The following is a 57,671-nucleotide window of genomic DNA, read 5'->3' as shown; positions in this document are numbered from 1 at the left end:
ATTTGTGAGTATTTAAAGAAACTCCTTGTCTTTCTACGATCAAAACCTTTAAATATAAATTCTATAATCTTAACTGTTATCCAACCCATAGCAAATCCTAATCCTGTAGAAAGTACTAATCCATATACTACCTTTATCCACTCTCCACCATTAATTCCGCTAAATCCACCTTGCAGAGCAATTGCAGCACCTGAAATACCAGCAATTAATGCATGACTTTCACTAGTAGGAATTCCAAAATACCAAGCTGTAGTTGCCCAAACTACTATAGCAAATAATGAAGCACATAAAGCAACTAATGCATCACTAGAATTACCACCAAAATCTACCATATTATATATAGTTTGTGCAACATTAGCATTTATCATAGTCATTACAAAAACACCAAGAAAATTAAAAACTGCTGCCATTAATATAGCAGCACGAGGGCCTATTGCTCTTGTAGATACACATGTTGCAATAGCATTAGGCGCATCTGTCCATCCATTTACCAAAATTACACCTAAAGTTAAAATTACTGTTATTAATAATGCCGGATTATCTACTACTTGTCTTAAAAATTCAAAGAAAGAAATAGTCATGAAATATCCCCTTTCATTTTTATGTTAATTTTTAGTAAATATATGGTATAAAATCTAGTTTTTATATCATAAATAAATATATAATATCCAGAATTATAATAATATTATTCATAAAAATTTTACAATGTGATTATATAATATTTAATCTTAAAAATACACAGTTTATACCACTAAATCCGTGTTAAATTCTCGTTAAATGGAAAAACACTGTAATAATGACAGTTTCAAAAGATTAAATTAATTAATGTTAAATTTCCGTTAAAACACCTACGTAAAACCATTTTTTTCATCAATATTATATATTTTTACTAGATTTTCATAAGGCATTCTCTAATATTTCTTGTATATACTCCATCATGATAACATATTATTTTTTCTATATCATAATCTAATAGTTTTCTTATAGAACTCTTGGCTTTATCCATATCTAATGTATATTGAGGATTTGCAATAACTAAATCCTCCTTCTCAATTACTAAAGCATCTCCTGCTATTAATGTTTTACTCTCATTTAAATATATAGATATATGTCCTGGCATGTGCCCTGGAGTTTCAATTATTTCTATACCTCCACACCAATTAAATTTATCTTTATCTTTCACAATTCTATCTACAGTAATACTTTCTATAGATTCAAGCATATGTTGAAATTTCTTCGCTTTCTCTTTACCTTCTTCTGGAATAGTATCATATATAAATTCTGCTTGCCTCAATCTTAATGATTTTTCTTTTCCACTTATATACCTTTCTTCAATATATGATGACACTATCTCTATATTAGGGTATTTTCTTTTAAAATCTCCTAATGATCCCATATGATCATAGTCATGATGAGTTATAATTATTTTGGTCAGCTTATCCAAATTAATTCCCTTCTTTCTAGAACACTCCTCTATTAGTGATAAAAAGTTTGGATATCCACAGTCGATTAAAATTATGTTGTTATCATCACTTAATATTACTGGGAAAATTGTATTAGCTCTTCCCTCTAACTTAAAACTAATATCTAACGCTACTACTCTATTCATCTTTACTTCACTCCTTGAAAATACTTTATACACGATAATACCATTTAATAAATTTATATAACAAGTTTAAAAATACTTCTGAATAGATTTTGATTATAATAAACAAAAAAATGATACCTATACAGAAATTATATAAGTATCATTATCAAAATTTATATTATATTTTTTTGTTCTCTAATTATTCTTCTAATACTACTTTCAGTAAGATAATAATATTTTGTAAGCTCTTCAATAGACATTCCTTTAATATATTTATATAAAATCTCTCTATTTCTTTGATTTAATTCAGCTTTCAATCCACTTTGAGATCCCCAAGCTCTTCTTTTTTCAGGCTTTGCAGGAATATATAAATATCCTCCGTCTACATATTCTTGAATTATTCTAATAATCTCTTCTGGTAATATATCTTGTGCTTTTTTATATTTCATACTTATTGCTCCTATCTACTACTTAATTCATAAATAAAAAGCAAAGACTGCATATGCACAAAACATTCAAACCGTATTTATATTCTTGATACGGCTCTGAACAAAATTGTAATAATAAATTTTACAGTCTTTGCCCAGAGCCTAATCTAATAACTAATTCTACTCTTTTACGCATAAAAATTCTCCTTTTTCTATAATATACTATCATTTTAACATAAAGTTTTAATTAATATACTCTATTTTTCTTTCCATATACTATTATCTCTATAGTAATTTATACCTTGATTTGTAAGTCTTTCTCCTTGCTTTTCTAATCTAATTTTATATTCATCCCAGTTTCTAAGTTCTTTAGGCGTCCAGGCAATTTCAGCATAGCCTAGTAATCTTGGATATATCATAAAATCCATTTGTTCTACAGTTGAAATAGTCTCCGTCCACAATGGAGCTTCTACCCCAAGAATTAAATCCTTAGGCGCATATTCTGTAGGGTCCCATCTATATGCAGTTTCTATGGGAATATATCCTGCCCATGTTAATCCATAAGGTGTATTCTCGTTATACTTCATATCTAAGTAAGCTTTTGATGCAATTGAAATTATCATTTTCATCTTTTTTTCTCTAGCTGCTTCATTTGAATCCTTCCAATTTTGTAATATTACACTTGAATCTATTTCTGGAGCAGTGTCAATCGGATCCCATCCAATTGGAGTTTTCCCATATCTTTGAACTATTTTAGTTACTCTTCCCACAAAATAATCATAATCTTCCTTCTTAGTGCTATCAGCCTCATCTCCTCCTATATGAAAATATTTAGAAGGTGATATTGCTGAAACTTCTCTAATTACATCATCAAGAAACTTATATGTTTCTTCACTATGAGTCATGAAAGAACTAAACCCTACATCTGTTCCTGTATATAGTGGTCTCCTTTTCCCATCTGGGTTTAAAAATCCATAAGAGGCCAATGCCGCATTGCTATGTCCTGGCATATCAATTTCAGAAATTATTTCTATGTACCTATCAGCTGCATATTTAACTATACTTTTAAATTGCTCCTGCGTATAGTATCCTCCTTGGCCACCACCTACCTCTGTACTTCCTCCTATAAGCGTAAGATCTGGATATTTCTTTATTTCTATACGCCATCCTTGATCATCAGTAAGATGTAAATGAACTTTGTTTATTTTATATTGTGATGCATAATCTATTTGACGTTTAATCTCATCTTCAGTGAAAAAATGTCTTGCAACATCAATCATTAATCCTCTATATTGATATTCTGGTTTATCATTTATTGTAGATACAGGAATACTCCATTCAACATTAGTAATTAATGTACTTTTTTCAATATCAGCAGGTAATAGCTGCCTCAATGTTTGAATTCCTCTATAAACCCCTTCTGGCTTATATGCTATTATCTTAACATTTTCAGAAGTGCTTATCATTTGATATCCTTCATTTCCTTGAGCTTCTTCTCCTCCAATAGTTGTTAAATAAATACCTGAATTCGGAGGATTTTCACTCTTCACAATCTTTAACTCAAATCCCGTTGAAGGTTTTAATTTTTCTCTTAGTAATTCTGCGATTCTACTAAGTTCCTCTGTTTCTGCTTCATTATTTCCTTTTACATAAATTGAAGTGTCCTTAGTAATCAAAAATTTCCCTGTTCCCTTTTCATAACTCAATGGCTTTGGAATAATATAATTATTACCATTTTCTGCTCCATATACTGAATGTACTTCTTCTTTATTTTTATAGATAATTATTGAAGAAGATATTAATATAGTTAGTACACTTAAAGAAATAAATTTCCCAAATTTAATAGACATATTCTTCATTAGTTCACCTTCCTTATATTTATTATAGATATATATTATATACATTTAATGTTAAGTATATATCCCTTCATTATTATCTTATAACCTAAAATTCAAAGTATATACTACAGTTTAATCAAAATAATCTTAGCAAAAATTAATCATTTTTTTATTATATTTTCTTAAAGCATTTTTTATTTTTCTTATGTCATTTTCTTCAAGTTAAAATATCATGGAATCCGGAAATTATGTAACTAACTATCATAAAAATCATAATTGCTACCATTTCTTCTCCGCCGAAGTATTCTAATGACATTGCTATAGATGTAATAGGCAATGAAGTTGTACTACAAAAAACACCTATCTTTCCCAATGCTGTAGAAGATTCTAACGATATATTAATAAATTTAGCAATCCAACTTCCCAATGCTGATCCTACAAAAAATGTTTGAATAAATGCTTAATAATGAAATTTACCTTTTAACACTAATTCCCTCCCTAAAATTGCTCCTGCAAAAGGACATCATATATTACTCCAAAAGCACTTCCTACGCCACATATTACTAGAGTTCTTTGTTCATCATCTGTCAAGTTAAATTTTCTTGCTATAAAATCTCCTAAAGTTCCTCCAATTGCTACTACCGAGCCCTTTTTTTCCAGCAGAAGCAGCACAAAATGTAGTTAATAGAGACCCTATAAATACTACAACTATCATGTAAAAAGGAATATCTTTAGCTACAGATTGAACTTATAATTTTAATAAAATTTCCCCTGAGTATGCATTTCTCTTTGTTTTTAAATACATAATTGTTATTAGTAATACTGCAATTGGTAAAAAGTATATTAAGTACTCATGTTCTTTTCTATAGCTATTTGCAGACTTTAAAAGCATATTATATACTCCAACTATTAACCCTATAGAAATAGCCATAGCAACACTTAAATATTTTTCGTATTAAATTATATTAATCTTGATTTTCTTCGGTATTAACTTGTTAGATCATATTCTCCTTGTTATTTTCATAAATCTTGATAAGCTTTATTATTTGATATTATAAAAAATAATTCCTATATTTTAATTTCAAAAAAGTTCAAGGATATTATAATTTTATAATACCCTTGAACTCTAAATAATATATTAATATTTAATTATATAACTGCTACCAGACGGAACGTCTACTTCATGATTTCTTTGGAAATAATCTATTATAAGCTCACTCATATCCATATTTATTTCCTTAACAACTTCCGCATTTTCATAGGCTGGATAAATAGCTGTATTACTTGCACGATAATTATTTAAAACTATTGTGTAATCTTTATTTAAATCTAGTTTTTCTCCATCCTTTTTCATTGAAATAACACGATTTCCAAAATCTTTATTTAAATCTATTTCATAAGTTAAACCTGCAAAGGTATCATAATTATAGTTCTGTACCTTTGGTACTAAGAACTCCTTATTAATTTTAACTTCATTATTTTCTAAAACAAAATATGTGGCACTCTTTTCAATTGCTTCTTTAATTTTACTGCCTTTAACTTTAAGTACCTTTAATGTATTTGGATATGGATAATTAATTAGTACATCTCTAATTGAAACATTTTTCTTAAACCCAATAGCAGTATCAAATAATGATAAAGCTGAGAAGTCCGCATTAGAAATACTTAATTGAACTTCATGTAAGAAGTTTATAAAAGGATGTCCCTTAAGTCTTGCAATAAATATATCATCTAAAATTATATCATTTTTAAAATATCCTATTTCCCTATCTAAATACTCTTGTAATTCTTCATTTAAATTAGTAAATCTCTTTTCTAAATCAGCATTAATTTCACCATCTAGTTTTGATACATCTATTAATTCATAACTTGCTTCTTTAGTCTCTGTGTCTATAACTATCTTTGTAAAATTTTGACCATTATGCATAGGTTGTGTGCATATTACTCCATTTACTTTTGTTATAAAAGATCTATGTTGATGCCCGCTTAAAACTATATCTATAGAATCATAGGTTTCTAATAACTCACTAGCTTGATTTTCTTTTGTTAATTTTTCTGTAGGAGTATTATTTCCATCTAAACTCTTTTCAAAGCCTCCATGGTAACAAACTATTATCATATCAGACTTTTCTTTCAATTCCTTTTCATATTGTCCATAGACCTTAACTGGATCTAAGAATTCTAAGTTTTCTATATTCTTTTCTTGTTCCCAATTTGGTATAAATGAAGTTGTAAATCCTATACATCCTATCTTAAACCCATTAAAGTCAAAAATTCTATAAGGTTTGCTATTAAATGCTAAACCTTTAATATTTGAATTTACTATCTTATCAGAAACTATTTTATAGGCAGTATTTAAATAATCTAATCCATAATTAAATTCATGATTTCCTAAAGTATATGCATTATATCCTATATCCTCTAAAAGTTCTGTAATTGGATTAGTATTCAAATTTTGCTTAGATAGATAATGAGTTAAAGCTGATCCTTGAATTAAATCTCCACAATCTATCTTTAAAGATGCATCATAGTTCTTTTCATCCTTTAAAATATAAGTTCCTATTTTTAATATTCCAAGAGATTTTTCAGTTACATAATTAGTTGGATATACGAACCCATGTAAATCACTTGTTTGATAAATAACTAATTTCATAGTTCCTCCTTGATATGCTATCGCACAATGTAAAATTAATAATGTAGAATTTAAAATTAAAGAAAAAACTCCTTACGGAGTTTTATGCATATGTAAATTTAATAATCACGAACGTATTATTCTACATTTTAATTTGGAGCTGCCTTTAGACAGCTCCATTTCTATAGAAATAATATTATATTACTCCCAAATTGAATTTAAAGTTGATTTAAACTCTTCTAGCTTTTTAGTTACATCTATTGTAGTATCAGCTAATACTGACTCTAAAATTGTACCAGCTTCACGATATGCAGCATCAGCACCACTTATTACAGGGTTTGTATATAAGTTTTTAGTTGCATCTGCTAATATTGGAGCTATTAAGCTTCCAGAGTTTTTATATTCTTCTGATTCAATAGCACTTTGTCTTATTGGCATATATCCAGTTTCAGAAGCCCATTGAATTTGTTTTTCTTTGCTAGTTAAGAACTTTAAGAATTCATATGCAGCAGTTTTTTGTTCTGCTGTAGCACTTGAGAATACATATAAATCAGTACCTTGTTGAAGTGATGCATTTGTTGGATATGGTGCAGCACCTACTTTAAACTTATCACCAACACCTTGTTTAACGAAGTTTTCACCTGCATTTGAACCAACATACATACCTACAGTTTCATTTGCAAATGGTCCTGATAAATATTTATCTGTTCCAGCTATTCTAAAGTATCCTTCTTTTACACCTTCTAAGTAATAATTAACTGCTTTAACTGATGCATCGCTTGTAACATCAAAGTTATTATCAAAAGTTTGGCCTTCTGACTTTAAGAAAGTAGTATAATAAGTATTTAATGAATCAAATCCAGCTCCTGGAATACCTTTTTTATCTTTTATTTCTTTTGCAACTTTTACAAGTTCATCATAATTTGTTGGAGGTGTTAAATTTAATTCATCAAACAATGTTTTGTTATACCAAATAACTTCTGTTGACTTATTAAATGGCATTCCATATATCTTTCCATCTATTTTTGCTGCTTCTCTAAGACTTGGTAATATATCATCATAATTATCAAACTTAAGAGTTTCATTTTCTATGTATGGAGTTAAGTCAGTAACTAACCCATCTTGTATAGGATTAAACATCCAGTCAGGATATGCTTGTGTAAGTGTTGGTAAATCCTTTGGACTTGCAACAGTTGCAGTTATTTTTTGTTGTAAGTCTGGATAACTTGATTGATTTTGTAAAGTTACCTTGATATTAGGATTTTGAGTAGTAAACTCATCTGTTAATTTTTGTAGAGACTTTTCTAAATCCCCACTCATAGCATGCCAGAATGTTATTTCTACTGGATTAGTTATTTCTGTTACTATGTCCTCATTTTTTGATTCAGCACCTTTAGTAGAACATCCTGTTAATAATCCTACTGATAGGGCTAACGCTAATAATTTTTTGAATTTCATTTTTTACCCTCCATTATTTTAGATTGTTTGTTTTTTCTCTGGTAATAGTCTATCTCCAGATTCATTATAAAGTTTTTCAGGACGATATGAATGAATTGGAACTAATAACTTAGGTTTAATTAAGTTAATTATCTTGATTAAATCATAAGGATGAGCATGCCCACTACATGAAACTCTTTCAAATTTAATATTCATTTCTTCAAATTTGTTTACAAATGGTGTGTATGCAGGATCAAATTCACCTAATGGTACTGCATTTGAGTGAATATAGATTCCATCTTCTTTTAATTTATCCATATGTTCAATGGCAAGTTTGTCTAATTGCCAGAAAAAGCTACCTTCATCATTTAATAAATCTTCAAATTCAATTTTAAGATTTCCATCTAATCCATAATCTCCATTATCTAATTGATAATAATAAGATTCATATCCAGTTGCTTCCTTTAGTACATAAGAATAATATGCATCTAACACAACTTTTCTTGAATTAGTTTTTATTATGTTTAAAATTCTTTCTATATTAGAAATATAGTAATTGAATGTTATTTGCTTGTTAGGATTATTATTAACAATTTCATTTATCTTTTCTATTAATTCTGGCTCATTTGTTATTTCTTTATCGCTAACATCATCATCAAAATCTTGGAAAGAAACACTTACACCTTCTATTAATAGAACATCACAATTTTCACTTTCCTTACAGAAATTTAATGTAGCTTCTTTTCTATATCCGTGAAGTCTTATATCTCCTGTATAAGATATTACTAAATCAGGAGTTTCAATTAATAAACCACATGCTCCATAAGCATCATGATCTACTGGCATTACTTTAACTTTTATTTTGCCAATTTCTATAACTTCATTTTCTTTAACTCCAACTATATCTCTTGTATTTTTTCCGTTACTCTCATGAAGAGGGAAAAGGAAATCATTATTTATATTTAGAGTATTTAATAAAGATTTAGTACCTTCTAATGTATATAGAGGTATCTCTGGATTTAAATAATTTACTATTTTTGAATGATCTAAATGCACATGTGATAAAAATACTGCTGTATTTTTAAAGTTATCTTCTTTTGATTCATACCCTTTTAGTGGAATTTTAGGATCATACATATTATTTAAATATGGAACTAAATTCTCATCTAACAATTCTTGTAAATTAGTTGGTTGTACAGGTGATTTTGGATCATACTCGCTCCCAAAATCAAAGAATATGTGACTATCTTCATACACTATTTCTATTATTGTTCCTCCAATAGTTAAAATACCATTGTGAAACGTAATCTTCGTTTTTTTATCCTTTAACGCCACTCTTAACAACTCCTCTTATGATTTGCTTTCTAAAGATTAAATATAAAATTAAAATTGGAACTATAGCAATTGTTGATGCAGCCATTTGTAAATGAACATTTGAACCACTTTCAGTAGCAAAGGAACTTAATCCATTACTTAGCAATCTCATTTCTTTACTATTTGTTACTAGTATTGGCCATAAGAATGAATTCCATCCATTAATAAAGCTTAATATACCCATTGTAAATAAAGCTGGCTTTGCTAAGGGAATTAAAATTCTATTAACAAATTCTAAATCACTACAGCCATCAACCTTTGCAGCCTTATAATAAGAAATAGGAATGCTTGTTAAGTATTCTTTTAAATAGAATATATAAAACACACTTGCTAATGATGGAACTATTAACGCTGTATATGTATCTAGTAATCCAAGCTGTGCAATTGTTTGATAATTTGTAAAAACAGTAACTTCATACGGTACCATTAGTAAAGCAGCCATAACCATTACTAAAGCATTTTTATATTTGAACTCTAATTTTACTAAAGCAAATCCTGCTAATATTGAAGTTACTATTGTTCCGATTGTTGATATTCCAGAAACTAAAATTGTATTAAAGAAATATCTAACAAAAGGAGCTTGTTCCATTGCTAAAGCAAAGTTTTCCCATTGGAACTTATCCGGAATTAACGTTGGTGGTATACTAGTTGCCTCTTGGTATGTCATTAAACTTGATAAAATCATATATACAAAAGGAAATAGTGTAATCAACGCCATAATAACGATAAATGTCTTTGATAGAACTAAATTAACTTTTTTCATCACTTCACCTACTTAGATAATCTTTTTAATATACGATTTTGAATTAATGTGAAAATTAAAATTAAACCAAATAAGATAACTGCAGCTGCCATCCCTTGTCCATAACGGTTTTCAACATAGAACTTATTAAATATGTAGAACACTGCTGTAGTAGCACTATCTGCAATACCAGCTTTTCCATTGAATATTGCAAATACTTGTGCATAAACCTTAAATGCACTAATAAAATTAACCATCAACAAAAACGTAATTATTGGTATCATTTGAGGTAATGTTATTCTAAAAAATTGTTCAACCTTTGTTGCTCCAAACATATCTGCAACTTTATAATAATTTTCATCAACATTTCTTAATCCTGAAAGTAATATAATTATATTAAATGCAAGAACTGACCATATACCAAATATAACCAGTGTTATCATACTCATATTAGGATTATCTAAAAAATTTATTGGTCCAACATTAAAGAATCCTAGTATATAATTTACAAATCCATACTCACCGTTTAATAAAAATCTAAAAACTATACCAACGGCAATTACACTTGTTAAATAAGGTATAAAAAATATAGTTTCAAAAATGTCTTTATATTTAATTCTTTCATAAATTGTAATTGCAATAAACATTGAAATAATTAGTCCAACAGGCACAACAACAAAAGCATAAATAGCAGTATTACCTAATGCTGTATGAAACTTTGGATCTGTTAAAACAATCTCATAATTTTTAAATCCATTTGACACTAAATTATTTAAAGTTCCCTTTTGAAAAGACATAATAAATGTTCTGATTAATGGTAAAACGTTAAATATCCCAACTATTATTAAAGCAGGTAAAAGAAATAACCATGCTTGTGGTGAATTTTCTGCTCTATACTTCAACTTTCTCATTAGTACACTCTAACTCCATTCTCTTGGAATATGTAGATTCCATTATAATCAATATCTAATGCTAATTCGTCACCTTCAAGAACCTTATTGCTTATATCAGTAATTGATTTTGCATTTATATCATTGACATTGAAGTTTACTATACAGTCTTTTCCTATTAATTCAACAGATTCAACTTTAACTTTAAATAATGGATTTTCACTTATTTCAAAGTATTCTGGTCTAATTCCCACAAAATACTTCTTTTCATTCAAATCTTGCTTAACTCTATCTTGATTTAATAAATTCAAATCAATATTGAAATCCTTTGTCTTTAATATATTTCCTTCTTTTTGAGCTTCAAATATATTAATTATAGGATTTCCCATAAACTTAGCTACAAATAAATTTGCAGGTTCTAAATATAAATTTTGAGGTATATCAAATTGTTGAACTATACCTTCGTTCATTAATACTATTCTATCACTTATAGATAACGCTTCTTCTTGATCATGGGTAACAAAGATAGTAGTAATCCCTATTTCTTTTACAAGCCTTCTTATTTCTTCTCTGATTTTCAGTCTTAATCTTGCATCTAAATTACTTAGAGGCTCGTCTAATAATAATATTTTAGGATTTTGAACTAATGCTCTTGTAATAGCAACTCTTTGTTGTTGCCCCCCTGACATTTCGCCTGGCTTTTTGTTAGCTAATTCTTCAATGCTTGTAATTTTCATATACTTTTTAGCTATTTCAAGCGCTTCACTTTTAGTCTTTTTTTTCTTTCCAACAGTAAGAGGGAACATAACATTTTCTAAAACTGTCATATGTGGATATAATGCATAGTTTTGAAATACTAATCCAATATTTCTATCTTTAGGATGTTTCCCAATAATAGATTCATCATCAAATTTTATATCTCCACTAGTAGGATCTAAAAGTCCTGCAATTAAATTAAGTATAGTTGTTTTACCACAACCACTAGGCCCTAAAAGACAAACAAGTTCACCATCGTTAATCTCAAGATTGATGCTCTTTAAAGCTTCATAGCCATTGTTATAAACTTTTTTAAGTTTTTCAATATGTATCATGCGCCACCTCTAGCATTTATTTTTTATGTTTTATTTTAATTTATGTACAAATATAATATACTAAACATTTTCATATCATACAACATTTATTGTTTTTTTTAACCATAAATAAAGATTTTTTAACACTTATTTAACTTTTTAGTAAGTAATTTGATAATTTGTTGAAAAAATTCAAAAATCATTGTATTCATTTTATCTACCTTTGCTTATAAACTTATACAATTAAACTAGCTTTATAATATATAGTTGCCCAAAAATCATTAAATATAATTCATATAATAAAAATCTATAATTAATTTATAAATTTTATTATTTATATCTAACATTATATTTTAATTTATTACATTATCTAATTCAAGATATTTTTTTATTCTTTAAATATTTAGCTAAACTTAGTTTTTTAATTTAAATATATTCGGAAATTATTCTTAATATAAAAAATCCTAGTATTGCCTGTTTTAACATACTAGGATTTCTATTGTTTTCTACGATTAATTACTTCTATGTTATTTAATACAAATCACCATTTAAATTGAACTTAAAAACAAAACTCTAGTTCTTATCTTAACCTTGTAGTGCTTTATAAAAATCACTATTTTTATTTATCATACCTTGAATTTCAGAAAAAGGAATTTTAAATGTTATGAATCCCGATGAATATGGACCAATTTCATAAGGTGAAAAATAAATATATAAGTTACTACTATCAACATAAAAATCTTGATCTTCTTTTATTCCCTTAAATTGATCTTTAAATACATATTCATATTGCTTATCATTTTGTATCATATTACTAATAATCTTATTTAATTCTCCAACCCAGTAAAATCCACCCATAAATAAATCTCCTAATGTGTAAAACTTACCTGTCGATAAATCAATAGTTAGAGTTTTCCTATATGGCATTCCATGTGCAGCACCTAGAGGGTAATAATAACCGTTAATTTCTAAAACTAATAAATTATTGTTGAAGTATTTTATATTAAAATCACTATAATAATCATAGTTAAGAACATCATTTTCTGTAATAACTAAGTTATTTTCAGTTCCGGTTTCTTCATCAGGATTAAAATAAGATAAAGCCTTTAATTTATTATTAATTTCAATTTCTACGCTTTTGTCTTTTATTCCTTGTACTTCAGGTATATATATTAGGTAGCTAATATTAGGCTTATATTTTAGCTTTGATATACTATAACTATTATCAAGATATATAATATCATTTGGTTTATAGATTACATTACCGAGATTATCCAAATAGTATGGTGAATAATCTATATTAGCATAAACTAATCCATTCTTTATTGATAATTCACCACTTCCGCTAACTTTAGGTAAATCTCCATTTCGATTTCCAGATAAATCGATAAAAAAAGTATCCGTTTTATCTGATGCATATGCTAATCCATTGGTATAATAACCAACTACTAAATAACTAAAGTCTGTTAATCTATTTCCACTTGTATCTCCTATTGCATATATACTCCTAAGTTTTAAATCTCCATCTCCTATTGGAATACCTAAAGCTACCCTACCTTCTCCTAAAATCTTAATATCACTAAAATCAGGTTCATATACATATTTGCCAGTTTTATCAATAAGTCCATATGGCCCTTGGAAGCTATCTGACTCACTAACTACTGCTACATCATCTCTAAATCCTTGCGCTGATCTAAACCTTGGCTTAATAACTACTTCTCCATCAATATTTATATAACCTAATGGCCCTTCAAATGAATTTCCAAATACCATTAATCCATCTCCATATTGAGATACATAGTTATAGGTATAAGTATTTACAACTTGTCCATAAGGATTGATTAACCTATATTCATTTTCATTAAATTTAACTAAAGCCACTCCTTCATCAAAACTATTAGCTTCTAAATATATTGGTGGAATTATATCATATCCTTCTAAATCAATATATCCATATCTGTAGCTACCGTTATTATTACTAAATCCAACAACAGCTCTCCCTTCGCTATAATCACTTATAAAGTTATATCTTTTATTTGTTATAACATTCCCCTTTTCATTAATAACTCCCATATAATCACCAAATACCCAAATCGCTCTATTTTCTTTAAACTCTCTAATACTATCAAAAATCGGCTTTAATATAAATTCGCCATTTTTATTAATTGCTCCAACTTTTTCTCCTAATCCTACTATAGCTAATCCACTACTATTAAAATCATATGCACTTGAATAAGTCGGCTCAATATCAAACGTTCCCCTACTATCTATATATCCATAAATTCCGCCTTCTTTTGTATTTCTTAAAGCGGGATATAGTTTCTCATTATTTATTCTATTTTTTACTGTAAAACTTTCCACCTTATTATTTTTATTTAAGTCCACTTCAATTCTCCTAATAAATCATTCTTAATATAATATATGAATAATTTATAAATAAAGTAGCAAATAATAAAAGAAGTGTATAAAATAAATTTATTTTATACACTTCTTTTATTATTAATCTATCTTTATTTAATTTTCTTACATTAAATTTTCAACTTATGAAGATTTTATATATATATTCAATACATCTTCTGAATTAAGTGGTTTAAAATTACCCATTGTTTTACTTCTTATTACTGCTTAATTTTCCATTTCTTTAGCTTTTCTTTATTTATTGCAATTTCTATTAATGTAGTAAGTATATCTAATGAAATGAAAAACTCTCTTGTTTTATTTATAGCTTCTTTAGCTAAGTCATATTTTCTTTACTTCTATCTAAATTTCAAACATTAATATCGTATTCAACAAATTGATCTACTGTATTATCGTCTAGAACATATTCCATCCAAGCTGGTTTCAATATTATAACCCCTACAACATGAGTAATATCATAAACTTCAAAATAAATATGCTATTCTAAAAATAAAATTGAATCTTCTGGTATTTTTAAGTATAGATTAAATTTCTTTTTTCTATGATCCCACTCTTCTTTTTTAATCTTATATATCATTACATTATTATAATTTCTTTCATTAGAACTTTTATTTACAAACATTATATTATATTCAAATACACTTTCTACTATCTTAATTATTTCACATTCTATAATATTTTTATTATTATTTATATTATAATTATCAACAAGTTCAAAATTATGTACTCTAATACCAACATAATTTATATTTCTAGGGATTATTCTTTGTGTTTCCAATATGATATCCCATTCTGTAGCATGAATCCTATTTGGAGATAAAACTTTACACTTTGAAATATTTTTGCATCCAGTAAGTACTGCTACTTCCTTTAGCTTTGGCGCTTCAAAAGTCTCCTTCGTATTTCCAAATAAAATTGAATTTCCCTTATCAATAATAACAATATTTTCACAAAACTTATAAACTTCATCTCTACTGTGAGTAACCATAAGAACTTCACCATCATATAGCTTTAAAAATTCTAAAACCTCACTTTGAAGCTGCTCTTTTAGGTATGAATCTAAAGCAGAAAATGGTTCATCAAGCATTAATATATAAGGTTTGTATATTATACACCTTGCTATGGCAACTCTTTGCTGCTGTCCTCCAGAAAGTTGACTTGGATATTTCTTTTCAAGCCCTTGCAAATGAAAAGCTCTTATAATTTCATTCACTTTAGTTTCTTTTTCCTTTTTAGAGTCTTTTAAGCCTATTCCAATATTTTCTTCCACAGTCATATTAGGAAATAAAGCATAATTTTGAAACAAGTACCCAATATTTCTTTCTTGAGGTTTTAGGTTAATCTTTTTTTCAGAATCAAATAGTACTTTTCCATTAAGTATAATACTTCCTTCATCTGGAGTTTCAATTCCAGCAATGCATTTTAAAGTCATGCTTTTTCCACTACCTGAAGCCCCTAAAATACCAAGATAATCACCATTTGTTTCAAAAGAAACATCAAGAGAAAATCCTTTTAATTTTTTCTTTATATTAACAAATAAACTCATTATCTTCTTCCTTACTTTATATATTTTCTTTCTTTAAAAGTAAAATAATTTGTTAAAACAACAACTACAAAAGAAATTATGGTGACAATTAAAACATAATCAAAAGCTGATGCCATATTCCCTGCTGCTACATCTGCATAGATTGCTAAAGGCAAAGTCCTGGTCTTATTTGCTATATTTCCAGCTATCATTGCTGTAGCTCCAAATTCTCCAAGACCTCTTGCAAAAGCTAATATTCCACCTGAAGCAACTCCTGGTAATGCAAGTGGCATAATTATACGCCAAAAAATTTTTCTTTCTGACATTCCTAATGTTCTTGCAGCCATTATTAAATTTGGATCAACTTGTTCGAATGCTCCTCTTGCAGATCGATACATAAGAGGAAATGATATAACTACTGAAGCTATTACAGTCGCTACCCAAGAAAAAACTATTTTTACACCTAAAAATTCTAACAAAAACCTACCTATTGGCCTATTTACTCCAAAGATAATTAAAAGAAAAAATCCCATTACTGTAGGCGGTAATACTAATGGTAATGTTAAAACTCCATCTAAAATCATCTTTATTTTTTCAGATTTTATCTTTACAATAGCCCTTGCTATGAAAAGTCCTAGCAAAAACGTAAAAACCATAGATACAGTTGCAGTCTTTAAAGAAATTATTATTGGTGATATATCCATTATATTCTCCTATTTATTATCTGAAAATCCATAAGACTCAAATACTTTAATTGATTCTTCAGATTGTAAAAACTCAGTAAAGCTTTTTGCTGCTTCTTTGTTTTTAGTAGTTTTTATTATTCCTAATGGATAAATTACTTTAGAAACGCTTCCTTCTGGTGCTTCTAAAACTACTTCTACTTTTTCATTTGAAGCTGCATCTGTTGAATAAACAATTCCTGCATCAGCACTTGCTTCAGCAACCCAAGTTAAAACCTCTGTAACATTTGTTCCAAGGCTTACTTTTGAAGACACTTGATCCCAAATTTTAAGATTTTCAAATAATTCTTTTGCATATTGTCCAGCTGGTACACTTTCTGGATCTCCTATAGCAATTTTATCAGATTTTAATATATCTTCAAAAGTTTTTATATCTTTATTTTTTTCTTTTGGAACTATTAGTACAATCTTATTTTCAAGAAGTTCAACAATAGAACTTTCTTCGATTAAGCCTTTTTTATTTAATTCATTCATTTGCTTTGTTGCTGCAGACATAAATACATCTATTTCTGCTCCTTCTTCAATTTGAGTTTGTAATTTTCCCGAGCTATCATAAGTTGATTGAACCTTAATATTAGGATACTTTTCATTAAACATAGGAATTAACTTATCTTCCATACAGTTTTTCAAACTTGCAGCTGCTGCAATAGTAATAGTTGATTCTTTTTCTTGTGAGTTGTTTGTATTATCTGACACTTTATCTTTATTACATCCAAATAAAGATAAAGCTAATGACAATATACTTAAAACCAATGCTATTTTCTTTTTCATTTTACACACTCCTAATTTACAATATTTATTAATTTATAAAAGTAAAGCTATTTTAAGCTAAATAAAATCTAATAAAACATAACTAAACCAGACAAAACTGAACAATTATAATTATATTGTAAACATTTTACATTGTCAATGTACTAACCACTTTACATTCATTTGCTTTAAAATATAAACTTTAAACTTATAATTAACAGATATCTAAAAAAATATAATAATATTCAAGAAGATAGTTCTTAAATTCAGTGCAACATTTATTAATTGTTATATTTTAAATAATATGTTAAATTATTTTTATAATAATTTAACGAAAAGGTGAATGAAATGAATGAAGATATCTTATATACACCAGATGAGATTGCTCAAAGATTAAAGATAACTAAAGGAACTGTATATGAAATGATAAAACGTGGCGATTTAGACGCTCACCGCATGGGGAAACACCTTCGTATATCTAAATCCCAATTTGAAATTTATCTTTTAAAAGCTAAAGGTTACGAAAATAGCTATGAAGCAATTTTAACTTCTGAAAATGAAGAGACCTTTGCATTAATTGATTCTGTAAAAATCCAAGTAAGTACTGAGCTAGAAGGTAATGTGAGAATTTCTATTCGACCTGAAGATATTATCTTAAGTAAAGGTACATTTATAAGTAGTGCAAGAAATGTTCATAAAGGAATTGTAACTGATATTATAGATGGTAATAGCGCAAAAGTAGTTTTAGATATTGGTATTCCATTAATGGCATTAATAACTAAAAAGTCCTTAACTGAAATGTCTATAGACAAAGGGATTGAACTTTATGCAATTTTTAAAACTATGTCAGTAAAAGTTTATAAATAACATAAAAACCACGGGAATTCACCGTGGTTTTTATAAGTATATTTCTAGTTAAATAAACTTATATTTACTAATATAAGATATATTAAAGCTATATCTAATTATATTAAAACTATTTCATTTCCTCTATAAGATCATTTAAATGATTTATTTCTTGTTTTTGTACATCTATTATGTTTTAAGACATATCTTTTATCTTGTCATCTTCAGTATATTTTAAAATTGTTTCTCACATATTTTAGCCACATTAGCTAACACTCTAATATCATATTGACTAGTGAATACCAGATCAACTACTTTATTTATTTTCTTCTTTTGTTAAATATGATACTAACTCATCATAATTATTTTCAGCTACTGATTCTTTTGATTTAAAATCCTCCATTTTATTATTGGAGTTTATAATACTTCCATAGTTTAATAATGTATCTAATATTGCAGTTTTAAAAAGTGGAATGACATCTATTATTCTTTTTATTCCATATACATATTCGTCATCACTAATATTAAAGCACTTAAATAAGCCTGATGTTAATCTACCATCAGAAAACATATAGATATATCTATCCCTCATTTCATCAGATAAATCTACCTCAATTTTGTGTTTGTACAATCTAAATACTATTCCATTTTCTTTTATAAATATAGGAAATATAGTTGAAAAAAGAATAACTATATCTTCTTCTTCACCTGCTATCCCAGTGAAATCATGTTCATTAAGTTTTTTTAAAATTTCATCTGTAAATATAGAATTTTTTATTTTGTTGCCTAACTTTGCTTTTAACTTTTGTTCTTTTCCTTCAATTAGAAAATTATCAATTGAGCTAAACAACTTACTTATTTTACTTGTATTTTTTTGTGAATTATTCATATTATACATCTCCTAAATAGTTAAATAGAAAGTTAATACAATACTTTCTTTATTTTACTTAGCGATTAATTTAATATTTATAATTTAATTGTATTACACTTTATATAATTACACAAATTTACCAATTAATTAATAATTTTAATAACTATCGTATCATTCTTTAAAAATATTTACCTTTGAATTTGCTTTTTACAGCTTCTGTAACTAATTTAAAATCTTCTTCATTTTCTGAGAATAATTTTATAAGTTTTTCTTTTGCTTCAATATATTCTCCATTATTTTCATCAAGATGTACTATTGGTCTAAATAGCTTATGAAATTTCATAAATAATATTGGGTGTTTCTTTGCAAAATCCTCCATTTCATCTATGTGTCTTTCTTCTTTAGTTGCACTTTTTAACCATTTAAAAATATAATCATATTTTTCTTCCATACAAACACTTCCTTCATTAGTTTTACTTTTATACTTTTCTCAAATTTGTATACTTTTATGTTAATATAACAAAATCTAAATATAAAACCTATATTTTTCCCATATCCAGTCTAAAAACTTTATTCTATTGGAATATTACTTCTTTTACTTCAATTAAGTTGTTAAAACTTTTATAAGAAAGTTTTTTTATTTGTTCATCAGCTTCTTTTAAATCAACTATATGTACTACCTTCATATTTCCATTATATGCAGCCTTAATTCCTGCTAGTGAATCCTCTATTACAATACACTTTTCAGGATTCACATTAAGCTTGCTTGCTGCCTTTATAAATATATCCGGATTAGGTTTAGTTTTCTCAACATCATCTTTACACACTAAATCATCAAATAAATGCTTAATTTTTGCTTTGTTTAATTGCTTTTCCATTCTCTCTCTTGTTGCTGAAGTAGCTAAAGCTATTTTGTAATTATTTTTTCTTAAATATGTAAGTAACTCATAAGCTCCTTCTTTTAACGGTATCTTCTTTTCTATTTCTTTAGCTAAAGCCTCATCTTTTTCTCTATACATTTCTTCTATTGGAATATCACTACCAAATTCCTTCTTAAATACCTTCTTAACATTTTCACGACCAGTTGCTATAACTTTACAATATATTTCCTTAGTCATTTTATAACCGTACTTTTTACAAACCCTTGTCCAAACATTTAAATATATTCTTTCTGTATCAAATAGAACTCCATCCATATCAAAAATTACTGAGTCTATCTCATCCATATTAAGCTGCATATTATCCTCCGAATTTTACTACAAATAATTAATTAATTTTCTAAATCTCACTATATCTAAGCTATACAATAGTAAAGTTAATATATTTAGTTACAACCAAGAATAAACTCTTAGATAATCAACAATTAATTATCTTTGAGTTTATTTTCTGTAAACATATTATTAATATTTTATTTTTCCTTAAGCATTTTATCCATTTCATTATTAATCACATTATAGATGGCTTTAGCAACGCCTAAATTATCATTACTATCTGTTATATATTTAGCTATAGCCTTTACCTCTGGTATAGCATTTTTCATTGCAACAGTTTCCTCAAATATTTCAAACATTGAATAATCATTAAAGCTATCACCTAATATCATAACATCTTCCCTTGCTATGTCCATCTTGGCAGCAACTTTTTCTAAGATTATTCCTTTTTGAGCATTTATATCAGTTATTTCTATATTATCTCTAAATGATGATGAAATAGCTAATCCCTCAATTTCTCCAAGAACTTTTTTCATCTTATCTATAAGCTCTATATCACTATGGAAAGCAACAAACTTTCTTACTTCTACTCCCTCTTCAAAAAACTTATCTAAATCATCAATAAATTGTAAGCAAGTAAAGAAGCCTAAATTTTCAGCAACTTCTCTTGCTTCCTCTTCTGTTAAAGACGGATTAAAACTCATTGTTCTAAAAATAATTTCTTGAAGTGCCATTTCTCTTGTAGATGTCGTAAAAACACCCTTCTCTGTAAATATACGAGCTGACATTTTATTTTTATCTAATATTTCAATTATCTTCTTTGCACTTTCTTCTTTTATATTTATTACATCTAATACATTTCCATCTTCATCTCTATATTCTGCTCCATTTGAAAGAACACATTGAGCCTTTATGTTATGTTTATCTAATAAAACCTTAACACTGTCATATTCTCTACCTGTCGATATTGCAAATATTATACCAGCTTCTTCTGCTTTTCTGATGGCTTCTACAGTCTCAGTATCTATGTCATGGTCATTATTTAATAAAGTTCCATCCATATCTGATGCTATTAATCTTATCATAACTATTCCTCCGTTTTAAATATATTTTATTATATATTATATAATATCATACATTTGTAATTTTATATAAATTTATGCTAATTATCTTAATTAAATATATAATCATCAAACTTTAAAAAGAAATAGAAAATTGGCCTCTCATGAAAAATTTGAAAGTTATATGATAAAAATAATCCCATATCTATATGAACTAGATATGGGATTATTTTATTATTTATTATATTGCGGTTCTTGTTGTTTTACAAAATCAAGTCTTGATTGAAGTGATTGCTCCACACCATCCATTGTACTTGCAAGTTGATTAAACAGTTGTTTTGCTTGTTGATTATCTGTGTCTAAAGAAAATGTCTTCATATCAGCTGCTAATCCTTTTGCACTAGCTAAAGCTGTTTCAAGTTTAGTTCCTGTTGGCATATTATTTCCTCCTTTATATTTTGTATCGCAACTTTATTTTGTTCATTATCAAGGTTAATATTCAATTTAAATATTCTTTTTATGATGAAATATATTCCTTTTCATCCTAATCTATACTTAATAATCCTTTTTATAATTTACTCAAATATTTATATTGAGAAGTGAATTAAAACTAGTATTACTGGTTAAAGTAAATGAGAAAGATTTTAATAAACGTAAAGGAGGCTTTTATATGACTGCTATTTCCAAGGTAAAGCAAACACTAGCTACATTAAAAGGAGCTGAATCTACTTTAGAAATGTATTCACTACAAGAACGTGATGAAAAATCTAGAAATATCTATAATGAAGCATCTAAAGAGATAAATATAATAAAAACCGATTTAGAAAAAAGAATAGGCGTTATGGAGTTTGAAGAACCCCAATATAAAGGTAACTAAGTGAGGTGGAATATGAGTTCTTGGTTAATAATATTGTTTAAATCAATAATTTTATTTTTTTTAGCATTAGTCATAACAAGATACATCAAAAAGAAAACCTTAGCTAGAGCTACTCCCTTTGATTTTATTTCCTATGCTTCAATAGCTATTATAATTTCTTTACTTTCTTTAAATTTAATTGACAATTTTTATTTTGGATTAATCCCATTAGCTGTTTGGGCATTAATGCCCCTTATCTTAGACTATACTTCAATGAAGAGTAAATCTATTTATAACGTAATCCATGGTAAAGAAAGAGTGTTAATTAAAAACGGAAAAATAATGGAAGATAACTTGTCTAAGGAAAGAATTACAGGTCAGGAATTTCTGCAACAACTTCGTTCTAAAAAAGCATTTAATTTAGCTGATGTAGAATTTGCTGTTATGGAAACTAATGGAGACATAAACGTTAGTTTGAAAGCTGATAAAAAGCCTGTTACTTCATATGATTTAGGAAAAAAAGTAGCTCCTAAAACAGAACCTCAAACAGTTATTTTAGACGGAAATATATTAAATGAAGGCCTTACTAACGCTGGTCTAAATCAGGGCTGGCTTACAACCCAACTAGAAATCAAAGGCGTTTCCCTTGAAAATGTTTTTCTTGGGCAAGTAGATTCATCTGGAGACTTATATGTGGATCTTTTTGATGATATGATACAAGTTCCTAAAACTGAAATTAAAGAAATGCTTTATGCAAGCCTGCAAAAAAGTCAATCAGATCTTATGTCATTTTATTTAGATACTGACAATAAAGATGCAAAAAATATGTATTTAAAAGATGCAAAAAAGTTAGAACAAATTCTAGCAAAATTAGAACCATATTTATTACGTTAGAAGGTGAAATATATGTCAAATATGAAAAAGAAAAAAATGACTACATCTCAGCAGCAATATGATGCATTGGTAAAAAGTATAGAACCTAAAAGACCTATTCTAAAAAACTGTGCTAGAGCATTCCTTGTAGGTGGAGCAATATGCACAATTGGTCAAGGGTTTCAATGGATATTTATGAACTATTTTAGTTTCGATGAAAAAACCTCAATGGCTCCTACATATATAGCTTTAATCTTTTTTGCAGCTCTGTTTACCGGTCTTGGTATTTATGATCATCTTAGCCAATGGGCTGGATGTGGAACTGCTGTTCCAATTACAGGATTTGCTAACTCTATAGCATCTGCTTCAATTGAACATAAAAGTGAAGGTTTTGTTCTTGGAGTAGCTGGTAATATGTTTAGTCTTGCAGGTGCAATTGTTGTTTATGGAGTTTTCTCTGCTTTTATAGTTGCAACGATAAAAATGATAATAATATGGTTGGGGGCGATGTAAATGCTTAAAGGGCATCAATCTTGGATTTTTGATTCTAAACCTACTATATTGGCTTCTGCAGCCGTTGGTGGCCCATTCGAAGCCAATGGTGCTTTAGCTGATGATTTCGATATACTTACTGAGGATTTATGGCTTGGTCAAGATAGCTATGAAAAAGCAGAAAAAGCTCTTCTAGAACATGCTTGTCAAAGAGCAATACAAAAAGCAAATTTACAAAAAGAAGATATCAATTTCTTCTTTAGTGGAGACTTAATGAATCAAATTATTTCTAGTAGCTTTACTGCAAGAACGTTAGGAATCCCCTATTTAGGAATCTTTGGTGCTTGCTCTAGCTCTATGGAAGGTTTAGCATTAGCAGCTCAACTTCTAGATAGCAAAGCTGCAAAATATGTTGTGACAGCTGCAAGTAGTCATAATGCTGCTGCTGAAAAACAATTTAGATATCCTACAGAATACGGCGTGCAAAGACCACCTACTGCTCAATGGACAGTAACTGGTGCTGGTGCAGCAGTACTTGCACAAAAAGGAAATGGTCCAAAAGTAACTTCTGCTACTATAGGAAGAGTTGTTGATATGGGTATTTCGGACCCATACAATGTTGGCGCAGCTATGGCTCCAGCAGCTGTAGATACTATTGAAGCTCACTTTAGAGATTTAAATATTGATGCTTCACATTATGATCTTATTGCCACTGGTGATTTAGGAAAAGTTGGGCATGAAATTGCTAATGCTTTATTTGAAAAACATAATATAGATATGCCAATAGATATATTTACAGACTGTGGACTTTTAATATATACAAAAGAACAACCTAGTTTTGCAGGTGGAAGTGGATGTGGTTGTTCTGCTACTGTAACTTATGGACATTTACTTAATCGCATGCGTAAAGGAGAATTAAAAAAGATACTAGTTGTTGCAACAGGTGCTCTAATGTCTCCAATCTCCTTTCAACAAAAGGAAAGCATCCCTTGTGTTGCTCATGCTGTTTCTATAGAAATGTAAAAAAGAAGGTGTGATTTAATTTATGGAAAAATTTATTTTTGCATTTATAATAGGTGGTATAATTTGTGTTATTGGTCAACTTATAATGGACACTTTAAAAATCACTCCTGCACATACTACTTGTACATTAGTAGTAATTGGTGCAATTTTAGGAGGGTTTGGCTTATATGATCCTCTAGTTAAATTTGCTGGTGCTGGAGCATTTGTTCCTATAAGTAGTTTTGGAAATACCCTTGTAACAGCAGCTATAAATGAAGCTCAACAAACAGGATTTGTAGGAATATTTACTGGTATGCTAAAGACAGTAAGTGGAGGTGTTTCTGCTGCAATAATATTTGGTTTCTTTGGTGCACTAATATTCAAACCTAAAGGATAGTGAAAGAATTGAGGTAATAATTCATCTTCGCTGAATTATAATGAAAAAGTTAAGGAATAAAAAATGAAAGAATTAATGTGATAGTTAAGCTTTGGTGAACTGTTCTAAAATTAATTTCCCCAAAAATCCCATAAGGATTTTTCACCTTAATTCTTTCTTTTCATTATTAATTTAGATGTTTAATATAAGATGGCTACGATAAATAGCATATGTGGAATAAGCATATACATTTATCGTAGCCTTTATACTAATTACTAAACAGCCCTGCTCCTTTTACAATTTCTTGTTCATTGAATAAACTTGAAACTGCTTCATTATAATCTTCTACCTTTTGTGATTTCTTTATTTTTTTAGCGTATTTTTTATTGTCTGAAAATATGTATATCATGTATCCCCATAACTCTTTCATTCGATAAATTGCAATATTATCGTCTTTAAATATATCTCTATAATCATTAAATATTCCATCATGGAACTCTTTTAATACTTCTTTATTTAAATTTGTATTACTTTTAATTTCATTAATTAGTCCCAGATTTGCTAGTACTCCTCTTCCTAACATTATTGTATTTAATTCTGGGAATTCTTTTGATAAGTTATTATAATCTTCTAATGTAAAAATATCTCCATTATAGCATACTTGATTATTACTTAATGTTAACGCATCTTTAAATACTTCTAAATTAGGCTTATTCCCATAAAAATCTTCTCTAGTTCTTGGATGAATGATTAATTCTTCTAAAGGATATTTATTATAAATTTTTATTAATTCATAAAACTCTTCTGGTCTATCTTTTCCTATTCTAGTTTTTATCGAAATTTTCATATCATCTATTTTATATATTTCATCTAAAAATTTATCAAGCTCTTCTCTTTTAGCTAAAAATCCAGATCCTCTACTTTTTGAAACAACTGTTCCTGAAGGGCAACCTAAATTCAAATTAATTTCATCATAACCTAATTGTTGTAGCTTTCTAGCTGTATTTATAAAGCCTTCTGAATCATTAGTAAGTATTTGAGGAACTATATTTATCCCTTTATTATTTTCAGGTAAAATATCCCTCAGCTCCTTAGTCTTAAAGCTTTTACTGCTAGTTGGAACAATAAACGGTGTAAAGTACTTATCAATATTATCAAAAAACTTTTTATATGTATTTCTATATATAAATCCAGTAATCCCTTCCATTGGCGCTAAATAATATTTCATAAAATAACTCCTTACTATACTCTTTTATAAAGATTTCAAGAAACATTATATCAGCCTTATACTTTCTTATCTACTAATATAATTATATTTATTGATATAAAAACAATTCCTATGGGTATGAGTTCATATCCAAAAGGCAAAATAAAATTTTGTGAAGTTGAGAGTTATTATTTAGAAGGAGAAATATATGTATGTGCAAGTATTATTTTAGATATGCAATTCATTTTTAATATTGGAACTACATATAATAAATAAATTAAAAAAGTTTTTAAAGGGGACATCATTATTTCTTAGTAGTCTTATCTTCCTTACGGTAGTAAGCATTTCGTCATCTAGTAGAAAAACAGTATATGCAGCAACTAATTATGTAGGTAGCACTAATACTAGAGCAAATATTAATATTCTCAGTTCAGATTTAGATAATTTAGTGTATACTTATACAGAAAATGGCAAAGAGTTTAAAGTTGTTGAATCCTTAAATGAGAATTTAACAGAAGTTAGCAGTGAGGTATTGGTTAAAAATGAAGAAGGAATATATGAGTTGCAATCTGAAATTGAAACAACTGTAAGTAATTGTGAAATGATTATTGAAACTAATACTAATGATAGAAAAAATATTGAGATTGTTGAGTTAAGTACAGCAGTTAATTACCCACCCGAAATAAATATAAAAAATGAACTAAGCACGCATATTGATCCTTTATGAACTATTAAAGGAAGTAGTTCAATTGACCAAATTCAACCTTTCGGAATTATCGAAGAGAATGGATTAACTGAATGGAGATATGCTGGTGTTTTTAAATATTTTAATAATATTTAAAAGTACACTCTAGGTGCTATAGCGGCAGTAATAGCTGGAAATAAAAAGAACTTTAATTTAGAAAATCCTAAATTAGAGTTCTTTTTTTATGTCTTCACTTATTGAATATGAATCCTGTAAATGAAAGTATTGTCATAATAAATGCTGAAACTATACTGTTTTTAAATAGCTTCTTATCTTCATTATAAAAAGCATAAGAATCATAAAAGAAAAATATAGCTTGAGTAAAAAATATTATAAACATACGATACTATCTGGTATAACTTCAAATGTACTAAGGAGTGCCGTTGAAATGTAAATCAATACAGAAAACATTATTTTAGTTAAAATTCTCATAATATACTCCTTTCATATTCTAAACAATTTAATTGTTTAATTTTCTTGAAAATCTTTCTCCTTTAAAAATATATTTTTTATCTTGCTTTTGAAATTATAAATAAATTGCAACATATATTTCCAGTACTCTACCATTAGATTTCTCATAAATGCTAGTTCTATAATTTAAAAATAAACTGTTTACCTATTTATATGTTTATCAATAGGCATATTACTCGTATTCATATATTGATAAATACTCAAAACAGTCAATGCCTTTAGCATTTATTTAATATATTAGAAATTAGAAGTGGACAGATTAGACTATCCATTTTTCTTAGAGTCCAATATCAACATTATTTTTAAACAGACGCTAATAAAAAAACGTGACTATATACTATTATATTAAAGAAATTCTCTTCCTCAATAAGATAAAAATTATTTAAATAATAGTTCAAAGACACCTTTAGATAGATTTAACGAAAAAAAGCTAAGTGTAACACTTAGCTTGTCAATTCATCTATGCTCCTTCATTTAAGAACTTATACTGTGTCATGTATAAGTCATAGTAGCTACCTTTATTATTTAGTAATTCATTATGGTTACCTACTTCTTCTATTCTTCCGTCATTTATAACCATAATTTTGTCGCAATCTCTTATGGTAGATAGCCTATGTGCTACAACAAAGGAAGTTCTTCCATGAAGTAATTTTTCTATGCCTTCTTGTACGAGTTTTTCTGTTTCTGTATCTATATTAGATGTTGCTTCATCTAATATTAATATTCTAGGATTTGCAAGTAATGCTCTTGCAAAGGATACTAATTGCCTTTGTCCTAATGATAATCTTGTACCTCTTTCATTTACTTCTGTGCTATATCCATTTTCTAATTTCAAAATAAATTCATGAGCATTAACTGCTTTTGCTGCATTAATAACTTCTTCATCAGTTGCATCTAATCTTCCATATCTTATATTTTCCATTATAGTTGTTGAAAATAAAAATGTATCTTGAAGCATTATTCCCATTTGACTTCTCAAAGATTCTAAATCTACATTTTTTATATTTTTTCCATCTACTAAAACTTCTCCAGATGTAGGATCATAAAATCTACTTAATAAAGAAACTATAGTTGTTTTTCCTGCACCAGTTGCTCCAACTAATGCTATTTTTTCACCTTTATTAACTTTAAAGTTTATATCTTTTAATACTTTTGTATTTTCATCATAAGAAAAATTAACATCTTTAAATTCTACAACCCCTTGGATTTTTCCGATTTTCTTTGCATTTTCTTCATTTTTTATTACTGGCTTCATATCTAAAATATCAAATATTCTATCTGCTGCTGAAAAGTTTGTGATTAAAGTATTATAGAAACTTGAAAGATTCATTATAGGTCTCCAAAACATTCCTACATACATTGAAAATGCTATTAATGTTCCTATTTGTATTTCGTTATTTATAACTAATTTATATCCAACTGCAAATACTACTAAAGTACCAGCTCCCCATGATAATTCTACAAGAGGCCAAAAGAAATCATTTAACATAACAGCTTTTACAAAAGACTGACTTAATTCCTTTACCATTGATTTAAAATTATTTTCTGTTCCTTTTTCTTTAGCAAAACCTTGTACTATTTTTATACCTGAAAAATCCTCATGAGTAAAACCATTTAAGTTTGATCTCTTATTTCTATAAACTTCCCACCTTCTTCTTGAATATATTTCAATGCAAAACATAGCTATACCTAGTGCTGGTAATAATGCTACTGATGCTAAAGCTAGTTTGAAGTTAAGAAAAAACATAATAATAGCTACACATAAAAGATTTAATAATTGCGGTATAAGAGATTGTATACTTTGAGAAAATAAATTTTTTAATGCATTAACATCTGAAACTACTCTTGAAAGTATTTTTCCAACGGGTCTTCCATCAAAAAAATCGAATGATAAATATTGTATATGACTATATAATTCATGTCTTATATTTACTAAAATATTATTAGTTATTGAAGTTATCATATTCCATCTAATTTTTGATAACCCCCATGCAAGTAGGTTTAATACTATTAATATTATTCCTATTAACATCAATCCTTTTACATCCTTATTTACTCCATACTTATCTATTGCTATTTTTAAAAGCAACGGATTAACTATTGAAGATATCATAACAAATATCATAAGTAGTATAACTATAAAGGATTTTAATTTATAAGGTTTAAGATATTCTAAAAGCTTTACTGTTATTTCGCTTTTACTTCTTCTTATTACTTCTTCATCTTTTTTTATTAAATTTGTGTTTTCCATCCTAAACCACCTCCTCTTCTATTTCATTAAAGTCTTTAAATTGGTTGCAATAAATATCAAAGTACTTTCCCTTACGCTTTAACAGATCTTCATGAGTCCCTTTTTCTTTTATTTCACCATTTTCTAAATAAATTATTATATCTGCATTTTTTACAGCAGAAATTCTATGCGCTATAATAAATGTTGTACTATTTACATCTCTTTTTGATAGATTTTTTAATAATTCATGCTCTGTTTCCATATCTAATGCAGATGTAGAATCATCTAATATTAAAACTTTAGCGTTTCTTACTAATGCTCTAGCTATTGATATTCTTTGTTTTTGTCCTCCTGATAAACCTAGTCCTCTTTCTCCTATTTCTGTATATAAACCTTCCTCTAGTCCTTCTATAAAATCTAAGGCACATGCTAAGAAGGCTGCTTTTTCAACGTCTTTTTTTTCTGCATTTTCATTACTAAATTTTATATTATTAATTATTGAATCTGAAAATAAAAATGTATCTTGTGGAACTATAGACATATTTTTTCTTAAAAAGTCTAAATCATAGTCTTTTATATCCACATTATCTATTTGTATACTTCCTTCACTTAAATCATAATATCTTCCTATCAAATTAATTAAAGTTGATTTACCTGAACCTGTAGTTCCCATTATAGCTACTGTATTTCCAGCTTTAATATTTAAATTTATATTCTTTAAAACATATTCATCATTATATTTAAAGCTAACGTTATTAAAGGTTATATCTCCTTTTAAGTCATCATTTTTATAGCTTTTTTCATTACTTTTAATTTCAGGCTCTCTATCCATTATTTCAAATATTTTTTTAGCTGAAGCACTATTTCTAGAAAGTAAATCTATTAATTCTCCTAACATTCGCATAGGCCATATTAGATTCCAAATATAACCACTAAATGCTACTAGAACTCCTATAGTTATATTCTCCTCCATAACAAGGTATCCACCTAAAACTATCATTATAACCAATGATATATTTGTTAAAAATTCTATTGGTGGGAAAAAGTCACCAATTATTTTAGCTTGTTTCATATTTAAATCATAATAACTTCTATTCATCTTTAAAAATTTAGTTATTTCATATTTTTCTCTTGAAAATGCTTTTACCAATCTTACTCCTGCTATATTTTCTTGAGCTGTTGTATTAATCTTAGCTGTTTGATCACTTATCTCTTCATAAGATTTTCCAAATTTACTTTCTAGCTTTATTGCTATAAATCCTATTGGTATCATTATGATAAAGCAAGCTAAAGCTAAGGTGAAATTTAATTTGAATAAGATGACTGTAGAAACTACAAAGTATATTATATTTTCTATAAATAATCTAAGTCCAAAACCTATTGTTTGCCATATATTTTCTACATCTTCTCCTATTCTTGACATTAACTCCCCAGTATTCATATTATCAAAATATTTAAATTCTAATTTTTGAATATGGTTAAATAAATCATTTTTAATATCTTCATGAACTCTTACACTTAAAAGATCATAAAGAAATTCTTTAAAATATCCAAAAACAGCTTTTACTATTGTAATTAATAGCATTCCTAATAAAACTTTTATTATTATATTGTTGTTTCCTGATATAACTCCATCATCTATAAATATTTGTTGCAAGTATGGTATAAATAAATCTACTCCAATTACTGCAAGCATAGATAATGTCCCAATTATTAGCATCGACTTGTATTTTGAAACATATTTCAGTACTCTAGTCATAAAATTTTCCCCCTTTAATTCATTACTAATATTATTTTTGATTATTTGTTATACATACAACCCTCTCCCCTTCTTAAAAAGACAAAAAAGGCCACAGTTATCCGTGACCTTTTACTTATATGTTTTTATAATTTTAAACAAAATAAAAAGCCAGGAGTAATAACCCGTGGCCCTAATTACCTTTATATAAATTTAAGTAATATTCTCACATTTTTAATGAATATATACTTATATAAAGTAATATTGTATAAATTATCTACCATATAAATTTACACAATGAGATAGGATTATTAATATAGTTTTTAATATATTTACTTTTATTATCTTTAACTAACATTTCTGAATTAAATATAATATTAAACATTTTCCTACCTCCTTTTCTTATTCTTACTTTATTCTTTTACCATCATATTCTTATTTGTAATTTTTGTCAATATATTTTAACTTTTAAATATCCTTTTTCTTTAATTTAATTATTTTATATTAAACTTAACTGTAAATTCACCTTTTTTTCCATTAAATTTTAAATAACTAATGGAAAAATACAATTCATTTTTAATAACCAATTATCATATATATTAAATAACTCCTTCGATAATATCTTTCATTATATTTTATAGCAAATAAAATAGGCTATCTCTAACGGATTTTTATCCGCTAATTAGATAGCCTCTTTTAAATTAATTAATATTCATTAATCTAAACTATTTAAAATTTAAATACAATTTTTAATAGTTATTATTCTGTTTTATTAACCTTAGATAACATAATTGGTATTGTAGTCGCTATAACTAAAATTACCAATAATATTATGGCCATCATATTACCAGAAGCAAATCCAACTGGAGTTTTAGGAGTTATCAAACCTGTTACTTGTAATATTATTCCTACTAACCCTATTATCGAACCTCCTGCGACAAGTCCTGAAGATAAACTTATTCCATTAGAGACTTTAACTTCTTTTTCTTTCTCACTCTTACTCATTTTTTCAATAAATACACGAATTAATGCTCCAACTAATATTATTGAAGTTGTTGATATAGGTAAATAGAATCCAATTGCTATTGTCATTATTGGTAAATTTAGTAAGAATAAGAATAATGCCATAACAATACCTACAATTATCATAGGCCAAGGTAAATCACCTGACATAATACCTGATGTTAATGTAGCCATTAAATTAGCTTGTGGTAATGCAAATTGTGCATCTACACCTGTTACAGCTAATTGCTCTGAAAGTATTTTTATTGTTCCTGTAACAACAACAACACCTACTATACTTGAAATTAAAAAGCTATTTTGCATTTCTTTTTTACTTCCACCTATTATGTAAGATACTTTTTGAGATTGGCTGTATCCTCCAGCTACTGATATAGCAACAACCATAAATGCTGCAAATAAAAGTAATGATTTATTATCTGCTTGACTGCTCCATCCCATTATAACAAAAACTAATGTTAATATAACTAATGAAGCTATTGTCATACCTGATACAGGAAGGTTTGATGTTCCTATTGTACCTGTTAGACGTCCAGAAACTATTACAAATAGTAAAGATAATAATAAAGATACAATAACAGCTATTATAGCCATTTTAATACTTTGAGATATCATAAATGCTGCTATAAATGCAACTATGCTACCTGCTAAAAGTATTATTATTTCACTTGAATTACTCTCAGAGTTACTATCCTTGCTTGATTTTGCTTTTAATGTTTCTTTAATTGAAACAACTATAGTTGGTATAAGCTTGATAGCTCCTATTAAACCGCCACAAAGCATCATTCCTGCACCTATGTATTTAACATAACTTCCTGATATAGAATTTACATCCATTTGATTAAGTAATAAAGAAGCGTCATTCCAAGAATGCATATTATTTGCCGCCATATCAGTAAAATATCCTATTAATGGTGCAATACCAAAATTAGCCAATATTGAGCCTGCAAACATAGTTAATGATACCTCTAATCCAACTATAAAACCTATCCCTAGTAAAAGTGGATTTACTTCAGTAGAGAACTTCCACTTATAAAATTTACTTCCTACATAAGTAATACTGTTATTAATAATATTTAAAAATGATCCTGTTAATACATTTATAATACCGCTTATTACAAAGCCAATTCCCATGAACTTTATAGCATCTCCATCACCTTCTGAAGCAATAAGAGTTTCAGATATAGCCATTGATTCTGGATACATAAGTTTTCCATGTTCTTCAACTATTAGATATTTATAAACTAATGATAGACATCCCATTCCAAATAGAACTCCACCTACACCTACAATTAATCCTTCTAAAAATGTGATATTACTTCCTATTAAGATAATTGAAGGTAATACGTAAATCATACCACTTGCTACAGATTCTCCACCACTTGCCATACCTTGTGTTATATTTTTCCCAAGAATGCCTTTATTACGAGCAAATGCTCCTATAAGCATCGATCCTATTATAGCACCTGGTATTCCAGCTGCTACAGTTAATCCAGACTTCATTCCAGAATAAGCAGTGGATGCTGCAAATACAGCAGATAACACTATTCCTATTATTATTACTGATAAATTTGTTCCACTCTTTGACTTATCAGTTATATATGGGACATAATCTTTACCATGAATGCCGCCATAAGCTTCTTTAGATAATTTTTTCTTCATATGTACTCTCCTTCTTTTGTTTTATAATTATCTATCTTTAGTATATCCATTTTATAAACTTAACATAATTCGACATTATATTATTTATAAAATACTTATTTATTATGCCAAAGATATAAAAAAAAGAAAAGTATTTTTATTTAATATAAAAATGTGAAAATATTATGATCAATAAATCATTATATACTACCATTTTCACTTTTAAATTATTAGTAAAAAGTTTATAAGATAATAAATTTCCATCATTCTTTTAGTTTATAATTTTGAGCCCTAGAAGCTACTTAAAATAATTCAGTTAATAATTCAACTTAAACATAATCTTGCTTAAATATTAAAAAAATAAAAGTGGATTATGAAAATCCACTTTTAAGATAAATAATATTTTAGAAATATTATTCTAATATTATTAAAATTTGGGGTTTATTTCTTCCATTTGTATTCTTTTTAAATCCTTTTGTCTTAATCTTGTTTCTTCCATAATTTTATCCCAAGACTCTCCTGCTATTATCATTTCCTTTGCTTTTTCATAAACTTGATTTTTAGTTTCTCTATTCATGGTATGTATTCCTCCAAGTCTAAATTAAGTTTTTTAATCTTAATTTAATTTTATTTACATCTATATTATTTGGATAACTTAAATAATTATTACATTTAAAAGCAAATTTATAATATTTGTAATATATTCATCTTATATTTGTTATTTTTATCTTAATAAATTTAAAAGGGTACTATTTCAGTACCCTTTTCCTTGAATCTAAATATATTACTAACTCTTTATACTAGTCCTATATCATTTCTAAAATATTTATCTTTAAATTCGATCTTTTCTATAGTCTTATAAGCATCTTCTCTTGCTTTTTCTATTGTTTCTCCAAATCCAACTACTGAAAGAACTCTTCCTCCATTAGTTTTTAAAATTTTATCTTCAAGTTTTGCACCTGCTAGGAAAACTTTATCTTTTATTTCATCATTTATGGTAATTTCATATCCTTTAGGAAACTTTCCTGGATATCCCTTTGATGCTAAAACTACATTTACACACGCTTCATTTTTCCATTTAACTTCTGTATTTTTTAAACCTTCTATTAATGAAGCTTCTATTAGTTCTAGTAAATCACTTTCCATTAGGTTTAGTACTGATTGTGTTTCTGGATCTCCCATTCTCACATTATATTCTAAAAGATATGATCCTTTTTTAGTTATCATAAGACCAAAGAATATTATACCTTTATAATCAAAGTCTTCTTCTCTTATTCCAATCAAAGTCCTATTCATTATATTTTCTTCAAAATCCTTTAAAACCTCTTCTGTTACATATGGATTAGGTGCTACAACTCCCATCCCTCCAGTGTTTGGCCCCTTACCACCATCCAAAATTTGTTTATGATCCTTTGCAGATATAAATGGTATAATAGTTTTTCCATCTGTAATTGAAAGAATAGATGCCTCCACCCCTTCTAAAAACTCTTCTATAACTATTTTTTGCCCTGCTCCATTAAATATATCATCAACCATAAAAGATTTTACTGCATCTATAGCCTCTTCTTTATTTTCACAAATAGCAACACCCTTTCCAGCAGCTAATCCATCTGCCTTAACTACCGTAGGGTATGGACAAGTTTCTAAATAATCTAAAGCTTTATTAACATCCTGAAATACTTCATACTCTGCAGTTTTAACTCCATACTTTTTCATGAAATCCTTAGAAAAACTCTTACTGCCTTCAAGCATTGCAGCTTTTCCACTAGGTCCAAAAATCTTAAGTCCCTTCATTTTAAACTTATCAACTATCCCATTAGTTAAAGGATCTTCAGGTCCAACAACAGTTAAATCAATAGAATTATCTAAAGCAAATCTCAAAAGTTCATCTATATCAGTTATATTTATATTTTCACACTTATTTTCCCTAGCAGTTCCCCCGTTACCAGGAGCAACAAATATTCTTTCTACCTTCTCACTCTTAGCAAATTTCCAAGCCAAAGCATGCTCCCTACCACCAGATCCAATTAATAAAATCTTCATAATAAATTCCCCCTGCCAGTAATTTTTTACTTTTTTCTTAGCTAATGCTAAACACTAATTTAACGTCTAGGAAACAGAGATAATATTATCTCTGTTTCTCTAGTTAATATTAATGTTTAAAGTGCCTAACCCCAGTAAATACCATAGATATTCCATGCTCATTACATGCATCAATAGATTCCTGATCTCTTATTGAGCCTCCAGGTTGTATTATTGCTTTAATACCATTTTTAGCACATTCATCTACTACATCTCTAAATGGGAAGAAGGCATCTGAAGCTAAAACTGTTGCACTTTTCCCTCTTTGAAGTGCTTCTTCTGTTGCCCAGATTCTATTAACTTGTCCTCCACCAATTCCAACTGCTACTCCATCTTTTATAGCAACAATTGCATTTGATTTTACATACTTAACCACCTTCATACCAAATAATAAATCTTTCATTTCTTCTTCAGTTGGTGCTTTTTCTGTTACTACTTTTAAATGATCAATTAAATTTTTATCTTCTTCTTGTACTAATATGCCACCATCAACTGTAACCATATATTTTTTATCTTTTGGAATATTATTACATTTAATTACTCTCAAGTTCTTTTTAGTTCTTAGTACTTCTAAAGCATCTTCATCAAAATTTGGTGCTGCTACTACTTCTAAAAATATTTTAACCATTTCTTCAGCTGTAGCCTTATCTATTTTTCTATTTATTGCAACTATTCCACCAAATATTGATGTTTCATCTGCATCATGAGCTTTTTTATAAGCTTCAAATGGAGTTTCTCCAATAGCAACTCCACAAGGGGTATTATGTTTAAGTCCGCAACAAGCTACTTCATCAAATTCAGAAGCAACCTTCCAAGCAATATCTAAATCTTTTATATTATTGTAGGATAATTCTTTTCCATTTAATATTTCAAAACTATTCATAGCTCCATCAAATTCAGTTGAACTATAGTAAGCTGCGCTTTGATGTGGGTTTTCTCCATATCTTAAGCTTTGCTTTTTCTTATATGATATTGAAAGATATTCTGGATATTCTTCATCTTCTAATAAAAAATTAGATATTGCTGCATCATAAGCACTCATTAAATTAAATACTTTACCTGCAAGTTTTTTTCTTAAGCTAACTGAAACATCGTTGCTTTCAGATATTTCTTCCATAACAGCTTTGTAGTCTTCTTTATCTGAAATTACTACTACATCTTTGAAATTTTTAGCTGCTGCTCTAAGCATTGTAGGCCCACCAATATCTATGAATTCAACTTTTTCATCAAAACTCAAATCCTCTCTAACCTTTTGAAAAAATGGATATAAATTAACTATAACTATATCTATAGGATTAATATTTCTCTCTCTAATAGTTTCCATATGTTCATCATTATCTCTTATAGCAAGTATCCCTGCATGGATAATAGGATGAAGAGTTTTAACTCTTCCATCTAACATCTCAGGAAAATTAGTAACTTCATTAACCTCAATAACACTAACTCCATTATCCTTAAGATGTTTATAAGTGCCCCCTGTAGATATTATTTCAACACCTTTACTTTCTAAAAAATTAGAGAATTCTAAAATACCTTCTTTATCAAAAACACTAACTAAAGCTCTTTTTATCAACTAAAAAACCCCTTCCTTTAATGGAAATTGATAATTGATAATGCACAATTATCGATGAAATTCCTAAGGAATTTCTTTAATTGAGTTTAATTTTATAACTCAGCTTGTCTGGCTTATATCCTTAATTATCAATTTTCCATTATTAATTATCAATTATATCTATTTTTGTTTTTCCATTTATAATTTCAACTTTATTTTTACTAATTAAGTCAATTGCTTTTGGTAATATCTCATGCTCTTTTTCTAGTACTCTTTTTTGTAATACTTCCTTTGTGTCTTCAAAATAAACTGGTACCACTTCTTGAAGTATTATTGCTCCCCCATCTACCTCTTCATCTACAAAGTGAACTGTGCATCCCGAGTATCTCACTCCTGAATTTATAACAGCTTCATGAACTTTTAATCCATACATTCTTGCTCCACAAAAACTTGGTATTAATGCTGGATGTATATTTATTATCTTATCTTTAAACTCTTTAAGAATATCTCCTTTTAATATTGAAAGATATCCTGCAAGAACTATTAAATCAACTTTTCCTTTGGTTAATTCTAATATCTTATCTGATGTAGTATCTTTATATTCTTTTTTAGATACTACATAAGTCTTTATTCCTTTTTTCTCCGCTCTTTCTAAAGCAAATATCCCCTCTTTACTTCCTATAACCATTTCTATTTTACAATTTAAATTTCCATCTTCTATTGAATCTATTATTGATTGAAGGTTAGTTCCTCCACCTGATGCAAGTACTGCTATTTTAAACAAACACCTTCACCTCCAGATGTTACATAACCTATATCATAAGCTTTTTCTCCCATTTCGATTAAAGCTTTTATAACAGGCTTTGCATCTGCTTCATTAACACATAGTACAAACCCAACCCCCATATTGAAGGTATTGTACATATGATCCTTATCTACACCTTTTTCTATTATCTTTTCAAATATTAATGGTAATGGATAGCTATCTTTTCTTATTACTGCTGTAAAATTTTCTCCATTAAACATTCTTGGAATATTTTCTATAAATCCACCACCTGTAATATGTGCCATTCCTTTTATTTCAAAGCTTTCAAGTAGTTTTAAAATTGGTTTAACATAGATTTTGGTTGGAGTTATTAAAGTTTTCCAAGCTTCTTTTCCACCTAAGTCCTCATTTAAATCTTCAAATAATTTTCTAACTAGTGAATAACCATTAGAATGTAAACCTGAAGATGCAATACCTATAAGCTTGTCTCCTTCTTTTATATTCTTACCATTTATTATTTTATCTTTATCTACAATTCCTACTGCAAAACCTGCCATATCGTATTCACCATCTCTATAAAAACCTGGCATTTCAGCAGTTTCTCCTCCAACTAAAGCACAATCTCCTTGAATACATCCTTCTGATACACCTTTTACTAAATCTGCTGCAACCTCAGCTTCTAGCTTTCCACAAGCTATATAATCTAAGAAGAATAATGGCTTTGCTCCATGACATAAAATATCATTAACACACATCGCAACACAATCTATTCCTACAGTATCATATTTTCTAGTTTTAAAAGCTATATCAAGTTTGGTTCCAACTCCATCTGTCCCAGAAACTAAAACTGGCTTCTTGTATCCTTCTGGAAGCTCAACCATTCCTGCAAAGCTTCCAAGGCCATTTAATACATACTCACTCATTGTTCTACTTGCATATTCTTTTATAAGCTTTACTGATCTATATCCTTCTTCTATATTAACTCCAGCTTCTTTATAAGTTATCATTTAAAACACTACCTTTCAGCCTTTATTTTGCTCCTTCTATAGGTGTTGCTACTGGATATATTCCATTAAAGCAACCAACACAATATCCACAGTTTTCTTTAAAGCAACTATACATACCTTCCATACTTAAATAACCTAAGCTATCGCATCCTATTGCTTCTCTTATTTCTTCAATTGATTTTTTTGCTCCTATGAGTTCACTTCTATATGGAGTATCTATTCCAAAATAGCAAGGAAATTTAACTATTGGTGAGGCTACTAAAAAATGCACCTCTTCTGCCCCTGCTCGTCTTAGAGAATCAACTAAATGCTTTGATGTTGTACCTCTCACTATTGAATCATCAATTAGTACAACTCTTTTTCCTCTTATATTTACTTTAAGTGGATTTAACTTTACTGCTACAGCTCGCTCTCTAATTTCTTGAGAAGGTGTTATAAAAGTTCTACCTACATATCTATTTTTTACAAATCCAGTATCATAAGGTATTCCTGAAGCTTTTGAATATCCTATAGCTGACGGTATTCCTGAATCTGGGACTGCTACTACAACATCTGCATCTATTTTATATTCTCTAAATAATTGTTCTCCTGCTCTAACTCTTGACTCATGCACATCTAACCCATCTATAGTTGAATCTGGTCTAGCAAAATAAATATATTCAAAAGCACATGTTTGACATTGTGTATTTTCTGAATACTTATATGATTTAATTCCATTATCATCTATAACAATTATTTCTCCTGGCTCTACATCTCTAATTAACTCTGCTCCTATTGCATCTAAAGCACAACTTTCTGATGATAATACATATCCTTCCTCTGTCTTACCAAGACATAAAGGTCTAATTCCATGTGGATCTCTAACTCCTATAAGTTTATCCTTTGTCAAAATTACCATTGCAAAAGATCCTCTTATTGCTTGGATAGCATCATAGATTGCCTTTTCAATCCCCTTTTTAGCTCCCCTTGCTATAAGATTTGCTATAACTTCTGAATCTATTGATGTATGAAAGACATGCCCTCCATCCTCTAAAAGTTCTCTAATTACATCAGCATTTACTAAAGTACCATTATGAGCCATTGCTATTGAACCAAGCTTACTTTGACTAAGTAATGGCTGTGCATTTTCAATTCTAGTATCTCCACATGTAGAATATCTAACATGTCCTATTGCTGCAAAACCTTTAAGCCTATTTAAATCATCTTTAGAGAAAGCCTCTGTTATAAGCCCCATTCCTTTATGAATATCAACGCCTTCCCCATTTGCTACAGCTATCCCAGCACTTTCTTGTCCTCTATGCTGAAGTGCATATAACCCGTAATAAGTCATAGATGCAACATCCATAGGCTTATTTACATAAACACCAAAAACCCCACATTCATCCTTAAATTTATCATTAGCCGGATCAAAAATTAAATTCGAACTCAAAACAACACCCCCAACGTTAATTATTTCTTTATTCTGTTTAATATCTCAACATACGCATCTTTTACATTTCCAAGGTCTCTTCTGAATCTATCCTTGTCTAATTTTTCTCCTGTTGTTGCATCCCAGAATCTGCATGTATCTGGTGAAATTTCGTCTGCTAATATAATTTCTCCATCGCATCTTCCAAATTCTAATTTAAAATCTATTAATTTTATATTTTGCTTTATGAAAAATTCTTTTAATAATTCATTAATTTTAGCAGTCATTTCATAGATTTTGTTTAACTCTTCAAATGTAGTTGCTCCAATTCCTACTGCATGATAGTCATTTATTAACGGATCTCCTAGTGAATCGTCTTTATATGATAATTCAAATACTGTAGTTTTAAGTTCAAATCCCTCTTCTAACCCCAATCTTTTAGCCATTGACCCGGCTGCTACATTTCTAACTATTACTTCTAAAGGTACTATTTCAACTTTCTTACAAAGTTGCTCTCTTTCATTTAACTTTTCTATAAAGTGTGTCTTTATTCCATTTTCATTTAGCATTTCAAATATCATTGAAGTAATTGCATTATTTAAAGCGCCTTTATCTTCAATTTGGCCTTTCTTTTCTCCATTAAATGCAGTTGCATCATCTTTATAATAAACAATAACTTCATCTGCTTTATCTGTAGCATATATTTTTTTTGCTTTTCCTTCATACATCATTTCTAGTTTTTCCATTATAAATCTACTCCTTCTCCATTTTCTTCTATAAACTTAATTTTCATATCTACTCTAAATTTATTTAATTTTTCTCTTAATGAACTATCCTTTATAGCAAGCATTTGTACTGCAAGCATTCCAGCATTATAACTGTTATTAATTCCAACTGTTGCAACTGGAATTGATTTTGGCATTTGAACTATTGAAAATAAAGCATCTAACCCTTCAACAGCTCCTTTTATTGGAACTCCTATTACAGGCATAATAGTTTGAGATGCTATAACACCAGGTAGGTGAGCTGCAAGTCCAGCTCCTGCAATAACAACTTCACACCCATTTTCTTCAGCTTCCTTTAAAGTTTCCGTTAACTTTTCAGGAACTCTATGAGCTGATAATACATAAGCTTTAAATTCAACTCCAAACTCTCTTAAACAATTAGCAGCTCCCTTCATAACGTCAGTATCAGATTTACTTCCAAAAAATATAGCTACCTTCATATAGATACACCCTTTCAAATTAAAATTTGAGAATTATTGATAAAATTCAATAAGCTGAATTTTTTTAATTAGAATTAATTTTAAATTGTAAATTAACCTTAATGAGACTAATTTTCCATTCAGTAATTTAAATTGAGAAATATAAGTTGACGAAGATAAATAGAATATGTGAAATAAGTATATAGCGAGCAATTAGAAGTAGTTGGTCAAGAAAAAACTACTAGGCCTTAGTGTTGTTGGTTTGTTTGAGCACAGCGAGTTAAGCCAAACTCTTGGCTTAGTAGTTTTTACAAGCCTAGTACTTCTTTACACAGCTATTTAGCTTATGGAACATATCTAGTTATCGTAGCCTTTATATTCATAATTTATTACCTTTTTGAATTAAAGAAAGTACTTCACTCCTGCTTTGAATATCTTTTGATCAAAGTTTCCTGGAACATTTTTATATAGGTTTTCTCCTATTCTTTCTGAATGTCCCATTTTACCAAGTATTCTCCCATCTGGGCTTGTTATTCCTTCTATCCCTAACATTGAACCATTTGGATTAAAAGGCATATCAAGAGATATTTCACCATTTAAATCAACATATTGTGTTGCTATTTGTCCATTTTCTCTTAACTTATCTATTAAATTTCTTGGAGCAACAAATCTTCCTTCTCCATGAGAAATTGCAATTGAATGTATATCTCCTAGTTTTACTTCATTAAACCATGGTGATTTATTAGATACTATTTTAGTTCTAACTATTGAACTCATATGTCTATTGATTTCATTGTAAGTTAGTGTTGCCATATCTTCTTCTATATCTACAATTTCACCATAAGGTACTAGGCCTAGTTTTATCAGTGCTTGGAAGCCATTGCATATACCAAGCATTAATCCATCTCTATTTTTTAATAGATCCATTACAGCATCTTTGATTCTTTCATTTCTAAATACTGTTGCTATAAATTTACCTGATCCATCTGGTTCATCTCCAGCTGAAAATCCACCTGGTAACATAATTATTTGACTTTCTCTTATACTTTTTTCCATTTCTAAAATTGATTGATTTAATAAATCCTTATTCATATTATTTAAAACAAGTTCTGAAACCTCTGCACCTTCATTATTAAAAGCTCTTGCACAATCATACTCACAATTTGTTCCAGGGAAAACCGGAATAAACACTTTTGGTTTTGCAACCTTTATTAAAGGTGTTTTTATTTCCTTAGTTTCATATAATACTGTTTCAATTATTTCTTTTTTATCTTCTGTTTTTATTTTAAATACACTTGATAACTTTTCTTCTAATATATTTTCTAAAGCCTCTATATCAAAATTAATGTCATATTCATTTGAAACTATAGCCCTATTTCTTGTTGTATTACCTATTACTTTATAAGCGCAACCATTAAATTCTTTTTCTATTTCAACACCATTTTTAATTTCTAAAACTAAACTTCCATAATTAAGTCCAAATAACTCTTCTTTACTTAATCCTTCAAGCTCTACCCCAATTCCATTTCCTAAACTCATCTTCGTTAAAGCTTCTGCTACTCCACCAAATTTTACTGATGATGCAGAAATAACCTTTTTATCTAAAATAAGTTCATGTAACTTTTCTAAGTTCTTCTTATATCCATCTACCTTTAATGTCATATCTTCATTTTTTTCAGCTATTAAAAGTACTATTTTAGAATTATTATTTTTAAATTCTGGAGATATAATATCTTTAGCTTTACTAACATCAACTGCAAAAGCTACTAATGATGGAGGTACATCTAAATCCCCAAATGTACCTGACATAGAATCCTTTCCTCCAATTGCAGGTATTCCTAAGTCCATTTGTGCTTGATATGCTCCAAGTAATGCTGAAAAAGGTTTTGCCCATTTATTTTTATCTTTTCCCAATCTCTCAAAATACTCTTGTAATGTAAGTCTTGCTTTTTTATAATTTCCACCCATAGCCGAAAGTTTTGTTACTGCTTCTATTACTGAATAATATGCCATATGATAAGGACTCCACATTCCCATGTCTGGATTAAATCCATACGTCATTAATGTTGCATCTTTACTTTCTCCATTTAAAACTGGTATCTTAGCTGCCATACCTTCTGCTGGTGTTGTTTGATACTTACCACCAAAAGGCATAAGCACAGTTCCAGCTCCTATAGTTGAATCAAATCTTTCAACTAATCCCTTTTGCATTGATACATTTAATTTTTTTAATGTATTAATCCATTCTTCTTTTACATCTACATCTTTTACGTTAAATGGATAATCCTTTGGAGATTTCACTTCTACTTCTGTCGTTTGTCTTGCCCCATTTGTATCTAAGAATTCTCTTTTTAAATCTACAATTTTTGTTCCTCTCCAGAACATTCTAAGTCTTTCATTGTCAGTTACATCTGCAACTTTAACTGCCTCTAAATTTTCTTCTGAACATAAATCTATAAATCTTTTTTCATCTTCCTTACAAATTACAACTGCCATTCTTTCTTGTGATTCTGAGATAGCAATTTCTGTTCCATCTAATCCTTTATACTTTTTAGGAACTTTATCTAAATCTATATCTAAACCTCTTGTTAATTCTCCAATTGCAACTGATACTCCGCCTGCTCCAAAATCATTACATCTTTTTATCATCTTTGAAACTTCTGAATTTCTAAATAATCTTTGAATCTTTCTTTCTGTAGGAGGATTACCCTTTTGAACTTCTGCTCCACACTCATTAATTGAATCTTCTGTATGTTCTTTAGATGATCCCGTTGCTCCACCTAATCCATCTCTTCCAGTTCTTCCCCCTAAAAGAATTACAACATCTCCTGCTCTAGGCACTTCTCTAACCACATTTTCTTTAGGTGCTGCTGCAATAACAGCTCCAATTTCCATTCTTTTTGCAACATAATTAGGATGATATATTTCTGCAACTTGCCCTGTAGCAAGCCCTATTTGATTTCCATATGAACTGTATCCATGAGCTGCTCCTAAAGTTATAGTTCTTTGAGGTAATTTTCCTTTTAATGTTTTTTCTATATTAACAGTTGGATCTGCAGCTCCTGTAACCCTCATTGCTTGATAGACATACGTTCTTCCTGATAACGGATCTCTAATTGCACCACCAAGACATGTAGCTGCACCACCAAATGGTTCTATTTCAGTTGGATGATTGTGCGTTTCATTTTTAAACATTACTAGATATTCTTCTATTCCATTGTTAGTTTCTATATTCACATTGATTGAACAAGCATTTATTTCATCAGATACATCTAAATCTTCTAAAAGTCCTCTCTTTCTCATTTCCTTCATTGTTATAACTGCAATATCCATTAATGTTTCATCTCTATCAGTTTCACCATAAACAAAATTTCTTGACTTTACATACTCTTCATAAGATTTCATTATTGGTTTTGTATAAAGTCCTTCTTCAATAACAACATTTTCAATAGCTGTTGAAAATGTTGTATGTCTGCAATGGTCTGACCAATATGTATCTATAACTTTTATCTCTGTAATGCTTGGGTCTCTATTTTCTTCTTTAAAGTAATCTCTTATAAGTTTTATATCATTTAGGCTCATAGCAAGCCCCATACTACTATGTAAAGCCTCTATTTCTTTATCACTTTTATCAGTAAATCCACTTAATATTTTCACATCTTTTGGCTCTGGAAGTTTTGATGATAATTCTAAGCTATCTAAATTTACTTCCCTTGAATCAACTGGATTTATATAATAATTTTTGATTTTTTCTACCTCAATATTTGATAATGCACCTTTTAATACTATTATTTTTGTCCATTTAACCTCTATTTTTTCTCCTGAAGTCAATAATTGATAGCACTCTGAAGCCGAATCTGCTCTTTGATCATATTGACCTGGTAGATATTCAACACCAAAAGCTACTTCATTATTTTTCACTTCAAAATTATTTTCGTAAACATTATCTACAGTTCTTTCCGAAAATATTGTATAAAGAGCTTTTTTATAATACTCTTCTTTCATTTCCCCTAGAGTATATTTATTTACAAGTCTAACTTTTTCTAAAGAATTAATTCCTAAATTATTTTTAAAATCTTCAAGCAAACTCTTTCCTTCAACATCGAAGTTTCTTTTTTTCTCTACAAATATACATCTCACCTTCAACCTTCATACCTCCCAAGCTAATTAATCCCACAATTGCATTTACGAATATTTTTATTATATCAATATTTATTTTTCGTATTTATGTTAAAAGATTACCACTTTGTTACAGTATTGTCAACTTTAAATATGATTTTTATATTATTTTTCGCAACACAACGAATAATATTATATATTGTTACATTTATATTTTGTATTAACTTGCAAATCAACTAATATCTATTTTTTCCCAATTTATCTATTAATTATTTTAAGTTATTTTTTAATATTTGTTATTTAAATATCATTTCTACACAAACTAATAAGGATATAATTTAAGGTGGTGTTAATATGAAGCACAATGCAAAAGAAAATTTATTAATAGCTTTAGATGAACTTTGCTCATGTCAAAAGCATCTAAACACTGCTTATTTACATGCAGAAGAAAATCATAATAGAAATGAAATTCATACTGCACTTGAAGCTATAGGTAGTGCTGTAGATTCTGCACAAACTGCTTTGAAGAATTATAAAGATTAGGAGGAGGTATTTAATATGGGACATAAGACAAATGCAAAAGATCAATTAAAATGTGCTCTTTCTGATGTTACGCATGCTCAGCAATTATTGCATGATGCTATTAAATCTGTAGAACAAGACGACAATAAGCAACTTATTCAAGATACTTTAGCAAATGTTAATGAAGCATTACATGCAACAAGAACTTCAACTTATGGATTTAAAGATTAGAAAAATAAAAAGACTGTAGGAAAATCCTACAGTCTTCAGTTAACTATCTTCTGTTGTTTTGAGCTTTTCTTGCTCTTCTGCAATCAATACATCTTACTGGTTCGTTATCGAATCCTTTTTCTTTGTAGAATTCTTGTTCTCCTACTGTGAATACGAATTCTTTACCGCAATCTTTACAAATTATTTTCTTATCTTCCATTTTAAATCCTCCATTCTAAAGACCAATATAATCAACAAATCTCTACAATGGAGAAAGCTAATTTCTATTCAATCTTTAAACAAATATTTCTAAGTCTTATGACCTACTACTGTATTTTATCATATTTTTATTTTCTTTGCTAGTAGTTTTTAATAGATTAATTAATAATTTAATATTTATACGTTAATATATATTAATATTTTTCAAGCTATATAATATACTATATATCTTGAAAAATAAAAAAAATAAAAGCTATAGAAAACCTATAGCTTAAATTAGTAATAACTATCTTCTGTTGTTTTGAGCTTTTCTTGCTCTTCTACAATCAGCACATCTTACTGGTTCGTTGTCAAATCCTTTTTCTTTGTAGAATTCTTGTTCTCCTACTGTGAATACGAATTCTGAACCACAATCTTTACATACTAATTTCTTATCTTCCATTTTAAATCCTCCATTCTAAAGACTATTCAAGTAACTACTAATCTCTATAACGGAGAATATCATTATCTTTCAAAATCTTTAAACAAAATATTATTAGTCTTCTTGACTACTTATTCATAATAACATACTTAAATAAAAAAATCTACTACTTTTTTTATTTATTTTCAAAAAAATACCGGTAGTTTTAGCTACCGGCAAAGAAACCTACGTAACCCTATCGGGTCATTTTTTATTCTTATCATATTTCTACATTTATATTCCCTGTTTCATAAGAATTTAAATTTACATATAAATATAATTAATTTTATCTATACTATTCTGTACTATAATCCTTCTCTATCACATAACCTTTCTAATAACTCTTTTGAAGTTTTGTCTCTAGAGTTCATATATAATTCTACTTCTTCTATTCTATTTTCCATTTTTCTAATAAATTCATTGGTTTCTTCACTATTATTTTCTTCGTTATCAAATCTTGTATCATCTAAACTTAACTTAATTATATCTATAGCTTCAATTAATTCTTTTTTATAATCTTCATCTGTTTTATTATTATTTATGTTGTCTATAATATTATAATTTAATTCAACTGATGTTCTTTTATTATCATCTTTTATCTTATATACATAAAAGTTGTAATCATTTGGTTTTCCCATTAAATAATATCTAAGGTTTCCATTCCTTCTAAAATTCTCCATAGAATTAGAATGTTGACAAAAATATATAGTTTGATTTTTATCTATTAAATCAGTAATAGCTTGTGAATGAAATGTAATATTATTCGGTCTAGAATACTGAACTATATCTCCTGGTAATAAGCTTCGATAAATTTCATCCCATTTTACTAATGCATCTATTATTTTATATTCTTTATATGAATGAGCTCTTTTATATTCTTTTCCAAAATGCAAATGAAATGGTTGTGCTGCTGTCCATGTTGAACTTCTATTAGGTAGATTAGAAGAATAATAAAACCAAGACTTTATACTTGTTGCAGTTTCTTTAGATCCAACAAACTCTATTCCCCCAGCTCTTAAAACTTGGGATACGAAATTAGTGCAATCTCCACCATCATTTACATAATTATAATATTTACTGTTTGATGATGTTGCCCATTTTAGAGCATATTCCCGTGCTAACTCTCTATTGTAGCTATCATTTTTAACTCCAGCAGATATAGATTTTATATCTATGCTTGTTATAAATAATACTAACATTAAAAATAATAATAAAAATAGATTTACTTTTCTTTTGATTAAACTTCTCATATTTTATCTCTCCAGATTATTTTATATTATATTATATCTTTTGAAATAAAACGAAATTTATTACACATTAATTAACTAATAAAAATCATTATAAATGCACATATTATAACAGACGTTGCAATAGATACTTTCATCATCTTTTTCTCTTTATTCGAATCTCTTGCTATAAGTTTAAATTCTCCATCAACTACTCTTTTAGAAACTCTAATTCCTATTATAATTTCAGTAAAAATATAGCCAATGATAGGAGCAAAAATACCTACTATAATTGCAAATCCACTATATTGAATCATACCAAAAAAAGCGAGAATAATTGTAGTTAATAATGATACATATTCCATAATTATTATATATTTAATATTTTTATATAACCTATCCCAACTTTCATCAGAAAAAGATGCTGTTTTAAAAAAACTAAAACTTTTCTTTTCATTATACACATTACTTTTCCCACGCTCATCTAATATTTCTTTTAACTGATACATAAACTCTCCAATTTTCTCAAGAACTACAGTTAATCGAATTTTACCTCCGTTATACTTAACTTCCATCCATCCTCCAGTGTACTTAATAGATGGATATCTTATTTGTTTAATTTCATCATAAGGTATTATTTTTTTTTTGTTTTTATTAATATAAATTATTGCATCATCAGTTAATGTAACATTAATGTATTTAAATCTTTTCAAAAGTAAAAAATATAATAATGTAAATTCAAGTAATATTAAAACAAACATACCTACTATTATATATACAATTAACACAAAATCTATATTTTTAAGTTTCTCACCTTCTGATAATATAGCTCCAAAAACTCCCAAAAATATAAAACTAAAAAAAATAATTAAGCCGACACAATAATTTAAGAATGATCCTCTCAAATGTTTTCTATATTTATACATAGCCTTTCCCCTTTTCTATAACCATAATACCTATAAATAATTTCTAAAGAAAAAAAGTTTATAGTAAAATAGAAAAGCGAAAAAGTTAAGGATATCTTGCTCCGCAAAGCTTAAAGTTAAACTTATACGAATCATTCTTTATTCAAAAATCTCTTAGGGATTTTTTACCTTAACTCTTTCACTTTTCATTTTTTCACTATTTTACTCTATTCTTTGCTTCCTTTAAGCATTTCACCTATAGCTGCAATGCTTCCAAGTGAAGATAAAGTTTCATTTGGTAATATAAGCTTATTAGCTGGATTATTAGCCATTTCCTTAAGTGCTTCAACTTGTTTTAAAGCTATAACTGTTTCGTTAGTACCTGATTCTATAATTGCTTGGTTTACCTTTCTAATAGCTTCTGATTCCGCTATAGCTATTTCTTCTATTGCCTTAGCTTTACCTTCTGCTTCAAGCAATTGAGATTCTTTTAAACCTTCAGCTCTTCTGATGTTTGCTTCTTTTTCAGCTTCTGCTGCAAGTATCTTAGATCTCTTTTCCCCTTCTGCCTTCTCAATTTGAGATTGTCTTTGACCTTCTGCTTCAAGAATCATAGCTCTCTTATTTCTTTCTGCCTTCATTTGCTTTTCCATAGCTTCTTGAATTTCTGTTGGAGGAATTATATTTTTAATTTCAACAGAAAGTATCTTTATACCATATGCATCTGTAACTTCATCAATAATGCTTAAAAGATCTTGGTTAATTTTATCTCTTCCTGATAATATTTCATCTAAACTCATATTACCTAATATATTTCTCATATTAGTTGTTGCTGAATATACTATACCTGATCTATAATCTTCAATATTATAAACAGCATCTTTAGCATTTAATAGCTTATAGAATATAACATTATCTACAGATATTTTAACATTATCCTTTGTAATAACTGATTGCGGTGGTACATCTAAAATTTGTTGTTTTGTTGAAACTTTCTTTCTAACAAAATCTGCAAAAGGAATTAGGAAGTGCCATCCTGGTTCTAAGGTTTTGTGATATTGCCCAAATCTTTCTACAACATATAAGTATCCTGTGTTTACGATTTTAATTGATGATAAGATTACTATTAATACAAAAAGTACCACTACTCCTGTAATTATTAACCCTACTAAATTATCCATCTAAACTTCCTCCTCTTTTTTAATTATTAATTTAATACCTTCTATACCTGTGATTTTAAAACTTTCGTCTTTCTTTATCACTTCTCCTAAGTTTTGTACAGTCCAGTATATTCCGTCCACTTTTATTTTAGCTCTATCTCCTATGTCTTGTTCTGCTTTCATAACTCTTCCTATATAATTTTCTTCCATTAAAGGTGTACGTTTAACACCTTCTTTAAACTTACGTTTAGCCCATGGATAACCTATTGAAACAGTTATTAGATTTACTACTAAGAAAAGTACTACTTGAACCCCAAATGTTACTCCCAGTAAATCAGCTATCATTGCAACAAATGCTCCTACAGCAAACCAAGCAAATAAGAAATTACTCGTTGCTATATCTATAGCAATTACTACTGCTGCAACTATAATCCAAAAAATTACCGTTCCCATTATTTCCCCTCCTTTATTCTTTAAGAATATTATAACATTTATTAGTAAAAATTTGAATTCGATTAACTTATGAAACCATTATAATATACTTTTTACTTTATTACAACATCTTTTTTAACTTTTTATACGGTATATTATAACCTTTAATGCTTTTAAGTACATCTTTCTTCTATTATCATTGATTTTCTAGAGTTTTCCTTTTATTATTTAAATATATGTTTCATTTAACAAGTTATATAATTAACTTTACAATATACTAAAGTTAATATAATTTTATAAATTAATATTTAATTTATATATTATTCCAATTTTGCTATAAGTGCTAAAATATTAACTTAATTTATCATAAATTTATTATAGTATAGTTGAATATTAGACTTTCATAGAAAATTATATTTTTATAACCATTAATTATAATATTGTATTTTAAAAGTTACTAATTATTTTTATTATTAGCTTTTATTTATTAAAAAATTATTTTATTTAAATCTAATTATGACTATGAATTTTAAATATAAAAAAGAGTTACAATACTTATATACTAAGTATTGTTTAATTTAATATGGATTGGAGAGATTTTATGGATTTTATAAAAGTTGCAGCTGCATGTCCAGTTACTCGTGTAGCAGACATAGACTATAATTTAGAAAATATATTCATTTGCTTAGATAAAGCATTTGAAGATGGGGCCAAATCAATAGTTTTTCCTGAATTAGCTATTACTTCATATACTTGTAGTGATTTATTTATGCAATATAGCTTATTAGAAAAATCTAACTTGGCAATAGAAAAACTGATTAAAAAAAGTACTGGTTTAGATATGCTAATTGCTATAGGAGCTCCCTTAAGTTTTAAGAATGTATTATTCAATTGCGCCTACATAATATTTGATGGAAAACTTCTTGGAATAGTTCCAAAATCGTATATTCCAAACTATAGTGAATTTTATGAAAAACGTTGGTTTAGCGAAGGTCTTGGAATAATAGATGAAAAAGTGAATTTCCCTTTTCAAAAAGATGTTCCATTTGGAACTAATTTAATTTTTACTTCTGGAAGATATAGTTTTGGATTTGAAATTTGTGAGGATCTTTGGGTTACAATCCCTCCAAGTTCCTACCTTTCACTTCTTGGTGCAAATATAATAGGAAATCTTTCAGCTTCTAATGAACTTGTAAGTAAAAAAGATTATAGAGAAGCTCTTATATCTAATCAAAGTGCTCGATGTATGTCTGCTTATATTTATTCTTCTGCTGGAGTTCATGAATCCACAACAGATCTTTTATTTAGTGGACATATGTTAATTGCTGAAAATGGTACTGTGCTTAAAGAAAATGAAAGATTCCAAAGAAACAATGAAATTATCTACTCATGCGTTGATGTGTTTAGATTAAATAGTGAAAGACTTAAAAATATAAGCTTTAGAGATGCTTCAAGAATAGTTCCATTTGAAGCTGAAGTAATAAACTTTAATTATAAGAATATTAAAATAGATAACTTCGATAGATTTGTAGATAAGCATCCTTTCGTTCCTTCTAATACTAAATTACGCGAAGAAAGATGCAAGGAAATCTTTAATATTCAGGCTGCTGCCTTAGCTAAAAGAATGGAACATACTAACTTGAAAAAGGCTGTTATAGGCATTTCAGGAGGACTTGACTCTACTTTGGCTTTACTTGTAGTAGTTAAGACTTTTGAACTACTAGGTTTAGATAATAAAAACATTGTTACTATTACAATGCCTGGGTTTGGAACTACTGATAGAACTTATAATAATGCTTTAACATTATGTAAGGAATTAGGTTGTGATTTAAGAGAAATTAATATCGTAAAAGCTGCTCTTCAACACTTTGAAGATATTGGTCATGATAAAGATATTCATGATGTTACTTATGAAAATGTTCAAGCTAGAGAAAGAACTCAAATTCTTATGGATTTAGCTAATAAAGAAGGTGGATTATTAATTGGAACTGGAGATCTTTCTGAATTAGCTCTTGGATGGTGTACTTATAATGGAGATCATATGAGTATGTATTCTGTTAATCCATCAATACCAAAAACTCTTGTTAGATATTTAGTTAGATATGTAGCAGAAAAGGAATCTACTATTGAAGTTTCAGATACACTTTTAGATATATTAGATACTCCAGTTAGTCCTGAACTTTTACCTAAGAGCGATAAAGGAGAAATCACACAAAAAACTGAAGATATAGTTGGCCCTTATGAATTACACGACTTCTTCCTATATCACTTTATTAAGAATGGTTCTTCAAAAGAAAGAATAAGGCTTCTTGCCGAGCAAGCATTTAAAGATGATTATAGTAAAGAAGAAATATCTAAATGGCTTGATAAATTTATTTATAGATTCTTTACACAACAATTTAAGAGAAGTGCTTTACCTGATGGACCTAAAGTTGGAAGTATATCATTGAGCCCACGTGGTGATTGGAGAATGCCTTCGGATGCTTCTTTTAATTCGTTTAAATAAAAGAAAGATATTGTATTTCAAGTAGTTAGTATCATTCACTGGGAGTTTTTATAATTCTACTTATTCAAAATACCTAAATTACCCTAACTCGCATACGCTCAAACAACGGTAATTCTTAACGGTATCTTGAAACATAGAATTATAAAACTCCATCAGTTCATGATAATACTACTTTCCATACAATATCTTTCTTTTTATATAAAACTAATTATACTTTATCTATCCTCAGTATCAATAAGATGTATAATAAAATTTTTGATATTTAAGCAACTCCTTTTTCTTTTATCTCTATCAACTTACATTCATTATCTATAACTTCTAATTTCATTTCATATAGATATGCTGCGATTGGACCATGATACTTCATGCCATTTATAATTATCCCACTACTATTTTCATCTGATTTAACACAAGTAAACATTAGAATTTCACCATTTATCTTTATTTGACCTATCTCATCTACTAATCGAATTTCTTTTAATTTAAATAAAGATAAGTTTAATATTTCTTTATTATATTTTTTAAAGTAATTAATCATCTTTTGCCTATCTTCATAAGTTGTATCTACAAAATATGATGACTCCATACCTAAAATAATTTATTCATTTTATACTCTCATTTAATTTTATATTTCCTCAGTATCAACTAACTTTGCTTCTTCATATTCAATTGATATAGTAATCAATTTTCTTTTATATGAAAGCATTGATAAAATCATTGCTCCAGATGAAATTAAAAATATACTGGACGCACTTATTTTATCAAAAAGATATCCATACATCATATTACTTAAAGGCATTGCAATCATACAGCCAGTTCCCATAATTGTTGATATCCTTCCCATAAAATCTAATGGAACAATATGTTGAAAATTTATATTTAAAAATGCATTTGAAAGTGCTATAAATAAACACACAGTAAATGTTACTATTAACATTAATGAATATAAATAAATTTTACTATTCTCTATAGAGACTAAAAAATCAAAAGCTACCACAGCATATCCTGCTAATACTATTGATGCTACCATTAAACAACTATAAATATTCTTTCCTATAGAATTCTTTTTAGAAAGCCATCCTAAAAAAAAGGTTGAAACTATCGTTCCTATTACTCCAATAGACTCGACTATACCAAATTGAAAATCTGAAACTTTAAGGATTATCTTACTAATATAAGTACTTCCTATAGTAAAAGCACCAAAAGCAAAATTTAAAATCATTGCTAAGCTAATTATATTTATAATATCTTTTCTTTTTCTAATAAATCCTATTCCTTCTTTAAACTCTATAATAAAACTATTTAAAGAAAGTTGACCTTTTTCCTTGATATTTTTAGGAATAACTAAGAAATACTCCGAAATTGCTGAAATGAAAAATGAAATTGAATTTATTATAAAAACTGCCTCTAATCCAAAACCGCCATAAACTACTGCAGCAATAGCTGGTGATATTACATTTCCAATGGACATTATAAGTGAGTTTAAAGCATTAGCTTCCACTAAATCTTCTTTTTTGGTTATGGTAGGAATTATTGTTTGAAGAGTTGGATTATCTATAGTAGAAATTAAAGAAAGTGTTATTACTAAAATGTAAATATAGATTAATGGCATTTCCCCTGAAACAAAATAAATAATAGCAAATATCGTTACTACCGCTCCACTAGCCAGATCTAAAACAATTAAAATTTTCTTTCTATCAAACCAATCAACTATTACTCCAGCAAATGGTGCTAATATTAGCTGTGGAATTAAAGAAACAGCAAGTATAGATGCAAATTTAGATGCTGATCCCGTTGTGCTTAATACAAATAGTGATAATGCAAAACTTTGCATATATGACCCAATTGAAGATGTTATTTTACCAAACATTAAAAGTGAAAAGTTTTTGTCTTTCAAAAGATTAATTTTCATTTTTCCCCCTTTTTATACTATAAAGTTTCATAATAGTACTATTTCCCCAAGTTTATTAGCTATTTATATAGAACATTTATATATTTAATATATTCTTTTAACATTTCTATAAATGTTCTATATAATATCTATAATATTATATTAATGTAATATTATAGCATTATCAAACAACTTTTTTTACTTTAAAAATTTTTCCTTTATATTTGTATTTTATAAATTTAATCATATTACTGCATTTGTTTCTTTATTTATAACTCTAAGTAATGTTAAAATAGCTCCAACTAAACAAATACCCTCTATTCCAACAAATACAAATCTCATAGCATATATAAATTTATCTGCCCTTCCTTATATATATCCTGTAACTTTATATCCAATTTTACTACTCATTCTACTATATAAAAGACTTTTTGAAATGGCTATTCCAGTTGTTGTACCTAAATTTCTTACTAACCCATTTATGCTTCCATCAACTCCAAGCTTAGTTTCATCTACTGTTGACATTATCAATGAATTATTTGGTTATTGGAATATTCCACTTCCAAAAGATAATATTCCCAAGGCGCTACTGATACTATAAGTCCTCCCAATGTTGGTCCTACCATAGTTCCTAAAGCTACTGCTGTTCCCTTCATTCCAAGAGTTCTTCCTCTTTCTGTAGACGTAAATGTTTCTGTAATTATCCCTTGATTCATCGCCATTGCTACTGCCCCTATTGCTTGAATTATTCTAGATATAATAAGCATTAGAAGGCTATTAGATAATCCACAATGAAAATCTATTAAAAAAACGTAGGATTTAACCTACGTCAATATTTTGAAATTATCTTTAAAATATTAATATTTTCATAAAACTTCTAATTTAATATTATTTTATTATAATAGTTTCTGAAATCCTCTTCTTTTTTTAAAATTTCTTGTGCTTCTATGTAAGGTTTCATTATTACTTCTTTACTTTCTTGTAAATAAAATTTAGCATATCCACCTTCACCATACTTTTCTACTAAATGTGAATAAACTCTCCTATATGTCTCATCTTCATTTAAATCACTATAGTTCTTTCTTGAAAAATTATAGCATCTTTCTATCATATCATATATATCCGTTGTTCTATCAGCATCGGAAATTATATATCCATATACACTTCGTGGTTCATGAGGATTTGATGCTCTATGATCCTCACATGCTTCTCCCATTAATATAAGTTCTTCTTTAGTAAACCAATTTTTTAGATTAATATCATTTATCAGCATATTTCTTGAATGTATTTGATGAGTTTTTCTATCTATACTCATTCCTAAATCGTGATATATTGCAATAGTTAATACCATATTTTTATTTACCGGGAAATATTTTGACAATTTAATTGACGAATCTATTACAGTTGCTATATGTTTTATCCCATGTCCCTTATCAAAAGTTTTATAATTCTCCAAAATATTTTCTGTTAAATATTTTAATAAAGATTTATCTATCTCCTTATCCAATACATTATTACTTTCTTCACTTATTTTTTCTTTTATTTCATTTAAATTTTTCATACACACTTTAATAATAAACTTCAATATTTAATAAATTTATTATTAATTTCCCCCTCATTAAACTTACTTCTAATTCTATTATAAATCATTACCTTTATATAATCACAAATTGCTATAATTATAACATAAAAAGAGACTATTACAGAAAGCTATTTACTGAAAAAGTTAATAGATTATTTTTATAAAGGAATTAGCTTAGCGACTTGATTTTATACTTTCCTATTATTTTTCTAAAGGACCTCGCGAAATGGTCTGACCCCTAAAAAGTAGACATTGTTAAAAGGGATATATCATTGTGAATTACAAAAATGGCTTCGATATTTAATTGGAGCCATATTTTTTAACCTTTTTTGAAATCTAATATTA

Annotated in this window: 56 protein-coding genes (1 of these 56 running past the window's edge); 10 read left to right on the top strand and 46 right to left on the bottom strand. The window is 28.0% G+C overall.

Annotated features, from left to right (window positions below):
* The 17 genes from J7M87_RS05155 to modA all read right to left on the bottom strand — a co-directional run.
* Positions 1–581: the 5' portion of an inorganic phosphate transporter gene (locus tag J7M87_RS05155; protein ID WP_291649313.1), read on the bottom strand. Its footprint begins 472 nt before the window's first position; 581 of the gene's 1,053 nt are visible here — the first part of the coding sequence; its start codon is at positions 579–581; its stop codon lies off the left edge, out of view.
* 308 nt (positions 582–889) lie between these two features.
* On the bottom strand, positions 890–1,609 hold the full coding sequence (locus J7M87_RS05150; RefSeq protein ID WP_291649312.1) for an MBL fold metallo-hydrolase: 720 nt from the start codon (positions 1,607–1,609) through the stop codon (positions 890–892).
* A gap of 152 nt (positions 1,610–1,761) precedes the next feature.
* On the bottom strand, positions 1,762–2,037 hold the full coding sequence (locus J7M87_RS05145) for a CD3324 family protein (protein WP_291649311.1): 276 nt from the start codon (positions 2,035–2,037) through the stop codon (positions 1,762–1,764).
* Between the two features lie 236 nt (positions 2,038–2,273).
* Positions 2,274–3,875, bottom strand: a complete 1,602-nt coding sequence (locus J7M87_RS05140) for a beta-N-acetylhexosaminidase (RefSeq protein ID WP_291649310.1) — start codon at positions 3,873–3,875, stop codon at positions 2,274–2,276.
* 196 nt (positions 3,876–4,071) lie between these two features.
* Positions 4,072–4,308 (bottom strand): chloride channel protein, encoded by a 237-nt coding sequence (locus J7M87_RS05135; protein WP_291649324.1) that lies wholly within the window; start codon positions 4,306–4,308, stop codon positions 4,072–4,074.
* Between the two features lie 44 nt (positions 4,309–4,352).
* Positions 4,353–4,526, bottom strand: a complete 174-nt coding sequence (locus J7M87_RS20415; RefSeq protein ID WP_365844600.1) for a chloride channel protein — start codon at positions 4,524–4,526, stop codon at positions 4,353–4,355.
* Positions 4,527–4,602: 76 nt separating this feature from the next.
* Positions 4,603–4,746 carry a hypothetical protein gene (locus tag J7M87_RS05130; RefSeq protein WP_291649309.1) on the bottom strand — a complete coding sequence of 48 codons (144 nt, stop codon included), beginning with the start codon at positions 4,744–4,746 and terminating at the stop codon, positions 4,603–4,605.
* 246 nt (positions 4,747–4,992) lie between these two features.
* The gene (locus J7M87_RS05125) at positions 4,993–6,507 is read right to left on the bottom strand and encodes a bifunctional UDP-sugar hydrolase/5'-nucleotidase (RefSeq protein ID WP_291649308.1); all 1,515 of its coding nucleotides are present in this window, start codon (positions 6,505–6,507) and stop codon (positions 4,993–4,995) included.
* Between the two features lie 180 nt (positions 6,508–6,687).
* Positions 6,688–7,944 (bottom strand): extracellular solute-binding protein, encoded by a 1,257-nt coding sequence (locus J7M87_RS05120; protein WP_291649307.1) that lies wholly within the window; start codon positions 7,942–7,944, stop codon positions 6,688–6,690.
* An 18-nt stretch (positions 7,945–7,962) separates the two neighbouring features.
* The gene (locus J7M87_RS05115; protein WP_291649305.1) at positions 7,963–9,258 is read right to left on the bottom strand and encodes an MBL fold metallo-hydrolase; all 1,296 of its coding nucleotides are present in this window, start codon (positions 9,256–9,258) and stop codon (positions 7,963–7,965) included.
* Positions 9,242–10,060: a carbohydrate ABC transporter permease gene (locus tag J7M87_RS05110; RefSeq protein WP_291649304.1), complete on the bottom strand. Its 819-nt coding sequence runs from the start codon at positions 10,058–10,060 to the stop codon at positions 9,242–9,244. Before J7M87_RS05110 ends, J7M87_RS05115 begins: the two co-directional genes overlap by 17 nt.
* 8 nt (positions 10,061–10,068) lie before the next feature.
* Complete coding sequence (locus J7M87_RS05105) at positions 10,069–10,950, bottom strand: sugar ABC transporter permease (RefSeq protein WP_291649303.1); 882 nt, start codon at positions 10,948–10,950, stop codon at positions 10,069–10,071.
* The gene (locus J7M87_RS05100) at positions 10,950–12,020 is read right to left on the bottom strand and encodes an ABC transporter ATP-binding protein (RefSeq protein ID WP_291649302.1); all 1,071 of its coding nucleotides are present in this window, start codon (positions 12,018–12,020) and stop codon (positions 10,950–10,952) included. Before J7M87_RS05100 ends, J7M87_RS05105 begins: the two co-directional genes overlap by 1 nt.
* A 564-nt stretch (positions 12,021–12,584) precedes the next feature.
* Positions 12,585–14,384 (bottom strand): WG repeat-containing protein, encoded by a 1,800-nt coding sequence (locus J7M87_RS05095; protein ID WP_291649301.1) that lies wholly within the window; start codon positions 14,382–14,384, stop codon positions 12,585–12,587.
* A 511-nt stretch (positions 14,385–14,895) separates the two neighbouring features.
* Positions 14,896–15,963, bottom strand: coding sequence for an ATP-binding cassette domain-containing protein (locus tag J7M87_RS05090; RefSeq protein WP_291649300.1), 1,068 nt, complete (start codon positions 15,961–15,963; stop codon positions 14,896–14,898).
* A gap of 11 nt (positions 15,964–15,974) precedes the next feature.
* A complete protein-coding gene (gene modB / locus J7M87_RS05085; protein WP_291649299.1) occupies positions 15,975–16,646 on the bottom strand; it encodes a molybdate ABC transporter permease subunit in 672 nt (223 codons plus the stop codon).
* A gap of 9 nt (positions 16,647–16,655) precedes the next feature.
* A complete protein-coding gene (modA, locus tag J7M87_RS05080) occupies positions 16,656–17,456 on the bottom strand; it encodes a molybdate ABC transporter substrate-binding protein (RefSeq protein ID WP_291649298.1) in 801 nt (266 codons plus the stop codon).
* Positions 17,457–17,783: 327 nt separating this feature from the next.
* Here modA and J7M87_RS05075 point away from each other — a divergent pair, with 327 nt between their 5' ends.
* Positions 17,784–18,302: an excisionase family DNA-binding protein gene (locus tag J7M87_RS05075; protein ID WP_291649297.1), complete on the top strand. Its 519-nt coding sequence runs from the start codon at positions 17,784–17,786 to the stop codon at positions 18,300–18,302.
* Between the two features lie 295 nt (positions 18,303–18,597).
* Here the strand turns inward: J7M87_RS05075 and J7M87_RS05070 are convergent, their stop codons facing one another.
* From J7M87_RS05070 to J7M87_RS05050, 5 genes are all read right to left on the bottom strand, one after another.
* Positions 18,598–19,170 (bottom strand): hypothetical protein, encoded by a 573-nt coding sequence (locus tag J7M87_RS05070; RefSeq protein WP_291649296.1) that lies wholly within the window; start codon positions 19,168–19,170, stop codon positions 18,598–18,600.
* Positions 19,171–19,330: 160 nt separating this feature from the next.
* On the bottom strand, positions 19,331–19,603 hold the full coding sequence (locus J7M87_RS05065) for a hypothetical protein (RefSeq protein ID WP_291649295.1): 273 nt from the start codon (positions 19,601–19,603) through the stop codon (positions 19,331–19,333).
* Positions 19,604–19,727: 124 nt separating this feature from the next.
* Positions 19,728–20,390, bottom strand: coding sequence for an HAD family phosphatase (locus J7M87_RS05060; protein ID WP_291649294.1), 663 nt, complete (start codon positions 20,388–20,390; stop codon positions 19,728–19,730).
* Positions 20,391–20,560: 170 nt separating this feature from the next.
* Positions 20,561–21,448 carry a Cof-type HAD-IIB family hydrolase gene (locus J7M87_RS05055; protein ID WP_291649293.1) on the bottom strand — a complete coding sequence of 296 codons (888 nt, stop codon included), beginning with the start codon at positions 21,446–21,448 and terminating at the stop codon, positions 20,561–20,563.
* Positions 21,449–21,658: 210 nt separating this feature from the next.
* Entirely contained in the window at positions 21,659–21,862 is a 204-nt protein-coding gene (locus J7M87_RS05050; protein WP_291649292.1) for a DUF1657 domain-containing protein, read from the bottom strand.
* A gap of 232 nt (positions 21,863–22,094) precedes the next feature.
* On the opposite strand from J7M87_RS05050, the gene J7M87_RS05045 reads away from it, so the two are divergent.
* From J7M87_RS05045 to spoVAE, 5 genes are read left to right on the top strand one after another with little or no spacing between them, the layout of a single operon-like run.
* Positions 22,095–22,301 (top strand): DUF1657 domain-containing protein, encoded by a 207-nt coding sequence (locus J7M87_RS05045; RefSeq protein ID WP_291649291.1) that lies wholly within the window; start codon positions 22,095–22,097, stop codon positions 22,299–22,301.
* Positions 22,302–22,313: 12 nt separating this feature from the next.
* Entirely contained in the window at positions 22,314–23,174 is an 861-nt protein-coding gene (locus J7M87_RS05040; protein ID WP_291649290.1) for a DUF421 domain-containing protein, read from the top strand.
* Between the two features lie 12 nt (positions 23,175–23,186).
* Positions 23,187–23,666: a stage V sporulation protein AC gene (spoVAC, locus tag J7M87_RS05035; RefSeq protein ID WP_291649289.1), complete on the top strand. Its 480-nt coding sequence runs from the start codon at positions 23,187–23,189 to the stop codon at positions 23,664–23,666.
* Positions 23,667–24,668: a stage V sporulation protein AD gene (gene spoVAD / locus J7M87_RS05030; protein WP_291649287.1), complete on the top strand. Its 1,002-nt coding sequence runs from the start codon at positions 23,667–23,669 to the stop codon at positions 24,666–24,668.
* Between the two features lie 22 nt (positions 24,669–24,690).
* Positions 24,691–25,044, top strand: coding sequence for a stage V sporulation protein AE (gene spoVAE, locus J7M87_RS05025; RefSeq protein ID WP_291649286.1), 354 nt, complete (start codon positions 24,691–24,693; stop codon positions 25,042–25,044).
* A 247-nt stretch (positions 25,045–25,291) separates the two neighbouring features.
* On the opposite strand, the gene J7M87_RS05020 is transcribed toward spoVAE, so the two are convergent.
* Entirely contained in the window at positions 25,292–26,251 is a 960-nt protein-coding gene (locus J7M87_RS05020; protein WP_291649285.1) for a tRNA-dihydrouridine synthase family protein, read from the bottom strand.
* 232 nt (positions 26,252–26,483) lie between these two features.
* Between J7M87_RS05020 and J7M87_RS05015 the strand changes: the two genes are divergently transcribed.
* Positions 26,484–26,957 carry a hypothetical protein gene (locus J7M87_RS05015; protein ID WP_291649284.1) on the top strand — a complete coding sequence of 158 codons (474 nt, stop codon included), beginning with the start codon at positions 26,484–26,486 and terminating at the stop codon, positions 26,955–26,957.
* A gap of 949 nt (positions 26,958–27,906) precedes the next feature.
* On the opposite strand, the gene J7M87_RS05010 is transcribed toward J7M87_RS05015, so the two are convergent.
* The 12 genes from J7M87_RS05010 to J7M87_RS04955 all read right to left on the bottom strand — a co-directional run bounded on the left by J7M87_RS05010 (position 27,907) and on the right by J7M87_RS04955 (position 46,240).
* Positions 27,907–29,697 (bottom strand): ABC transporter ATP-binding protein, encoded by a 1,791-nt coding sequence (locus J7M87_RS05010; protein WP_291649283.1) that lies wholly within the window; start codon positions 29,695–29,697, stop codon positions 27,907–27,909.
* Between the two features lies 1 nt (position 29,698).
* On the bottom strand, positions 29,699–31,435 hold the full coding sequence (locus J7M87_RS05005; RefSeq protein ID WP_291649282.1) for an ABC transporter ATP-binding protein: 1,737 nt from the start codon (positions 31,433–31,435) through the stop codon (positions 29,699–29,701).
* 738 nt (positions 31,436–32,173) lie between these two features.
* Complete coding sequence (locus J7M87_RS05000) at positions 32,174–34,096, bottom strand: oligopeptide transporter, OPT family (protein WP_291649281.1); 1,923 nt, start codon at positions 34,094–34,096, stop codon at positions 32,174–32,176.
* Between the two features lie 406 nt (positions 34,097–34,502).
* The gene (locus J7M87_RS04995; RefSeq protein ID WP_291649279.1) at positions 34,503–34,652 is read right to left on the bottom strand and encodes a hypothetical protein; all 150 of its coding nucleotides are present in this window, start codon (positions 34,650–34,652) and stop codon (positions 34,503–34,505) included.
* A 218-nt stretch (positions 34,653–34,870) separates the two neighbouring features.
* A complete protein-coding gene (gene purD / locus J7M87_RS04990; protein ID WP_291649277.1) occupies positions 34,871–36,118 on the bottom strand; it encodes a phosphoribosylamine--glycine ligase in 1,248 nt (415 codons plus the stop codon).
* 109 nt (positions 36,119–36,227) lie between these two features.
* Entirely contained in the window at positions 36,228–37,730 is a 1,503-nt protein-coding gene (purH, locus tag J7M87_RS04985; RefSeq protein ID WP_291649275.1) for a bifunctional phosphoribosylaminoimidazolecarboxamide formyltransferase/IMP cyclohydrolase, read from the bottom strand.
* A gap of 142 nt (positions 37,731–37,872) precedes the next feature.
* Positions 37,873–38,493: a phosphoribosylglycinamide formyltransferase gene (purN, locus tag J7M87_RS04980; protein ID WP_291649274.1), complete on the bottom strand. Its 621-nt coding sequence runs from the start codon at positions 38,491–38,493 to the stop codon at positions 37,873–37,875.
* Entirely contained in the window at positions 38,481–39,482 is a 1,002-nt protein-coding gene (gene purM, locus J7M87_RS04975) for a phosphoribosylformylglycinamidine cyclo-ligase (protein WP_291649272.1), read from the bottom strand. The genes purN and purM overlap by 13 nt, the downstream gene beginning before the upstream one ends.
* A 22-nt stretch (positions 39,483–39,504) precedes the next feature.
* Complete coding sequence (gene purF, locus J7M87_RS04970; protein ID WP_291649270.1) at positions 39,505–40,911, bottom strand: amidophosphoribosyltransferase; 1,407 nt, start codon at positions 40,909–40,911, stop codon at positions 39,505–39,507.
* A 20-nt stretch (positions 40,912–40,931) separates the two neighbouring features.
* Positions 40,932–41,636 carry a phosphoribosylaminoimidazolesuccinocarboxamide synthase gene (purC, locus tag J7M87_RS04965; protein WP_291649269.1) on the bottom strand — a complete coding sequence of 235 codons (705 nt, stop codon included), beginning with the start codon at positions 41,634–41,636 and terminating at the stop codon, positions 40,932–40,934.
* On the bottom strand, positions 41,636–42,115 hold the full coding sequence (purE, locus tag J7M87_RS04960; RefSeq protein WP_291649268.1) for a 5-(carboxyamino)imidazole ribonucleotide mutase: 480 nt from the start codon (positions 42,113–42,115) through the stop codon (positions 41,636–41,638). Before purE ends, purC begins: the two co-directional genes overlap by 1 nt.
* 381 nt (positions 42,116–42,496) lie before the next feature.
* Positions 42,497–46,240, bottom strand: coding sequence for a phosphoribosylformylglycinamidine synthase (locus J7M87_RS04955; RefSeq protein WP_291649267.1), 3,744 nt, complete (start codon positions 46,238–46,240; stop codon positions 42,497–42,499).
* A 327-nt stretch (positions 46,241–46,567) separates the two neighbouring features.
* Here J7M87_RS04955 and J7M87_RS04950 point away from each other — a divergent pair, with 327 nt between their 5' ends.
* Both J7M87_RS04950 and J7M87_RS04945 read left to right on the top strand, forming a co-directional pair.
* Positions 46,568–46,756 (top strand): hypothetical protein, encoded by a 189-nt coding sequence (locus J7M87_RS04950; protein ID WP_291649266.1) that lies wholly within the window; start codon positions 46,568–46,570, stop codon positions 46,754–46,756.
* A 15-nt stretch (positions 46,757–46,771) separates the two neighbouring features.
* Complete coding sequence (locus J7M87_RS04945) at positions 46,772–46,966, top strand: hypothetical protein (protein WP_291649265.1); 195 nt, start codon at positions 46,772–46,774, stop codon at positions 46,964–46,966.
* A gap of 43 nt (positions 46,967–47,009) precedes the next feature.
* Here J7M87_RS04945 and J7M87_RS04940 read toward each other — a convergent pair whose 3' ends face one another.
* The 6 genes from J7M87_RS04940 to J7M87_RS04915 form a co-directional block, all read right to left on the bottom strand.
* Entirely contained in the window at positions 47,010–47,165 is a 156-nt protein-coding gene (locus tag J7M87_RS04940) for a zinc-ribbon domain-containing protein (RefSeq protein WP_008677523.1), read from the bottom strand.
* Positions 47,166–47,450: 285 nt separating this feature from the next.
* Positions 47,451–47,606 carry a zinc-ribbon domain-containing protein gene (locus J7M87_RS04935; protein ID WP_008677522.1) on the bottom strand — a complete coding sequence of 52 codons (156 nt, stop codon included), beginning with the start codon at positions 47,604–47,606 and terminating at the stop codon, positions 47,451–47,453.
* 323 nt (positions 47,607–47,929) lie between these two features.
* Complete coding sequence (locus J7M87_RS04930; RefSeq protein ID WP_291649257.1) at positions 47,930–48,874, bottom strand: amidase domain-containing protein; 945 nt, start codon at positions 48,872–48,874, stop codon at positions 47,930–47,932.
* A 71-nt stretch (positions 48,875–48,945) separates the two neighbouring features.
* Positions 48,946–49,776, bottom strand: a complete 831-nt coding sequence (locus J7M87_RS04925) for a hypothetical protein (RefSeq protein ID WP_291649256.1) — start codon at positions 49,774–49,776, stop codon at positions 48,946–48,948.
* 206 nt (positions 49,777–49,982) lie between these two features.
* Positions 49,983–50,936, bottom strand: a complete 954-nt coding sequence (locus tag J7M87_RS04920) for an SPFH domain-containing protein (RefSeq protein ID WP_291649255.1) — start codon at positions 50,934–50,936, stop codon at positions 49,983–49,985.
* On the bottom strand, positions 50,937–51,368 hold the full coding sequence (locus tag J7M87_RS04915) for an NfeD family protein (RefSeq protein ID WP_291649253.1): 432 nt from the start codon (positions 51,366–51,368) through the stop codon (positions 50,937–50,939). It abuts the gene before it with no gap.
* A 580-nt stretch (positions 51,369–51,948) separates the two neighbouring features.
* Here J7M87_RS04915 and J7M87_RS04910 point away from each other — a divergent pair.
* Positions 51,949–53,853 carry an NAD(+) synthase gene (locus J7M87_RS04910; protein WP_291649251.1) on the top strand — a complete coding sequence of 635 codons (1,905 nt, stop codon included), beginning with the start codon at positions 51,949–51,951 and terminating at the stop codon, positions 53,851–53,853.
* 262 nt (positions 53,854–54,115) lie between these two features.
* On the opposite strand, the gene J7M87_RS04905 is transcribed toward J7M87_RS04910, so the two are convergent.
* The 5 genes from J7M87_RS04905 to J7M87_RS04885 form a co-directional block, all read right to left on the bottom strand.
* Positions 54,116–54,439: a hypothetical protein gene (locus J7M87_RS04905; RefSeq protein ID WP_291649249.1), complete on the bottom strand. Its 324-nt coding sequence runs from the start codon at positions 54,437–54,439 to the stop codon at positions 54,116–54,118.
* 39 nt (positions 54,440–54,478) lie between these two features.
* Positions 54,479–55,765 (bottom strand): MFS transporter, encoded by a 1,287-nt coding sequence (locus J7M87_RS04900; protein ID WP_291649247.1) that lies wholly within the window; start codon positions 55,763–55,765, stop codon positions 54,479–54,481.
* Between the two features lie 348 nt (positions 55,766–56,113).
* Positions 56,114–56,269, bottom strand: coding sequence for a hypothetical protein (locus J7M87_RS04895; protein WP_291649245.1), 156 nt, complete (start codon positions 56,267–56,269; stop codon positions 56,114–56,116).
* A 2-nt stretch (positions 56,270–56,271) separates the two neighbouring features.
* Complete coding sequence (locus J7M87_RS04890) at positions 56,272–56,511, bottom strand: MFS transporter (RefSeq protein ID WP_291649243.1); 240 nt, start codon at positions 56,509–56,511, stop codon at positions 56,272–56,274.
* 110 nt (positions 56,512–56,621) lie between these two features.
* A complete protein-coding gene (locus tag J7M87_RS04885; protein WP_291649241.1) occupies positions 56,622–57,305 on the bottom strand; it encodes an HD domain-containing protein in 684 nt (227 codons plus the stop codon).
* Between the last annotated feature and the right edge of the window lie 366 nt (positions 57,306–57,671).

This window comes from Clostridium sp. (genome assembly GCF_017888565.1).
In the GTDB taxonomy this organism is placed as follows: Bacteria; Bacillota; Clostridia; order Clostridiales; family Clostridiaceae; genus Clostridium.
This window is presented reverse-complemented; position numbering and strand designations above follow the sequence as displayed.

What these genes read in the sequence shown, in the direction of transcription:
- J7M87_RS05150 (WP_291649312.1), bottom strand. Translation starts at nt 1,609, where the DNA reads ATGAATAGAGTAGTAGCGTTAGATATTAGTTTTAAGTTAGAGGGAAGA.
- J7M87_RS05145 (WP_291649311.1), bottom strand. Translation starts at nt 2,037, where the DNA reads ATGAAATATAAAAAAGCACAAGATATATTACCAGAAGAGATTATTAGA.
- J7M87_RS05140 (WP_291649310.1), bottom strand. Translation starts at nt 3,875, where the DNA reads ATGAAGAATATGTCTATTAAATTTGGGAAATTTATTTCTTTAAGTGTA.
- J7M87_RS05130 (WP_291649309.1), bottom strand. Translation starts at nt 4,746, where the DNA reads ATGCTTTTAAAGTCTGCAAATAGCTATAGAAAAGAACATGAGTACTTA.
- J7M87_RS05125 (WP_291649308.1), bottom strand. Translation starts at nt 6,507, where the DNA reads ATGAAATTAGTTATTTATCAAACAAGTGATTTACATGGGTTCGTATAT.
- J7M87_RS05120 (WP_291649307.1), bottom strand. Translation starts at nt 7,944, where the DNA reads ATGAAATTCAAAAAATTATTAGCGTTAGCCCTATCAGTAGGATTATTA.
- J7M87_RS05110 (WP_291649304.1), bottom strand. Translation starts at nt 10,060, where the DNA reads ATGAAAAAAGTTAATTTAGTTCTATCAAAGACATTTATCGTTATTATG.
- J7M87_RS05105 (WP_291649303.1), bottom strand. Translation starts at nt 10,950, where the DNA reads ATGAGAAAGTTGAAGTATAGAGCAGAAAATTCACCACAAGCATGGTTA.
- J7M87_RS05100 (WP_291649302.1), bottom strand. Translation starts at nt 12,020, where the DNA reads ATGATACATATTGAAAAACTTAAAAAAGTTTATAACAATGGCTATGAA.
- J7M87_RS05090 (WP_291649300.1), bottom strand. Translation starts at nt 15,963, where the DNA reads ATGAGTTTATTTGTTAATATAAAGAAAAAATTAAAAGGATTTTCTCTT.
- modB (WP_291649299.1), bottom strand. Translation starts at nt 16,646, where the DNA reads ATGGATATATCACCAATAATAATTTCTTTAAAGACTGCAACTGTATCT.
- modA (WP_291649298.1), bottom strand. Translation starts at nt 17,456, where the DNA reads ATGAAAAAGAAAATAGCATTGGTTTTAAGTATATTGTCATTAGCTTTA.
- J7M87_RS05075 (WP_291649297.1), top strand. Translation starts at nt 17,784, where the DNA reads ATGAATGAAGATATCTTATATACACCAGATGAGATTGCTCAAAGATTA.
- J7M87_RS05070 (WP_291649296.1), bottom strand. Translation starts at nt 19,170, where the DNA reads ATGAATAATTCACAAAAAAATACAAGTAAAATAAGTAAGTTGTTTAGC.
- J7M87_RS05065 (WP_291649295.1), bottom strand. Translation starts at nt 19,603, where the DNA reads ATGGAAGAAAAATATGATTATATTTTTAAATGGTTAAAAAGTGCAACT.
- J7M87_RS05060 (WP_291649294.1), bottom strand. Translation starts at nt 20,390, where the DNA reads ATGCAGCTTAATATGGATGAGATAGACTCAGTAATTTTTGATATGGAT.
- J7M87_RS05055 (WP_291649293.1), bottom strand. Translation starts at nt 21,448, where the DNA reads ATGATAAGATTAATAGCATCAGATATGGATGGAACTTTATTAAATAAT.
- J7M87_RS05050 (WP_291649292.1), bottom strand. Translation starts at nt 21,862, where the DNA reads ATGCCAACAGGAACTAAACTTGAAACAGCTTTAGCTAGTGCAAAAGGA.
- J7M87_RS05045 (WP_291649291.1), top strand. Translation starts at nt 22,095, where the DNA reads ATGACTGCTATTTCCAAGGTAAAGCAAACACTAGCTACATTAAAAGGA.
- J7M87_RS05040 (WP_291649290.1), top strand. Translation starts at nt 22,314, where the DNA reads ATGAGTTCTTGGTTAATAATATTGTTTAAATCAATAATTTTATTTTTT.
- spoVAC (WP_291649289.1), top strand. Translation starts at nt 23,187, where the DNA reads ATGTCAAATATGAAAAAGAAAAAAATGACTACATCTCAGCAGCAATAT.
- spoVAD (WP_291649287.1), top strand. Translation starts at nt 23,667, where the DNA reads ATGCTTAAAGGGCATCAATCTTGGATTTTTGATTCTAAACCTACTATA.
- spoVAE (WP_291649286.1), top strand. Translation starts at nt 24,691, where the DNA reads ATGGAAAAATTTATTTTTGCATTTATAATAGGTGGTATAATTTGTGTT.
- J7M87_RS05020 (WP_291649285.1), bottom strand. Translation starts at nt 26,251, where the DNA reads ATGAAATATTATTTAGCGCCAATGGAAGGGATTACTGGATTTATATAT.
- J7M87_RS05010 (WP_291649283.1), bottom strand. Translation starts at nt 29,697, where the DNA reads ATGGAAAACACAAATTTAATAAAAAAAGATGAAGAAGTAATAAGAAGA.
- J7M87_RS05005 (WP_291649282.1), bottom strand. Translation starts at nt 31,435, where the DNA reads ATGACTAGAGTACTGAAATATGTTTCAAAATACAAGTCGATGCTAATA.
- J7M87_RS05000 (WP_291649281.1), bottom strand. Translation starts at nt 34,096, where the DNA reads ATGAAGAAAAAATTATCTAAAGAAGCTTATGGCGGCATTCATGGTAAA.
- J7M87_RS04995 (WP_291649279.1), bottom strand. Translation starts at nt 34,652, where the DNA reads ATGAATAGAGAAACTAAAAATCAAGTTTATGAAAAAGCAAAGGAAATG.
- purD (WP_291649277.1), bottom strand. Translation starts at nt 36,118, where the DNA reads ATGAAGATTTTATTAATTGGATCTGGTGGTAGGGAGCATGCTTTGGCT.
- purM (WP_291649272.1), bottom strand. Translation starts at nt 39,482, where the DNA reads ATGATAACTTATAAAGAAGCTGGAGTTAATATAGAAGAAGGATATAGA.
- purC (WP_291649269.1), bottom strand. Translation starts at nt 41,636, where the DNA reads ATGGAAAAACTAGAAATGATGTATGAAGGAAAAGCAAAAAAAATATAT.
- purE (WP_291649268.1), bottom strand. Translation starts at nt 42,115, where the DNA reads ATGAAGGTAGCTATATTTTTTGGAAGTAAATCTGATACTGACGTTATG.
- J7M87_RS04950 (WP_291649266.1), top strand. Translation starts at nt 46,568, where the DNA reads ATGAAGCACAATGCAAAAGAAAATTTATTAATAGCTTTAGATGAACTT.
- J7M87_RS04945 (WP_291649265.1), top strand. Translation starts at nt 46,772, where the DNA reads ATGGGACATAAGACAAATGCAAAAGATCAATTAAAATGTGCTCTTTCT.
- J7M87_RS04940 (WP_008677523.1), bottom strand. Translation starts at nt 47,165, where the DNA reads ATGGAAGATAAGAAAATAATTTGTAAAGATTGCGGTAAAGAATTCGTA.
- J7M87_RS04935 (WP_008677522.1), bottom strand. Translation starts at nt 47,606, where the DNA reads ATGGAAGATAAGAAATTAGTATGTAAAGATTGTGGTTCAGAATTCGTA.
- J7M87_RS04930 (WP_291649257.1), bottom strand. Translation starts at nt 48,874, where the DNA reads ATGAGAAGTTTAATCAAAAGAAAAGTAAATCTATTTTTATTATTATTT.
- J7M87_RS04925 (WP_291649256.1), bottom strand. Translation starts at nt 49,776, where the DNA reads ATGTATAAATATAGAAAACATTTGAGAGGATCATTCTTAAATTATTGT.
- J7M87_RS04920 (WP_291649255.1), bottom strand. Translation starts at nt 50,936, where the DNA reads ATGGATAATTTAGTAGGGTTAATAATTACAGGAGTAGTGGTACTTTTT.
- J7M87_RS04915 (WP_291649253.1), bottom strand. Translation starts at nt 51,368, where the DNA reads ATGGGAACGGTAATTTTTTGGATTATAGTTGCAGCAGTAGTAATTGCT.
- J7M87_RS04910 (WP_291649251.1), top strand. Translation starts at nt 51,949, where the DNA reads ATGGATTTTATAAAAGTTGCAGCTGCATGTCCAGTTACTCGTGTAGCA.
- J7M87_RS04905 (WP_291649249.1), bottom strand. Translation starts at nt 54,439, where the DNA reads ATGGAGTCATCATATTTTGTAGATACAACTTATGAAGATAGGCAAAAG.
- J7M87_RS04900 (WP_291649247.1), bottom strand. Translation starts at nt 55,765, where the DNA reads ATGAAAATTAATCTTTTGAAAGACAAAAACTTTTCACTTTTAATGTTT.
- J7M87_RS04895 (WP_291649245.1), bottom strand. Translation starts at nt 56,269, where the DNA reads ATGTCAACAGTAGATGAAACTAAGCTTGGAGTTGATGGAAGCATAAAT.
- J7M87_RS04890 (WP_291649243.1), bottom strand. Translation starts at nt 56,511, where the DNA reads ATGCTTATTATATCTAGAATAATTCAAGCAATAGGGGCAGTAGCAATG.
- J7M87_RS04885 (WP_291649241.1), bottom strand. Translation starts at nt 57,305, where the DNA reads ATGAAAAATTTAAATGAAATAAAAGAAAAAATAAGTGAAGAAAGTAAT.